The sequence below is a fragment of the Deltaproteobacteria bacterium genome, assembly GCA_019309545.1.
Classification (GTDB): domain Bacteria; phylum Desulfobacterota; class Desulfobaccia; order Desulfobaccales; family Desulfobaccaceae; genus Desulfobacca_B.
On record JAFDGA010000015.1, the window covers coordinates 1 to 45,815 of the forward strand.

General features: G+C 52.9%; 45 protein-coding genes, 1 tRNA gene and 1 pseudogene. 29 read left to right on the plus strand and 18 right to left on the minus strand.

All coding sequences use genetic code 11. The features are described from left to right. Positions 1 to 82 precede the first annotated feature (82 nt). From JRG72_06465 to JRG72_06480, 4 genes are all read right to left on the minus strand, one after another. Positions 83 to 484 (minus strand): DUF3568 family protein, encoded by a 402-nt coding sequence (locus JRG72_06465; GenBank protein MBW2134860.1) that lies wholly within the window; start codon positions 482 to 484, stop codon positions 83 to 85. A 112-nt stretch (positions 485 to 596) separates the two neighbouring features. After that, positions 597 to 1,241, minus strand: coding sequence for an endonuclease III (gene nth / locus JRG72_06470; protein ID MBW2134861.1), 645 nt, complete (start codon positions 1,239 to 1,241; stop codon positions 597 to 599). 18 nt (positions 1,242 to 1,259) lie between these two features. Continuing rightward, complete coding sequence (murJ, locus tag JRG72_06475) at positions 1,260 to 2,861, minus strand: murein biosynthesis integral membrane protein MurJ (GenBank protein MBW2134862.1); 1,602 nt, start codon at positions 2,859 to 2,861, stop codon at positions 1,260 to 1,262. Positions 2,862 to 2,992: 131 nt separating this feature from the next. Then, on the minus strand, positions 2,993 to 3,412 hold the full coding sequence (locus JRG72_06480) for a hypothetical protein (GenBank protein ID MBW2134863.1): 420 nt from the start codon (positions 3,410 to 3,412) through the stop codon (positions 2,993 to 2,995). 235 nt (positions 3,413 to 3,647) lie between these two features. Here JRG72_06480 and JRG72_06485 point away from each other — a divergent pair, with 235 nt between their 5' ends. From JRG72_06485 to JRG72_06520, 8 genes are all read left to right on the plus strand, one after another. Beyond that, positions 3,648 to 5,063, plus strand: coding sequence for a sigma-54-dependent Fis family transcriptional regulator (locus tag JRG72_06485; protein ID MBW2134864.1), 1,416 nt, complete (start codon positions 3,648 to 3,650; stop codon positions 5,061 to 5,063). A 180-nt stretch (positions 5,064 to 5,243) separates the two neighbouring features. Beyond that, positions 5,244 to 6,536 (plus strand): hypothetical protein, encoded by a 1,293-nt coding sequence (locus JRG72_06490; GenBank protein MBW2134865.1) that lies wholly within the window; start codon positions 5,244 to 5,246, stop codon positions 6,534 to 6,536. A 63-nt stretch (positions 6,537 to 6,599) separates the two neighbouring features. Beyond that, positions 6,600 to 7,127 carry a peptidylprolyl isomerase gene (locus tag JRG72_06495; GenBank protein ID MBW2134866.1) on the plus strand — a complete coding sequence of 176 codons (528 nt, stop codon included), beginning with the start codon at positions 6,600 to 6,602 and terminating at the stop codon, positions 7,125 to 7,127. Between the two features lie 83 nt (positions 7,128 to 7,210). Then, the gene (locus tag JRG72_06500; protein ID MBW2134867.1) at positions 7,211 to 8,587 is read left to right on the plus strand and encodes an amidohydrolase family protein; all 1,377 of its coding nucleotides are present in this window, start codon (positions 7,211 to 7,213) and stop codon (positions 8,585 to 8,587) included. Between the two features lie 2 nt (positions 8,588 to 8,589). Then, positions 8,590 to 9,045, plus strand: a complete 456-nt coding sequence (locus JRG72_06505; protein ID MBW2134868.1) for a 4Fe-4S binding protein — start codon at positions 8,590 to 8,592, stop codon at positions 9,043 to 9,045. A 14-nt stretch (positions 9,046 to 9,059) separates the two neighbouring features. Beyond that, complete coding sequence (locus JRG72_06510) at positions 9,060 to 9,551, plus strand: 4Fe-4S dicluster domain-containing protein (protein MBW2134869.1); 492 nt, start codon at positions 9,060 to 9,062, stop codon at positions 9,549 to 9,551. A gap of 6 nt (positions 9,552 to 9,557) precedes the next feature. Continuing rightward, positions 9,558 to 12,605, plus strand: coding sequence for a CoB--CoM heterodisulfide reductase iron-sulfur subunit A family protein (locus JRG72_06515; protein ID MBW2134870.1), 3,048 nt, complete (start codon positions 9,558 to 9,560; stop codon positions 12,603 to 12,605). 12 nt (positions 12,606 to 12,617) lie between these two features. Then, positions 12,618 to 13,037, plus strand: coding sequence for a DUF3795 domain-containing protein (locus JRG72_06520; protein MBW2134871.1), 420 nt, complete (start codon positions 12,618 to 12,620; stop codon positions 13,035 to 13,037). A 64-nt stretch (positions 13,038 to 13,101) separates the two neighbouring features. Here JRG72_06520 and JRG72_06525 read toward each other — a convergent pair whose 3' ends face one another. The 6 genes from JRG72_06525 to JRG72_06550 all read right to left on the minus strand — a co-directional run bounded on the left by JRG72_06525 (position 13,102) and on the right by JRG72_06550 (position 18,801). Further along, the gene (locus JRG72_06525) at positions 13,102 to 13,947 is read right to left on the minus strand and encodes a FecR domain-containing protein (protein ID MBW2134872.1); all 846 of its coding nucleotides are present in this window, start codon (positions 13,945 to 13,947) and stop codon (positions 13,102 to 13,104) included. A gap of 39 nt (positions 13,948 to 13,986) precedes the next feature. Then, a complete protein-coding gene (locus tag JRG72_06530) occupies positions 13,987 to 15,369 on the minus strand; it encodes a tetratricopeptide repeat protein (GenBank protein ID MBW2134873.1) in 1,383 nt (460 codons plus the stop codon). Positions 15,370 to 15,778: 409 nt separating this feature from the next. Further along, a complete protein-coding gene (locus JRG72_06535; protein ID MBW2134874.1) occupies positions 15,779 to 15,979 on the minus strand; it encodes a hypothetical protein in 201 nt (66 codons plus the stop codon). A 270-nt stretch (positions 15,980 to 16,249) separates the two neighbouring features. Continuing rightward, complete coding sequence (locus JRG72_06540) at positions 16,250 to 16,453, minus strand: hypothetical protein (protein MBW2134875.1); 204 nt, start codon at positions 16,451 to 16,453, stop codon at positions 16,250 to 16,252. Beyond that, a complete protein-coding gene (glgA, locus tag JRG72_06545) occupies positions 16,450 to 17,937 on the minus strand; it encodes a glycogen synthase GlgA (protein ID MBW2134876.1) in 1,488 nt (495 codons plus the stop codon). The genes JRG72_06540 and glgA overlap by 4 nt, the downstream gene beginning before the upstream one ends. Positions 17,938 to 17,979: 42 nt before the next feature. After that, positions 17,980 to 18,801: an NYN domain-containing protein gene (locus tag JRG72_06550; protein MBW2134877.1), complete on the minus strand. Its 822-nt coding sequence runs from the start codon at positions 18,799 to 18,801 to the stop codon at positions 17,980 to 17,982. Positions 18,802 to 19,043: 242 nt separating this feature from the next. On the opposite strand from JRG72_06550, the gene hrcA reads away from it, so the two are divergent. The 5 genes from hrcA to JRG72_06575 all read left to right on the plus strand — a co-directional run bounded on the left by hrcA (position 19,044) and on the right by JRG72_06575 (position 25,685). After that, positions 19,044 to 20,078, plus strand: coding sequence for a heat-inducible transcription repressor HrcA (gene hrcA, locus JRG72_06555; protein MBW2134878.1), 1,035 nt, complete (start codon positions 19,044 to 19,046; stop codon positions 20,076 to 20,078). Positions 20,079 to 20,220: 142 nt separating this feature from the next. After that, positions 20,221 to 20,826 (plus strand): nucleotide exchange factor GrpE, encoded by a 606-nt coding sequence (grpE, locus tag JRG72_06560; protein MBW2134879.1) that lies wholly within the window; start codon positions 20,221 to 20,223, stop codon positions 20,824 to 20,826. A gap of 37 nt (positions 20,827 to 20,863) precedes the next feature. Next, positions 20,864 to 22,762 carry a molecular chaperone DnaK gene (gene dnaK, locus JRG72_06565; GenBank protein ID MBW2134880.1) on the plus strand — a complete coding sequence of 633 codons (1,899 nt, stop codon included), beginning with the start codon at positions 20,864 to 20,866 and terminating at the stop codon, positions 22,760 to 22,762. 76 nt (positions 22,763 to 22,838) lie between these two features. After that, positions 22,839 to 24,689, plus strand: coding sequence for a penicillin-binding protein activator (locus tag JRG72_06570; protein MBW2134881.1), 1,851 nt, complete (start codon positions 22,839 to 22,841; stop codon positions 24,687 to 24,689). 30 nt (positions 24,690 to 24,719) lie between these two features. After that, complete coding sequence (locus JRG72_06575) at positions 24,720 to 25,685, plus strand: P1 family peptidase (protein ID MBW2134882.1); 966 nt, start codon at positions 24,720 to 24,722, stop codon at positions 25,683 to 25,685. 229 nt (positions 25,686 to 25,914) lie between these two features. Here JRG72_06575 and JRG72_06580 read toward each other — a convergent pair whose 3' ends face one another. From JRG72_06580 to JRG72_06590, 3 genes are read right to left on the minus strand one after another with little or no spacing between them, the layout of a single operon-like run. Beyond that, the gene (locus JRG72_06580) at positions 25,915 to 26,922 is read right to left on the minus strand and encodes a transporter (protein MBW2134883.1); all 1,008 of its coding nucleotides are present in this window, start codon (positions 26,920 to 26,922) and stop codon (positions 25,915 to 25,917) included. A gap of 15 nt (positions 26,923 to 26,937) precedes the next feature. Next, positions 26,938 to 27,120, minus strand: a complete 183-nt coding sequence (locus tag JRG72_06585; GenBank protein MBW2134884.1) for a hypothetical protein — start codon at positions 27,118 to 27,120, stop codon at positions 26,938 to 26,940. Positions 27,121 to 27,147: 27 nt separating this feature from the next. Then, positions 27,148 to 27,474, minus strand: a complete 327-nt coding sequence (locus JRG72_06590; protein MBW2134885.1) for a hypothetical protein — start codon at positions 27,472 to 27,474, stop codon at positions 27,148 to 27,150. Between the two features lie 1,095 nt (positions 27,475 to 28,569). On the opposite strand from JRG72_06590, the gene JRG72_06595 reads away from it, so the two are divergent. The 14 genes and pseudogenes from JRG72_06595 (at position 28,570) to JRG72_06660 (ending at position 40,074) form a co-directional block, all read left to right on the plus strand. Further along, a complete protein-coding gene (locus JRG72_06595; GenBank protein ID MBW2134886.1) occupies positions 28,570 to 28,764 on the plus strand; it encodes a ferrous iron transport protein A in 195 nt (64 codons plus the stop codon). Positions 28,765 to 28,841: 77 nt separating this feature from the next. Continuing rightward, positions 28,842 to 30,848 (plus strand): ferrous iron transport protein B, encoded by a 2,007-nt coding sequence (gene feoB / locus JRG72_06600; GenBank protein MBW2134887.1) that lies wholly within the window; start codon positions 28,842 to 28,844, stop codon positions 30,846 to 30,848. Positions 30,849 to 31,035: 187 nt separating this feature from the next. Further along, a complete protein-coding gene (locus tag JRG72_06605) occupies positions 31,036 to 31,788 on the plus strand; it encodes a nucleoside phosphorylase (GenBank protein MBW2134888.1) in 753 nt (250 codons plus the stop codon). A 14-nt stretch (positions 31,789 to 31,802) separates the two neighbouring features. Further along, on the plus strand, positions 31,803 to 32,870 hold the full coding sequence (locus JRG72_06610; GenBank protein ID MBW2134889.1) for a DUF1786 domain-containing protein: 1,068 nt from the start codon (positions 31,803 to 31,805) through the stop codon (positions 32,868 to 32,870). Beyond that, on the plus strand, positions 32,851 to 33,339 hold the full coding sequence (locus JRG72_06615; protein MBW2134890.1) for a GNAT family N-acetyltransferase: 489 nt from the start codon (positions 32,851 to 32,853) through the stop codon (positions 33,337 to 33,339). The genes JRG72_06610 and JRG72_06615 overlap by 20 nt, the downstream gene beginning before the upstream one ends. Positions 33,340 to 33,351: 12 nt before the next feature. Beyond that, the gene (locus JRG72_06620) at positions 33,352 to 34,197 is read left to right on the plus strand and encodes an MBL fold metallo-hydrolase (protein ID MBW2134891.1); all 846 of its coding nucleotides are present in this window, start codon (positions 33,352 to 33,354) and stop codon (positions 34,195 to 34,197) included. 107 nt (positions 34,198 to 34,304) lie between these two features. Next, positions 34,305 to 35,162, plus strand: coding sequence for a methyltransferase domain-containing protein (locus JRG72_06625; GenBank protein MBW2134892.1), 858 nt, complete (start codon positions 34,305 to 34,307; stop codon positions 35,160 to 35,162). Beyond that, positions 35,153 to 35,446: a TIGR04076 family protein gene (locus JRG72_06630; protein ID MBW2134893.1), complete on the plus strand. Its 294-nt coding sequence runs from the start codon at positions 35,153 to 35,155 to the stop codon at positions 35,444 to 35,446. The genes JRG72_06625 and JRG72_06630 overlap by 10 nt, the downstream gene beginning before the upstream one ends. Before the next feature lie 4 nt (positions 35,447 to 35,450). Next, positions 35,451 to 36,020, plus strand: a complete 570-nt coding sequence (locus JRG72_06635; protein ID MBW2134894.1) for a shikimate kinase — start codon at positions 35,451 to 35,453, stop codon at positions 36,018 to 36,020. Then, positions 36,010 to 37,062, plus strand: coding sequence for a chorismate synthase (gene aroC, locus JRG72_06640; protein MBW2134895.1), 1,053 nt, complete (start codon positions 36,010 to 36,012; stop codon positions 37,060 to 37,062). Before JRG72_06635 ends, aroC begins: the two co-directional genes overlap by 11 nt. Continuing rightward, a complete protein-coding gene (locus tag JRG72_06645; GenBank protein ID MBW2134896.1) occupies positions 37,059 to 37,865 on the plus strand; it encodes a prephenate dehydrogenase/arogenate dehydrogenase family protein in 807 nt (268 codons plus the stop codon). The genes aroC and JRG72_06645 overlap by 4 nt, the downstream gene beginning before the upstream one ends. Positions 37,866 to 38,103: 238 nt before the next feature. Beyond that, positions 38,104 to 39,378, plus strand: a complete 1,275-nt coding sequence (gene serS / locus JRG72_06650) for a serine--tRNA ligase (GenBank protein ID MBW2134897.1) — start codon at positions 38,104 to 38,106, stop codon at positions 39,376 to 39,378. 46 nt (positions 39,379 to 39,424) lie between these two features. Beyond that, positions 39,425 to 39,718 carry a hypothetical protein gene (locus JRG72_06655; GenBank protein MBW2134898.1) on the plus strand — a complete coding sequence of 98 codons (294 nt, stop codon included), beginning with the start codon at positions 39,425 to 39,427 and terminating at the stop codon, positions 39,716 to 39,718. 266 nt (positions 39,719 to 39,984) lie between these two features. Continuing rightward, positions 39,985 to 40,074 (plus strand): annotated as a pseudogene (locus JRG72_06660) (hypothetical protein). Positions 40,075 to 40,117: 43 nt separating this feature from the next. Here the strand turns inward: JRG72_06660 and JRG72_06665 are convergent. Both JRG72_06665 and JRG72_06670 read right to left on the minus strand, forming a co-directional pair. Beyond that, positions 40,118 to 40,924: a DUF3786 domain-containing protein gene (locus JRG72_06665; GenBank protein ID MBW2134899.1), complete on the minus strand. Its 807-nt coding sequence runs from the start codon at positions 40,922 to 40,924 to the stop codon at positions 40,118 to 40,120. 17 nt (positions 40,925 to 40,941) lie between these two features. After that, positions 40,942 to 41,787, minus strand: coding sequence for a universal stress protein (locus JRG72_06670; protein MBW2134900.1), 846 nt, complete (start codon positions 41,785 to 41,787; stop codon positions 40,942 to 40,944). A 127-nt stretch (positions 41,788 to 41,914) separates the two neighbouring features. Here JRG72_06670 and JRG72_06675 point away from each other — a divergent pair. Further along, a tRNA-Glu gene (locus JRG72_06675) sits at positions 41,915 to 41,990 on the plus strand. Between the two features lie 124 nt (positions 41,991 to 42,114). Further along, positions 42,115 to 42,297 (plus strand): hypothetical protein, encoded by a 183-nt coding sequence (locus tag JRG72_06680; GenBank protein ID MBW2134901.1) that lies wholly within the window; start codon positions 42,115 to 42,117, stop codon positions 42,295 to 42,297. 164 nt (positions 42,298 to 42,461) lie between these two features. On the opposite strand, the gene JRG72_06685 is transcribed toward JRG72_06680, so the two are convergent. The 3 genes from JRG72_06685 to JRG72_06695 form a co-directional block, all read right to left on the minus strand. After that, positions 42,462 to 43,913, minus strand: coding sequence for a TrkH family potassium uptake protein (locus JRG72_06685; protein ID MBW2134902.1), 1,452 nt, complete (start codon positions 43,911 to 43,913; stop codon positions 42,462 to 42,464). Between the two features lies 1 nt (position 43,914). After that, positions 43,915 to 45,279 (minus strand): Trk system potassium transporter TrkA, encoded by a 1,365-nt coding sequence (trkA, locus tag JRG72_06690; GenBank protein MBW2134903.1) that lies wholly within the window; start codon positions 45,277 to 45,279, stop codon positions 43,915 to 43,917. Positions 45,280 to 45,596: 317 nt separating this feature from the next. Continuing rightward, positions 45,597 to 45,815 (minus strand): IS1 family transposase (locus tag JRG72_06695; GenBank protein ID MBW2134904.1); only part of this gene is annotated, 219 nt, incomplete at its 5' end.

A 45,815-nucleotide genomic window follows, 5' to 3' on the forward strand; every position in this document is an offset into this window, starting at 1 on the left:
GCCGGCTTAGCTATATTGCCGTGAACCAGCAAGATCTTCAGAATTTGTAAGATTTAATTATAATTAACTTTGTCGGAATAAGCTACATCTTTAATTCTTCCTGGAGACAGTTGTGAAATATCAGGGAAGCATCGCGGTCACCTAGGTAACCGAAGCGCACTCCTACCTGAGTTATGTCACCCGGTTTGGCCACCACCTCAATGCGTACCAGTGTACCGTCGGCCTGGGTGGCTTCAATCTTTCCAGACAAGGGATCATGCTTCCTTTCCACGGTCTTCAGTCGCAGTTGTTCGACCGTAGCTAAAGTGGCTTCCCAGGTGTGGGTATAAGGATAAGGGTATTCCTTAATCATAGTGCCTTCCAGCCATTTATAGCCCGCCACCCCGGCACCAGCGCCTATGGTGGCAGCAGTGAACCAGCAGCCGTTGGCCCAAAAACAGCACAAAATTAATCCTAAAATCCGTTTCGGAAGTTTATCTAACATCTCCACCTCTCCCCTTTTTAGGCCGTAATGGCGCATTTATGCCATGATTTCGCACAGCTGTCAATAAAATTCCCGGGACTTGTTATAACTTAGAATTTTTAGGGGCTTAACCCTAGCGGATCGGTTGCTGTTTCTTCCCAAAATCACAATAGGGCAGCAAAGGACACTCGGCACAGCGAGGTTTTTTGGCATTACAGAGCTGGCGGCCATGCCGGATGAGCTGGTGAGAAAATTTGATCCAGCGGTCCTGAGGCACCAGAGCCATCAGCTCATATTCAATCTTCACCGCATCTTTGTTGCTGATGAGGCCCAATCGGGAGGCGACGCGACTGACGTGGGTATCCACCACAATGCCCGGAACCCCAAAGGCATTGCCTAAAATGACGTTGGCAGTCTTGCGGCCGATCCCAGGCAATTTTACCAAATCCTCCATCCGGGCCGGGACCTGGCCATCAAACCTCTCCATTAAAACCCGGCCGATTTCCTTAAGATTCTTGGCCTTTTGCCGAAAAAAGCCGGTGGCATGGATAGCCTGTTCCAGTTCTTCCTGAGAGGCCTGGGCATAATCCCTGGCAGTGGGATAGCGGCGAAACAACCCCGGCGTCACCTGGTTGACCTTGACATCAGTACATTGCGCCGACAATACCGTGGCCACTAACAATTCTAAAGGGTTGCTAAAGTTTAGCGCGGTGCGGGCATTGGGGTAATATTGGTCCAAAAGCTCCAGAATCGGTTCGATTTTTTCCTGTTGATCCATCTTTTTCTCTCCCGCCATTTAACCAGTCGGTTTGCCCCGCCGTGTCGCCACTTGTCTGATCAATTCCGTAAATTCTGGGACCCTAAAGACATAGACCAAAAGGCCATAGATACCTGCCCCGATCAGAATGGTCACCAGGAGGTTGGCAATCTGACCCACCAGCCCGGTTCCTAATAAAGTGGTCATGTAGGTATGTAATGGTATGACTAACAGACCCATGATCAGCGAGGCCACTGTCACCTTGCCCAGGCACCAGCCTAGATAGCCGACCGAATACCCTTTTAATTTACGATACAGGATGGCGCTCAGAAAGACAAAATTAATAATCACGCTCAAGGACGTGGACAAGGCAATGGCCCGGTGCTGAAAGGCCTCCAGGGTCAGGGTGATAAAAAACAGATTGGCGGCCACGGTGATAAAACTACCGATCACCGGAAAGCGGGTATCATCCAAGGCATAAAATACCGGGACGACAATCTTGACTCCGGCATAAGCAAACAATCCCAGGGCATAAAGGGCCAGGGCCGCGGCTGTTTGCTGGGTGTCAAAGACCGAAAACCGGCCATGTTCGAAGATCAGAGCAATTACTGGTTGGGCTAGGGCCGCCAACCCCGCTGAAGCCGGAACGGTGATGATCATGGCCATGCTTAAGGAAGAGACCAATGCGGCTTTTAGGCCTTCCAGATCCCCCTTTGAGGCATAGCGAGAGACTACCGGCAGGGTGGCAATGGCCAGGGCCACCCCAAAGATACCGATGGGAAACTGCATCAGGCGGAAGGCATAGTTTAACCAAGAGACACTTCCCTGGGCACAACTGGAAGCAAAGAAGGTGTTGATAAAGATATTGAACTGAGTTGCCGACAAGCCAATCACGGCCGGAGCCATCAGGCGCAGGATGCGATGGAGGCCCTTATCGCGCAGATCAAAGCATAATTGCGGACGATAGCCAACCCGAAACAGGACCGGTATTTGTCCGACCAGCTGAAGCAGGCCCCCGATCAGGGTCCCCACGGCCATGCCTACAATGGCGGGATACCCGAATCGGGGGGCCACGAAAGTCAGAGTGACCCCGAAAAGGATGGAGCCCAAATTAAAAAAGCTTGAAGCCAGAGCGGGGATAAAGAACCGCCCCTTACTATTAAGGATCCCCATGACCACCGCGGCCAGGGAAATCAGGGGCAGAAAGGGAAACATGATCTGCGTCATCAGAGCGGTAAGCCCCAACTTACCGGGCACTTTACCAAAGTCAGGGGCCAGGAGCCGCACTAGAGGTAAGGAATTGATGATCCCCAAAATGGAGATCACGACGACCAGCAGGCCGATGGTAGTCATGACATTATTGGCTAACCGCCAGGTCCGTGCCGCCCCCTGACGCTGATCGTAATCGGTGAATACCGTTACAAACGCTGAACTTAGAGCGCCTTCGGCAAACAGATCCCGGAGGAGATTAGGGATCCGAAAGGCCACCACAAAGGCATCAATGGCGTAACCCGCGCCAAACATTCCGGCAAACACCTGCTCCCGGATGAGTCCCAGGATACGGCTAGAAAAGACTGCCACTCCCACGGTGCCGGCCGAGCGGGCGATGGTCCCGGTTTGGCTGGAGACGGTGGGAGTCATCAGGGAGTACCAAAGAAAGAGTGGTTAAAGCAGGTTAGACGTGGGTTGGATGGCAAGGCTTTGCCCGGCCATTGGGTCCGGTCGGTGGCTTTGACTTCTTGACAAATGGCTCAGTCTCCCGGCTCAAGTGCTCATTTCCTGACCTGACCCCACCGTCGGTTAAAGTCCAAGTCATCTCCGGAGGGGGGCCCCGAGTCTGGCCCACCGGGATGAAGCAGGGCATAAGGCGGTTGCAACCCCGGCCACGGGTTGTTAGGATTCAGAAAACTGGAACGGGTGGAGGCCTCGTTGAGGTCCGAGATTCGACGGGTTGGCAGGGTCAGGGATAGATCCAGGTTCGGTCCAGAGAACGTCCCGGTAACAGTCACCTGCGCCACATGAATAATCAACCATACCAATCCAACACTAGCCAAAAGCCCCAAGGTGGCAAATCCATACAGCAGAACTCTGGCGCCACTGCGGCGCCGGTGAAAAACACTGGTACTCCGCGGGAAGCGCATGACCGCCTGCAGGGCATAGGCCACTGCTAAAATGACCATGGTTTTGACCACTGTTTTCTCCTCAGGGAACAAAGGAAGGCGATGCTATTAATATCACATTTAAGAGAATCAGTAAAGCTAATTCCGTGCTTATTCTAAGCTCTGATTAGCTCTTTCCGACCCGTCTAAGGGCGGGCCATGAAATACCCGGAAAATCGCCTTCCTGATCGTTTTTATCAAATATTTCTTGACATTATCATATTTTTCAGATTATCCTTTAAATTAATTAACCGCCTCCGGAGGAAACATGGCTCACGAGGCCGTACTGGTGGTCGATGATGAGGCCGCCATCCGCAGAGCGCTCAGCGAACTTTTAGATGCCGAGGGCTACGAAGTGGAGACCGCCGCGGACGGCGAGATCGCCTTACAAATGCTTCAGGAACGAGTCTACGATCTGGTATTAGCCGACCTTTTCCTGCCCAAACTGGACGGCATGGAGATCTTGCAATACCTAGTACAACACGCCCCGGAGACGGTCTGCATCATCATCACCGGCCATGGCACCATCCCTAACGCCGTTGCCGCCATGCGTTTAGGGGCTTATGACTACCTGTGTAAGCCCATCGAAAGCGACGCCCTCCTGATGGTCTTAGACCGGGCCCTGGAACACCGCCGATTGAAAGAAGAAAATATTAGACTGAAGAAACAGCTTAAGAAAAAATACGGGTTTGATAATATTGTCGGCATTAGTGAGGCAATTTATAAAATTTTTGATATTATTCGCAAGGTCGCTGACACCGACAGCACAATTTTGCTTCTCGGGGAATCGGGTACCGGCAAAGAACTCATTGCCCGCGCCATCCATTATAACAGTGAACGACGGGAAGGCCCGCTGATTGCGGTAAATTGTGCGGCGATTCCGGAAGAACTGCTGGAAAGCGAATTGTTCGGCCACGAACGGGGAGCCTTTACTCATGCGATTCGGACCCGCTACGGGCGTTTCGAGCAGGCTAACGGCGGCACTATCTTCCTCGATGAAATCGGGGACATGAGCCCCAACCTCCAAGTGAAGATCAATCGGGTATTACAGGAACATCAGTTTGAGCGCATCGGCGGACTCAAACCCATCAAAGTCAATATCCGGGTTATTGCCGCCACCAATCAGGATCTGGAAAAGTTGGTCCAACAGGGACGGTTTCGGGAGGACCTTTATTACCGACTTAACGTAATTCCCATCAAGATTCCCCCTTTACGAGAGCGAACCAGTGACATCCCGTTGCTGGTAAAACATTTCTTGAATGAATTTTCAGCCAAAAAGGCAAAAAAGGTCAAAGGCTTCACCCCCGAGGCGATGAATCTGTTGGTGCAATATTCCTGGCCAGGAAACGTCCGAGAGTTGGAAAACCTGATGGAGCGACTGGTTATTTTAGCCGACCGCGAGATTTTGGAGGTCTCGGACCTGCCTGAGCGCTTCTTGACCCCTGCCAAAGAAAACCACGTGCTCCCCCTGGATATCCCAGAGGAGGGCATTCAATTAAATGAGGCGGTGTCCGAATTCGAGCGGCAGTTGATCATTCGGGCCCTAAACAAGACCGGCTGGGTCAAAAACCAGGCTGCCCAACTCCTGCATCTTAACCGGACTACCTTGATTGAAAAGATCAAAAAACAAAAGATCAGCAAACCCGGTGAAGTCCCCTCTGATTTAACCGTCAAACTTATCTGAATATTGTTAAGCCTCTTTTTGAAAATACGCAATATTATCTTATCCCTAATGACCCCTTTGGCCTAAATATTCACGCTTTCCGACTAGATCCCTACGGATTTTATCCCCCAATCAGAGATTATTATGTTATAATTATACTTCTCTTTATTGGCGATAATGGCGCTGAGCTTTGAGAACCACATGGCAGAAGTGATCGAATCAGTTATCTGCACGGGTTGCGGTTGTTTATGCGACGATCTGGACGTCACGCTCGAAGGCAATCAGATTATCGAGGTGGCCAATGTCTGTCTCTGGGGGGTCAACAGATTCATTGCCAGCAAAAAATTCCATTCCAAAAAGGACCGCCGCCGCATCCTTTCCCCGCAGCTCCGACGCAAAGGGCGGGCCATGGCGGTATCTTACGAATCCGCCTTGGAAGAGGCCGCCAATATTTTAGTCCAGGCCCGCCGTCCCCTGATCTATGGCCTTACCAATAATGGTTCCTGGGCCCAGGAGGCGGCCCTTAAACTGGCCTGTCGCTGGCAGGCCCGGCTGGAACCGGCGGATCTGCCTTTTATGGCCCCCTATTTTGAGGCTCTGAGCAATCATGGGCTATACTGGACGCCTTTGGAAGAAATCCGGGATGAGGCAGATACCATCTTATTCTGGGGGGGCAACCCGATACATTCCTGCCCCCGGCATGTGGTGCGCTATTCGGTGTTTAGCCGGGGGCGGTTCATCGAACGCGGAATAGAAGAACGACAGGTAGCCGCCGTGGATATCTATCCCACCGAGACCGCCAAATTCTGTAAGCCTTTCATCCAAATCGACCCGGGACAGGAACTGGATCTGATCAAGGGGGTAATCGCTGCCTTGACCGATGGATCAGACCCCCCGGCCCGGATTAAAGGAACCCGGAAGCTGGCTAAGTTGCTCTCCGAAGCCAGCTATGGGGTGATCTTTGTGGGCCGCGGGGCTAGCTACGGTCCGGCCCGAGAACTTCTCGATCACCTGGCCCGGCTGGTCGTCTGGCTCAATAAGCGGGTGCCATTTACCTTGTTTCCCCTGGCCAGCGATTTCAATGCCAGCGGCCTTTATCAACTGCTGCTGCGGGAAACCGGCAGTCCCTACGCCCCAGATTTCGGGGACTCCTCGGGTTTTGCCAGTCATTCTGTCCGGGTGGACTTGCGCGAGGTGGACGCTTTGCTGGTAACCGGCGCTGATCTGTTCTGGTTTTTACCCGAGGACCAGGCCCAGGAGCTCAAACGCCGGCAGGTGCCGATTGTGGCTCTGTCCCCCTTTGCCAACCGGACCACGGCCCAGGCCCAGGTAGTGTTTCCTGTAGCCTTGGCCGGCATTGAAACCGAAGAGATCGCCTATCGCATGGATGGCCTACCGGTGGAATTACCCAGGCTGATTTCCAGCCGTTTCCGGTCTGACCACCAGGTTCTGGCAGACCTGGAACAGGCTCTGACCGGTAGGTCAAGAGATTAAATATTGCATGTTTTTCAAGCTGACTGACTTTACTCATATGAGCCTTAAAAGGAGGATGTAGCAATGACTGAAACCACCGGAACAAATCCTGTGGTGCGCCTGGAGACGACTATGGGGCCGATTAAAGCGGAATTATGGCCTGATAAAGCCCCTATAACGGTGGCCAATTTTTTGACCTATGTCAAAGAAGGGTTTTATGACGGCCTCATTTTTCACCGGGCCACTCCCATGTTTATGGTGCAAACCGGCGGTTTTGAGCCGGGCATGGTCTATCGGCCGCCGACGCACCCGCCGATTGATAATGAAGCGGCCAACGGTGAGAAGAACAAACGGGGTACTCTGGCAATGGCCAGGGCTTTTCCCATTAAAAGCGCCGCGGCCCAATTCTTTATTAATCTAGTCGATAATCCGAAACTGGATCATAAGGGGCCTGAGCCACAAAACTATGGCTATGCCGTGTTTGGCCAGGTCATTGAGGGCATGGGAACGGTGGAACGGATGACCACGGTCAAGTTAACGGTTCGGGAAAACCATAAAGATGTCCCCCTGGAAGATATCAAGCTTATCCGGGCTATAGTAGAGCAAGAGTGATCCGGAGGGCCGTGGGAACCTTGTCTGAGCTATCCCGGGGCCAATAATAACAGGTACGGTTCTTTTAATGAAAACCAAAAGTTATGATGCGTCTCAAAATTGCTCAAGGTCGCCTGTATGATCCCACCCAGGGTTGGGAGGGGGAGGTGGGAGATCTTTATGTCGAGGGAGATCGCATCGTTGCTCCCCTACCAGAAGTAGATCGAGTCATCGATGCTCAGGGACAGATGGTGGTAGCCGGGGGGATTGAGCTGCGCGGCCAGGTCGCCACTTATGGCCTGAATTATTTACGTTTGTGGGGCTTGTTGCCATCTGCCCGGGAAATCGGCGAATTATATGCCTCACTGGGATTTACTCATGTCCATGAGCCCTTTTTGACCTTATATACCGCTAAGTATACCCATCGTGAACTGGCAGCGCTGCCGGTAGTTGACACTTCGGCATCCTTAACCCTGAATATCCGCGACCTGGATAAATGGCTACGATTACCGGAACAATTAGGCGAGGTGGGTCAGAACCTGCAATTTTTGTTGGAGCAGACCCGTTCCCTGAACCTGCGGATCATGGAGCCGTATGTCCGCTTCCGGCAAGACTATTTTGCGCATCGGAACATCCGCACCGAGGAAATTCTGGAGATTCTGGCCACACTGGCGCAGTCGCATAACCTTACCCTGACTCTGGAGGCCAGTCCGGGGATTATACGCCTGCCACTACCAGCGCCAACCGCATTCCATCTTGCCGCTCTGGGTCCGGCCCTAATTGAAGATGATCTGGTCGAGGCAACCCTGGGACATCTGGAAAAAGGAACTACGGTGGATTTAGGACTGATGCCACCGAAAGGTTCACAGAATTTTGCCAACCTGCCGGTTCAGATCAATCTGGGATTCTTTCATCCTTTAAACCTTTGTCCCCCCCATTCCCCGGCCGCGGCTCAGCGGGCTTTAGTTCTGGCCTTGAAATATCAAGGGACAAATCTGGCCTTTTCCGGCGCGGGCTCCTTCCTGACCCCAATAAGTCAATATTCTCGGATCTTTTCGTGGCTGGCAGACCAGGGCGCCCGTCGGCAGGATTGGGGAGACAGCCTGCCTTCCCGTGAATATTCGCTGGCCGAATGGGTCAGGATGACGCGGACCTTACCGGCCCAACTATTAGGTCTTACGGAGCGCGGCCATCTCGGTGTCGGGGCTCGGGCTGATATCGCCGTCTATGACCTGCCCGGAGCCGATAAACGGATCAATTGGGGCCAGTCCTTGAGCCGTTGCCGGTTTTTGCTTAAGGCCGGGGAAACAGTGATCGATAATTTTAATCTGGTAAAGCCTGAAATCTCCAAGGCTACCTATTATCTTCAGACCGGCATCGAAGCCAGTCCCTGGCTAAAGGAGGTTTGTCAATATCGCAGTTTTCGTCTGGAAAACCTCTGGGTTCATGACCACCTAGGGAACCACTGGATAGGGATCTGATAATGGCCACGGTCGAGGAAGTCCTGGAATTTCTCCCCCGCACTGATTGTGGACAGTGTGGCATGACCTGTGCTGAATTCGCCGCTCTTTTGGTGTCGAGGGATTTATCCCCGGAAGACTGTCCGGTGCTGCATGAACCCGATTATGCCGGATATATCGAGGCCCTCCATGAGATCCTTGGGCCAGCCGAAGCGGCTCCGACCGCGGGGATGCTTATTGACCAGGACAAATGCAATGGCTGTGGCATCTGTGTGGCAGTATGCGAATATCACTTGGGCAACTGTGATGAGGCCCGTTTAGGCCGGGGTCCCCGACCTCAGGATAAGGTAGTTTTCCATGTGGTCAATGGCACGGTGGTGGTGGTCCACCAGGATCTTTGTTCCCGCTTAATCCAAGCTGCCGAAAGGTGCAACAAGTGCGCCGACCATTGCCCGGTCGGAGCCATCACCTTGTTTTAAATTTAGGGATCAACATGGCTGAGACCTTAGATATTCAAGCTCTGGACCCGCATTTTAAAGATGAGGTGGCCCAGGAACCCGGATGCGAGCATCTGCTGCGCTGCTTTTCCTGTGGGGTCTGTACCGCTACCTGTCCGGTTAGTGAGATCGAGCCCAGCTTTAGTCCCAGCCGGATTATCAGGCAGGTCCTTTACGGTCTGCGAGAGCCGCTCCTCTCCTCCCCGGCCCTCTGGTATTGTGCCCGTTGTGCCAATTGCTCTTTTCAGTGCCCTCAGGATGTCAGGTTTTTGGATATTATACAGGGTTTGCGGAATATGGCCCGGCGTAGCGGCCAGATTAGCGAGGAGCGGGCTGCCCAGCTGGCCCGGGGCGAGGAGTTGATTCAGGAACTCAGGCGGCGATTCATAGCCGCCATCCTTTCCGGACCTAAGGAAGCAGAAGATCTCAAGGCCACCCTGATCCAACTGGCCTCGGAATTGGACATCAATGAAGGAAAGGAGCCGTAGACTTACATGGCCTGGATCCGGCCATTAGAGCGAGTCGTCAGTCCGCGGGTGCTGGTTGTCGGCGGGGGCATCGCCGGCATGCAGGCCGCCCTGGATGTGGCCAAGGTAGGGCTACCAGTGACGCTGGTCGAACAAGGCCCTTCCATCGGCGGACTTATGGCCCAACTGGACAAAACTTTCCCTACCAACGATTGTGCCATGTGTATTCTCTCCCCCCGCATGCTGGAGATCGCCCGCCACCCCTTGATTGAGATTCTGACCTTGACCCAGGTCGTGCAAATCCAGGGAAGGCCCGGAGATTTTCAGGTAGTTTTATGCCGTCGGCCGCGTTTTGTGGACCTCAGCAAATGTTCTGGGTGTGGAGAGTGTACCCGGGTCTGTCCCCGCCGCATCCCGGACCCCTATAATCTGGGTCTCAACCAGACCAAAGCTATCCATGTGCCCTTTCCTCAGGCGGTCCCATTAGCCGCTTATATCATACCCGAAGCCTGCCGTTATTTTGAGGGCAAGAAATGCGAAGCCTGCATCAAGGTTTGCCAGGCCGGAGCCATTGATCTTCATCAGACCCCAGAAATTTTGGTTCAGCAATTTGGGGCTGTCATCCTGGCCACCGGGGTTGGCGTAGCCCCGGCGGATAATTTTCCGGGTTATGAAAACCCTGACGTGGTCACCAGCCAGGAATTTGAACGCCTCCTGAGCGCCACCGGTCCGCATGCCGGGAAGTTGCTGCGGCCTTCCGATCAGACCCCACCAGGCCGCATTGCCTTTATTCAATGCGTCGGCTCCCGCGACCCCAGAGAAGGAGTAGCCCACTGTTCGGCCGTATGTTGCATGGCCAGTCTCAAAGAGGCACTGGTGGCCAAAGAGATCAGCGCCACCGAAGTTCAGGCGACCATCTTTTATATGGACATCCGAACCCATGGCAAAGGCTTTGAACGTTACCTGCAACAGGCTCAAGACCATGGCGTGCAATTAATCCGCTCCCGGGTGACGGCCGTTGGTCCCCGGCCTCAAGGTGGCGTGGTGATCCGCTATACCGACCCCGGCGGGCGGCCCGATGAAGACTCGTTTGATCTGGCCGTGTTGGCGGTGGGTTTAAGGCCAACGGCAAGTTCCAGACAATGGGTCCGCCGGTTGGGAATGGGTCTCAATGAATCCGGCTTTATCAAGACCTCGCTCCTGGTTCCAACCACTACAGAGCGGGAAGGAGTATTTATCTGTGGTACGGCCAGTGGGCCCATGGATATCCCCGAAGCGGTTACGTCGGCCAGTGCCAGCGCCGCCGCGGCTTCACAATTATTGACCCTAGGTGTACGGACCCGGCCTGCTAAAGCCAAATTGCCCGGACCCCGCCGTGTTGCTGATTATCCTCCCCGGATCGGAGTTTTTCTCTGCCATTGTGGCACCAATATTGCCAAAGTTATCGATATCGGAAAATTAGCCACGGCGGTTGAAAAGCTGCCCGCTGTGGTCCATGTCGAAGACAACCTGTTTACCTGTTCGGTTGATTCTACCAAGCGGATGAGCGAAACCATCCGGGATTTAGGACTCAATAGGGTCGTGGTGGCCGCTTGCACCCCCCGGACCCACGAGGTGGTATTCCGGGAGGTCCTGGCTGAGGCCGGCCTTAATCCGGGCTATTTTGCCTTTGCCAATATCCGGGAACAGTGCTCCTGGGTGCACCAGGATGACCAAGCCGCAGCCCTTCATAAGGCCGAACACGTGGTGGCCATGGCCGTCGGTCGAGCCTGGATGCTGACCCCGATTCAACCCCAAGGCTTCCCGGTGAATCCCAAGGCCCTGGTCCTGGGAGGCGGGGTGGCTGGGATGAGTGCGGCCCTGACATTAGGCGATCAAGGATTTCACACTTATTTGCTGGAGCGCAGCCGAGATTTAGGAGGAATAGCGCGACAATTACATTTCACCTTGGAAGGCGCAGACCCGCAAAAGTTTTTACAGGAACTGAAGGCCGAAGTCTACCGCCATCCCAATGTTGAGGTCTTAACCCAGACCGAAGCGGTTCAGGTTAATGGGCATGTCGGGCAATTCCAGACCTTGGTGCGCCAACAAACCGCGGCGGGACCGCTGAAACGTTGGTTGGATCACGGAGTTACGATCGTGGCCACCGGAGGTAGAGTATTTAATCCCCAGGGGCGCTATCTTTACGGCACCGACCCGCGCATTCTCACCCAACTGGAGTTGGAGGCCCGGATTAAGGCTAATGATCCCCAGTTGGAAAAGGTCCGGCAGGTGGTGATGATCCAATGTGTGGGCTCTCGAGAACCCGAACATCCCTATTGCAGCCGGATCTGTTGTTCTGAGGCCCTAAAAAACGCCCTCCTGTTAAAAGAGCGCTATCCTTTGACAGAAGTCATGATTCTTTATCGAGATCTCCGGGCTTATGGCCTCCAAGAGATTTATTATCAAGATGCCAAACAGCAGGGTGTGGAGTTTATTCCCTTTGACCCGAAACGACCCCCACAGTTAGAGATTACCAAACGCCGGCAACTCAAGCTCTTAATCAGGGATGAACTCCTGGACCAAGAACTGAGCCTGAGCGCCGATCTGGTGATCTTGAGTGTCGGGATTGAGCCGGCGGTAGGCAGTGACCAAGTAGCCCGACTCCTGGGACTATCCCAGACCCTGGAAGGTTTCTTCCTGGAGGCCCATCAGAAATTGCGTCCTGTCGATGTGATTAGCGAGGGCATCTTTTTGTGCGGCCTGGCCCATTATCCCAAGACCCTGGGAGAAACGGTAGCCCAGGCCCAGGCCGCGGCCATCCGCGCTGCCAGTATTTTGTTTCAAACCGAACTGCTCAGTGGTGAGATGGCCGCCTCGATTACTACCGGCAAATGCCGACGCTGTCTGCACTGTCTGGAAGTGTGCCCCTTTAAAGCGGTGGGGCTGGAGGCTAACGGTAAACCTACGATCCAAACCGAAGTCTGTCAGGGCTGCGGAATTTGCGCCTCTGAATGTCCGGCTGAGGCCATTCAGATGAGCCGCATTTCCGATGCGGAATTGGAGGCCCAGATCGATGCGGCTTTAATGGCCTGAACCGGAGGGAAAATGATACGAGAAAGTTATTGTGGCCTGTGCGATGACTGTCAGTTAGGGAACCGTGATTTCCTAGAGAGCGTCGCTCAGTTGAAGGAATATGTAGATCAGTTCCGGGCTGACTGGTGGGTGCATTGTTTTCCCGATGGAGAGGGATTCAGTTTTGCTGAATTTCGCAAAGGTATCAACTGGTTTTTGTCACATACGGAATGCCCCGGGTGCAAGGGCGGACGAGGATTAGAAAATTGCCCCATCCGCATCTGTGCCCGGCAGCGTCATATCGAGCACTGCTACGAATGCCCGGACCTCAAAGGCTGTGACAAATTCGATCACCTCCTCATTGAATTTCCGGACCTAAAAATTAATCTCCTGCGGCGCCAGTTAAAGTATAAAGCATGTCAGTACCATCGGCACCTGGACCAAGCCAAGTAGTAAGGACCAGTATCCCCTTCGAGCTTAGGTAATAGACAGTCCCCACCTCCGCCGACCAACTCCGCTAATCATTATAACTTGGTGGGGGGCTGGGAGGAGGAATTGGTTCCGGGTGGGGCTTTCTTTTAGATCCCGGATGGAGCACCGACATTGGGGCCTGATCCACCGATGGGAGGCCGGGGCCAGGTTTTTTGATATCAAATTCCACCAACGGAGTTGGCGGCTGGGTTAGATTTTCTGGATCATAATCGTAGCTCAACTGGAATTCCTCGGTTAAGCTCTTGTACATCGCCGGGGTAATGGGCTTCACCTGGATAGCTTTTTGGGGTTCTACTATCGCAAAGTTCATGGGTTTCAGATCAAGCAGTTCCCCGGTCGATTTATTTTTTACCGACAGCGGATTAATGGCTTCCAAAAGGTAGACATGATCTTGTTCGTCAAGCTTAACTATCCCATCTGTACCCCTAACTCCGATAACCGAGGTTGGAGTTTCAATAGTAAAATCTGTTGGGGCGGTCTCAAAGAACTTGTGGACAATAAACCGCATCTTACCGGTCAGGGTGCGCAACAGACTCTGTCGGCGGCCTGCGGCCTCATCAACGAAGTATTGGGCAATTTCCAGAGTGGTTTTCTCTCCCAGAATCAGGATGCTTTCATCCTGACACCATAATTTAGCCTTAGATTCTACCAAGGTGCGGATCTGGTCCCGAGGGTATAACCGGTCTTTTAGTTTAGCCTTTTGAAAGCTCTCATCCGTGGCGGTTTTTATCTCCGCCTGGCCGGTGATAGCAATGATCTCTGCCGCTGGTTTTTCATCCTGGGCCACCACCGTATGGGTCATAGCCAGTAAGACAAATAAATACCCCCATAAAACCAGACGCCACCTTAAGCCATGCTGATTCTGTTGCATTACGGTATTCCCTTGCTCCTCTTTTGACAAAAAGGGCAACTAAAAGCTCATGGACATCAATATCTGGTAGATGTTTCGGTCATATTCAAAATCGGGGATGTTGGACTGCTGGCTGACGTGAATATAACCAGCAATAACATCTAAATAGTCAGTCACCGGGCGGCGTAATTGGAAAATTACCTCATAATAATTATCATGCCGCCGGTAGCCAAAGAAGGTATCGTTGTTGTCGCAGTTGGTACGGCCGTATTCAAAGGAAACCCAGGCGAGAATTTGATAAGGGAACATATAGGATAATTCAGTAAGAACTCGATAAGTATGGCCCGACCAATTTACCCCATCGGCCAGTTCCCGCTCCCAGATACCGCCAACCCGCCATGCCCCCTTGGCTCCCAGGGCGAGGGTCTGATACAGTCCGACCTGATGTAAATAGCCACTGCGCTTGTAATCCGGGGTCACCGTATAGCGGAAACTACGGTCCTGGAAAAGGTAAGTCAGGTCCCCGGTCAGGATGGGAGTTTCTATCAAACTCAGTCGTAATCCAGCATTATGAAATTGCGAAAAACGTTCTTCATGCCAGAAGGTCAGATTATAACCATACGAAGGTTCAATCATTAAGCGTCCACGGTAGTATCTTAAATAAATTTCAGCCAGATTGTCAAAGAAGTTAAACTGATCTAGATTCATATTGATGCCATAATAGCCGGTATAGCGCAGGCCCATAACCATGTTATCGGTTCTGATCGGCCGGTATTCACCCCGCGCCATGATTGGGATACGCCAGTCGGCCTTATGTTTGGCAGTTTTCATAAAAGGTAAAACCGTCTGATCGGGAAGGACCTTGACATTGTCATCATACTCAATGCCAGTGTATAGAGTCAGGTCAAAAGGCCGCTCGGGCTCCCGACGCGGAGCTGATAAAGCCATTTCATAGACTCGAAAGGCAGGGGCATATTCGGGGGCCAAACCATAACCTGTGGTTAATGCTGATAACGCCACTTCAGGTCGGTTTTTTTGATAGGCGCAAAGCCCTAGATAGTAATGGACCAAGCCTTCCTGGGGGGTCTCGGCTTTGGCATCCTCTAACCAACGCCGGGCTTCATCATACTGCCCCAGATAATATAAAGTTGCTCCCAAGTAAAGCTTGCCCCGAGGAACCTGCGGGTTGATATTTAACGCTTCAGTTAAAGCCACTCGGGCCTGGGGGTAGTCCCGCAGAGCAAAGGAAGTTATCCCTAATAATAGCTTGACTTCGGCATTTTGGGGGTCGACTGCATCCGCCTCAAGCAATTGTTCCCGAGCTTCACGATATTTACCGTCCAAATAGAACTTGGTTCCTCGAGCCAGAAAGATTTCTCCTGCCTCTGAGGCCCAGGAAAGACTGGCTTGCCCATCGGCGCCAACCGCAACTAACCACAACATTAAGAAAAACCTGAGGACAGAACCTGAGAAGCGCAAACCATCTCTCCTTATCTATATCTAAAGAACAAATGACTGATTAAATTGATTCTATAATTTAGGTTATTCGTCTTAATAAAGTAATATCTCAGAAAAGTAAAATTCTCCGCCCTTGTAGCATGGGGTTTTTGAAAAATCAAGTCTTTTTTTAGGTTTTTGGGTTGAACAGATTAGAAAAGACGATACTCAGTCTGGGCAAGCATGGATAATCGTTATCATTTTGAATAAGCCAACAGGAGACCCGAAAGAGGTTGAACTATTACTCCCCTTGAGGTACCGACCAAAAAACCTGAATAGGCGATGGGATTCCCCGACCCTAGTCCGGCGCCAGCCACCGACCAGGCGGGCAATAATTGGATTTTCCCCGGGCTGTTTAGTTAAAATCCTTGTGCGGTTCTTTATCCAGTTGTTGATGCCAATCAGGATGATTCACGGCCGCACGCTCCTGAAAAAATTGCTCCAGGCGCTGGCGCAAAACCTGTCCTTCTTCACCCATCTGGGCCAAGATGTGGTTGGTCAACGGTGAAAGCTGGTGAGCCACGATAATATTCGAGTGCTTATTTCGCTTCCTCACAGTGCCCTCCAATGGCCTTAAAATCATCGATGCTTGATCGTTCTTCAAGGTTTATGCCAGGGTCCTGAGGATCAGTGGATTACGTCGATTTTTGCCTAGACCACGATCAGGTTTATCTACAAGTCTATACTATAAATAGGCCTTGCCAAAGCTTGGGGGGTAATGATCAATAATGCACTAGATTTCTGTCTGGAGGAGCGGGTGCGGCCCGGGCCTGAAGTGATCAGGCCCGGTAGGATCAAGGTTCTGGTGGTCTTAATTTAAGGCCAATTATGACTTTTTATGTAAGTTTAGGAAGCGGGCAATGGAGCGATCATAGGTCCGTTCGACCTCGGGGGGGAAAAAACAGGCCGGGAGTTCACCCATCTGGCGATGATAGTGGAGACATTCGCAACAAATACCCTTGCGTTCGCAAGGTTCATAGGTGCAATTACAATACTCCAGGTTTTTTTCACGATTGATGCATTCTTTCATGAGGACCTCCTGATCTCGATTTGTTTTCGGCTCAGAGTCTGGTGATAAAGTTCTATGTAGGCCTTAGCCGAGCTTTCCCAGGAAAAATCCTGAGCCATGGCATTGTGCATCAATTTAGTCCACAAGGATTTATTCTGATAGGCCCGAAGGGCTTGTCGCAGAGCGGCCAGAAAGGCTTCCGGTTCATACTCCTTGAATCGGAAACCGGTTCCGGTCCCCTTGGTTGGATCAACTGGCTCAACAGTATCCACCAGCCCGCCGGTAGCCCGAACCACCGGGATGGTGCCGTATTTCATGGAATAAATCTGATTCAGGCCGCAGGGTTCATAGCGAGAGGGCATAAGAAACATATCCGCCCCGGCTTCGATCAGGTGGGCCAGAGCATTATCATAGGCGATTTTTACCCCTAATTTGCCAGGGTATTTCCGGGCCTCTTGGGTCAGGAGCTGATGATACTTTTCTTCTCCAGTGCCTAGGATGACCAGAGTGACTTCTTGGGCCATCAGTTGCGGCAGCACCTCGGCCACCAGGTCAAAGCCTTTCTGATCGGCCAGGCGCGAGATCATGCCCAATAAGGGGGCCGCGGCCAGTTTGGCCTCCAGGCTAAATTTCTCCATCAGGGCCTTTTTGTTCTTTGCCTTGCCGGCCAGATTGCTGGGATCGTAATTGGCTACCAGCAAGGGATCGGTCGCCGGGTCCCAATCCCGGTAATCCACGCCATTTACAATGCCGGTCAGCACCTCGGCCCGGGATTGCAATACCCCTTCCAGCCCATAGCCGAACTCTGGGGTTTGAATCTCCTGACTATACTGGCGACTCACGGTAGTGATGGTATCCGCGTAAACAATGCCGCCTTTTAAGAAATTGATGCGATCATAATATTCCAGGCCGTCCATGGAAAACAGCGACCAATTCAGGCCGAGCAAGGGGAACTTGGCGCGGTCGAAAAGCCCTTGATAGGCCAGGTTGTGAATGGTAAAGACCGAGGCACTGTCGGCTACCGGTTCCAGCCAGGACCAGTCAGTTTTCAGGTAAACCGGCACCAGAGCCGATTGCCAGTCATGGCAATGGATGATATCCGGCTTAAGATTCAACGCCAGGCAGATGGGCAACACACTGCGGGCCAGGAAGGTATAACGCTCTAAATTATCGAAATAATCTCCCCGGGACGTGCCGTACAACTGGCTGCGTTCATAGAATTCATCCCTTTCCACAAAGTAAAAGGGCACTCCTCCCGAATCAGCGGTAAACAGGTTAAATTCCAACAGGTTCTGACCTAAAATGGCCTTGAGGTTTTCGGCCACCAGAGAAAGGGAATGCTTTCCCTGTTTAATCATGCCATAAAGTGGCATGACGACCTGCAACTTTAGCCCCTGGCGTTGCAGGGCTAAAGGTAAGGTGCCTGCAACATCGGCCAGGCCACCGGTTTTAGCAAACGGTACTGCTTCCGGGGTAACAAACAACACGGTCAATTCTTTGGTCATTTCACTTTTCTCCTAGAACTTGAAGCAGGATAACCCAATACTTTAAGAGTGATACTGATAAACCAGGATGATGTCGGAGGCGATGAAGCCTTTTTCCCCTTCTACCAGAGTAAATTCAAATATGTGATCACGGCTGGGCAAATCCTCGGGATAAATACCCGCAGGCAGGTCCTTCTCCATGAAGAATACCGAAGAATAGGGAGAATCTCCCTGACGCGTATCGGTGACCCAGAGTTTACCCAGGCTATGCATAAAACGGAGAAAACCATAGGCCTTATCGGGAAGATACTTGGTGCACACCCCCCGGACCCGGCTTCCGGGCTCGCCCCAGCGGGGGCCGCCAGGCTGGGGCGGTTGGGTGGGCGACAGGCCGGGGATCAGGTAGCCCGAAACAAACAGGTCTGCTTCCCGGCGCAAGGTAGCGGAAACATTGGAAAAGGCAATCAACTCAACCCGACACCCTTTATTCTGGATCATAGTAACCACATTACAGAAATCACCGTCACCGGTAAGCAGATAGACAATATCCAATCGATCCGATTGGGAGATGATATCCAGGGCCATATCCATATCCGCGTTGGCCTTGCCATAGGTCCGGCCGGATTCATCGGTGAACCAGCGGATCGGTTTTTCAATGACTTTAAACCCGAGGTCGCGCAGGGTGGAAATAAAATTGAGGGTGGCCTTGTAATTGGGATCTGAACTGGCCCGTTCCTCATCAATGGCGACGTAAGCATTGAGACGGACCACTTCGTCGCCGTTGCGGCTGGCAAATCTTCTAAGTACCTCATACCGCATACCATAGCCGCCATTGCGGACAATATTCATGGAATCTACATAAACTCCTACCTTATTGTTTGCCATAAAATTTTAACTCCTGAACTTTCTAAATTAATCCTGAAACACCAGAGAGCGGTTTTGTCTAATCTGTCACTGTTTATCATCTCCAACAACTGACTGTCAAAATCTTTTTCCCGGGCTGGAAAGTAAATGCGGATGCCCTGAAAACCCTAAGGGAACTCTGGGAGTCACCAAAACCCTTGACAAAAATTGGACTCATTATTAATTTTAATAGGATTATATATTTAGGACCTGGCGAACGCAAGATGGGAACCCTGGGAGAAAGGGATACCGCAGTTCTAAATACTGTGATAACCCAATATATCAAGACCGGGGAGCCGGTCGGCTCTCGGACGGTGGCGAAAAAGTCGGGGCTGTTTCTCAGCCCGGCGACTATCCGTAACCTAATGGTTGATCTCGAGGAGCGTGGTTTATTGACCCAACCCCATACCTCGGCCGGTCGCATCCCCACTCCTTTGGGTTTTCGCTATTATGTAGATTATATTTTGCCCACCCAAGATCTGGGATTAGCCATTCGCCAACAGATCGCAAGTGGCTTTGTGCCCCCGGCTACCGAGACTCATGACTTGCTCCGCCAGACCTCGCGCATCTTATCGGTGGTCTCCGGACACCTGGCCATAGTACGGACGCCGCGGTTGGCCTCCACCAGGATCCGACATATTCAGTTCATTAACTTAGGCGGCAGAAATATCCTGGTGGTGTTGGTGTCGCACGAGGGCCTGGTGCTAAACCGGTTTATTGAAAGTGAGGATAAATTTAGCCAGGACCAACTGGACAAGTTCAGCCGCTATCTTAACAGCCTGTTGCAAAATTTGACTCTGCTTGAGGCCCGGAGTCGAGTGGTAGTCCAGATGAAGGAAGAAAAAACTCTTTTTGATACCATGCTTTCCCAGGCTTTAAGTCTGAGTCAGCAGGCTCTGCAAGATGAGGAGGGCGACGAGTTATATATCGAGGGCACCAGCCAGATTCTGGATTATCCGGAGTTTGCTAATATTGATAAAATGCGGGCGCTGTTCAAAGCCTTTGAGGAGAAGCACCACTTAATCAAGCTTTTGGACCGGAGTCTGGAAGCTCAAGGAGTCCAGGTTTTTATCAGTCCCGGAGATAATTTCCCTGACATTGAGCTCAGTCTGGTGGCCTCTCCCTATCAACGCGCTCAATCCCCCGTAGGGTCCCTGGCTGTAGTGGGGCCGATGCGCATGGATTACGCCCGGGTAGTCCCGGTGGTTAAATATACTGCTTACCTGGTAAGTGACTTACTCGATAAATTGAAGTTGTAACCTCAAGGGACAAGGTCCAGCCAGCTCGGGGGGGCTCCAAATCTGATCTGGATATTTTGGCTGACAATAATTAAAGTTAATTTAGACGAAGGAAATGGTCCTCAGATAATCGTCTGGAAATAAGCTAAGGAGTATAGCAGGTATGACTGAAACCAGGGATAATGGCTCCCAAACCAACGACGAACAGGTCGAAGCAGCAACCGCTGAAACCACTGAGGCTGGGGCAGAAGAAACAGAAGGAGTTGATCGGGAAACCATTCTCCGACAATTAGAGGAAAAGACCCAAGAGGCCCAGCAATATTATGAAAGAATGCTGCGGCTGGCCGCAGAAGTGGAAAATCTAAAAAAACGTCAGGAGCGGGAACGGACCGAATTGGTCCAGTTTGCCAATGAATCCTTGATTAGGGAGCTTTTGCCGGTAGTGGATAATCTGGAATTGGCATTGGAACATAGCCGCCAACAGGACGCCCCCCCTGCCATGGTGGAGGGTGTCGAAATGGTGTTGCGGGGATTTCTCCAAGCACTGGCCAAGTTTGGCGTCTCCCAAATTAACGCCTTGGGAGAAAAATTTGATCCAGCCTATCACAATGCCGTAATGCAACAAGAAGATTCCGAGGCCGAGGATCAGACCATTATTCAAGAGCTCCAGAAGGGATATCTTTTGCAGAATAGGCTCCTGAGACCGACAATGGTGGTTGTGGCCCGCAATACTTCCGGGACTGCCACCCAAGCCAATGTTAACAAATAAAAATAACTCTACTATTTTTGGGGAGGAAATATAACCTATGGCTAAAGTAATTGGCATTGATTTAGGAACCACTAACTCCTGTGTAGCAATTATGGAGGGGGGGGAGCCGAAAGTTATTCCTAATGTGGAGGGTAGCCGCACCACCCCCTCGGTGGTGGCCTTTACGGATAGCGGCGAACGTCTGGTCGGTCAGGTTGCCAAGCGGCAGGCGGTGACCAATCCGCAAAATACCGTATTTTCGGTCAAACGGTTGATCGGTCGGAAATTCAGTGATCCCGAGGTCCAAAGGGACATCAAAATCTTGCCGTATAAGATCGTTCAGGCCGATAATGGTGATGCGCATGTGGAGATTCAGGGCAAACAGCATAGCCCGGCGGAAATCTCTTCCATGATCCTCGGCAAAATGAAACAAACCGCCGAAGAGTATCTGGGAGAAAAGGTTACCGATGCAGTGGTTACCGTCCCGGCTTACTTTAACGACTCGCAGCGTCAGGCCACTAAAGATGCCGGCCGCATCGCCGGACTCAATGTCCTCAGAATCATCAATGAGCCCACCGCGGCATCTCTGGCTTATGGTCTGGACAAGAAAAAAGATGAGAAAATTGCCGTCTTTGACCTGGGCGGAGGAACCTTCGATATCTCCATCCTGGAGATCGGTGAAGGGGTTTTCGAAGTTAAATCGACCAACGGCAATACTCATCTGGGCGGGGATGATTTTGATCAGCGGGTCATCGAGTACCTCGCCGACGAATTCCGCAAGGACCAGGGCATTGATTTGCGCCAGGACCGGATGGCTTTACAGCGCCTCAAGGAAGCCGCGGAAAAGGCCAAAATGGAACTCTCGACCTCCTTGGAGACCGAGATCAACTTACCGTTCATCACGGCGGACGCTTCTGGTCCCAAGCATATGGTGCTCAAACTGACCCGGGCCAAACTGGAGTCCCTGGTCGATGACCTGATCGAAAAGGTGGTCGAGCCTTGCCGGATTGCCCTTAAGGATGCCAACCTGTCGGCCCCGGACATTGATGAGATCATTCTGGTCGGGGGCATGACCCGCATGCCCAAGGTCCAACAAAAAGTCAAAGAGATCTTTGGCAAAGAACCTCATAAAGGCGTTAACCCCGATGAGGTTGTGGCCATCGGCGCCGCTATCCAGGGCGGGGTTCTGAAAGGGGAAGTCAAAGATGTGCTGTTGTTGGATGTCACACCTCTCTCCTTGGGCATTGAAACCCTGGGTGGAGTATTTACCAAGCTGATCGAGAAGAACACCACCATTCCGACCAAACGCAGCCAGATCTTTTCGACCGCCGCCGACAACCAACCCGCGGTGAGCATCCATGTGCTCCAGGGAGAACGGGAGATGGCGGAAGATAACAAGACCCTGGGCCGATTTGAGTTGGTGGGGATTCCTCCTGCGCCTCGGGGGGTGCCCCAGATCGAAGTGACCTTTGATATCGACGCCAACGGGATAGTCCATGTTTCGGCCAAAGATCTGGGTACTGGGAGGGAGCAGTCGATCAAAATCACCGCGTCCAGCGGTCTGACCGAGGAGGAGATCAAACGGCTGACTAAGGATGCTGAACTTCATGCTGAGGAAGATAAACGCAAGCGACAGTTGGCCGAGGCCCGGAATCAGGCTGATTCTCTAATCTATACCACTGAAAAAAGCCTGACGGAATTGGGTGATAAAGTGGACTCCGTCACCAAATCCGATATTACAGGTAAGATCGATCGCCTCAAACAGGCCATGGCCGGTACCGATATCGACGAAATCAAAAGGCTCAGCGATGAGCTGATGAAATCCTCTCACAAGTTGGCCGAACAGATCTATGCTCAAACCGCGGGCCCACGGGGAGAAGAGGCAGCCGGAGCTCAGGAAAAGCCCAAAGGCCCCGAAGAAGAAGTAGTGGAAGCCGAATTCGAGGAAGTTAAATAACCTCGCCACCGCGATGATCAGGGTGGGGGGCTGATCGTCCCCCACTTTTTTGTCTATCGTTTAGGATGCCAGCATTATGTCCCTCCCTTATTCCCGCCTCCTGATGGGGGTGCTGCTCGGAGCGGTAATTCTTATTGCTGCTTGTATCCCGCCCGAATTACTGTCCAGACCGTTTCGCTCGGAGACTGCTGAAAGGCTTTATAAGGAAGCGGAAAGTTTGTATCAGGCCCATCGCTACGCGGAAGCGCAAAACAGCTTTGAACAATACCTCCGCACTTATCCCCAAGGACAGCACCGCCGTCTGGTAATGCTTCGCACTGCTGAAATATCAGGCATAAGGGGAAATTGGTCAAAGGCTCGGAGCCGCTACGAAAAGCTATTAGAGAGCAGACCCGAGAGCCCTTTAGCCTGGCAAGCCCGCTATGGCATCGGCCAGTCATATTTTAAACAGGGTCAATACCAACAGGCCCTCCAGGTATTGGAAGGATTGACTGCCTCAAATCTGAATCCTGAGCTCCGGTTCAAGACTAATGCCTTACTCGCTGAATTGGCACTAAAAACCGGCAATGTTTCCCAGGCCTTTGTCCGCCTGCAACTGGCTAATCAAAACTTGGCCTTCGGTGATGTCGAATGGTTCCAGGATATCAAAACCAGATTAGTAGAACAGGCCCAACCCCCGGAACTGGTCCGTCTGGCGGAACTTTACAGCAATGAACCGCTGAGCGCGGCATTGCTGCTCCAACTGGTCCGATTGGAACTCCAGAAGGGACATCTGGAAACAGCCCGAGAATGGTTAAATACCTTAATGCAGCGATTTCCCAACAGCCCGGAAACGGCCATGGCAGCCGAATGGCTGGGGCCGGAGTCAACTACCTTCATCGCTCCCCAGAACCCGGCGCTGGGCTGCTTGCTGCCGCTGACCGGCGATTACGAAGCGGTCGGCCGCCGGGTACGTCAGGGGATGGAACTGGCGGCGGACCAGACCAAAGTAGAACTGATCTTTGAGGATTGTCAAAATTCCCCTTCTCTGGCGGCTCAGGCGGTGGATGCCCTGAGTCAAAACCAAAGAATCCTGGCGGTGCTCGGTCCGCTAACCTCGGCGACCGCCAAAGCCGCGGCTCAAGCTGCTCAGCGACAGGGCCTGCCCATTGTCACCCTGACCCAAAAGGCAGACATTACCGCTATCGGCGACCTGGTATTTCGTGATTTTCTGACCAGTCGCATGCAGGTCAAGGCATTGCTGACCTATATGGTGGTGCAGCGAGGGATCCGGCGTTATGCCATCCTCTACCCTGAATCTGCTTATGGCCAGACGTTCCGCCGCCTTTTTGATGAAGAAATTGTCAGCCAGGGCGGATTGTTGGTTTCCCAAGTCTCCTACCCGGAAGGGACCCAATATTTTTCCGGGGTTATTGCTACCCTGGCCGAGGCCTATCAGCCCAGTACCGGCAGTACCCCGGCATTTGAGGCGCTCTTTGTTCCGGATGAGCCGTCCGAAGTCGCGGCTCTGGCCTCACAACTGAAAAGCAGCCCGCTGGCCGGAATTCAATTACTGGGAACCAATCTGATTCATTCTTCCCACACTTTGCAAACAGCCGCGGCTTCCTTGGAGGGCATTTTATTTCCCGATGCTTTCTTCCCCCAAGATTCCAATCCGGAAGTTCAGGCTTTTGTCCAGGCCTTTCAGACCCGTTATCAACAAACACCTCAATACCTGGCTGCCCAAGGCTACAGTGCGGTCAAACTCTTAGCCGACCTGCTGCACCACCACCCCGGCCTGACCCGCCGAGACCTGGCCCAACGGCTGGGAGAATGGCAACCAGGGCCAGGGCTACCCTGGTTTCAGGGCTTTGATTTCCAACGGGAAGCGCAGTTGGACATTAAAATTCTGACCATTCGGGATGGTCAGTTTGAGCTGGTCCAATAATTTTTTGTCCAAATGGTTTGAGGTATAATAATGAACGGCATGATTACCCAGGTGCCAGGTTTTCAGGTAGGCCATGTCAGTGATTTCAAAAGTCTGACCGGCTGCACGGTGATTCTCTGTCCGCCGGGTACCATCGGCAGTGTGGATGTGCGCGGCTCGGCTACCGGGACCCGGCAATTGGACGCCCTTACCAATTATCACATTGTCAACGACGTGCAAGCAGTGCTGCTGACCGGAGGCAGCTCTTTCGGACTGGATGCCGCCGGTGGGGTCATGGAATACCTGGAAGAGCACGGCCGGGGTTTTGATGTGACCATCACTCGGGTCCCGACCGTGCCCACTGCGGTCATCTTTGACCTCTCCCTGGGGGATTGCCGGGTCCGGCCGGACCGAACTATGGGCTACAATGCCTGTTTGCAGGCCCGGAGCGATATGGTCAGCGAGGGCAGCGTCGGGGCCGGAACCGGGGCCACGGTAGGCAAACTCTTCGGCCTCCCTCAGGCTACCAAAGGCGGGCTGGGAACTACCTGTCTTGCCGGTCCGGAGGGCCTATTGGTAGGCGCGTTGGTGGCAGTCAACGCCTTTGGCGACGTGCTGGATTATCATACCGGCAAGATCATCGCCGGGGCGCGCTCATCTCCACAGAGCAAAGAATTCGTGGGAATGGCGCAAATGATCCGCCAGGGGGTGGTACGGCAAAATTTTGGGGAGCCTAACACCACTCTGGGAGTGATTGCCACCAATGCCCGTTTGACCCGCGAACAGGCCCACAAAATAGCCCAGATGGGTCACAATGGCCTGGCCCGGGCCATATCTCCGATCCATACCCTGTTTGACGGCGATATCGTTTTTGCGCTTTCCAACCCCCAGATAGAAGCAGACCTCCACGTAGTGGGTTTGCTGGGAGAAGAAGCCCTACGCCTGGCCATTGACCGAGCCATCAAGTCGGCCCACGGCCTGGGAGTCTTGCCTGCTTACCAGGATTTAACGAGGTAGCCGACATCTCACTAAGGATAAGTACTGTTTTCCAGCCTCTTAGAGAGCCTAACCCAGACTCCCTAAGAAAAATTGATCAAGGTAAGAGCGGGATATCCCACCCGAGTCAACGACTGGTACCTGGGCAACTGCTCGCCACCAGGAGGACCCATCAACTAACCCTCCTACCCCCTAGTCCGCCTGACTACTACTTGAGAGGGCATGAAAAATCATGCCCTACTCGGTAATTCTAATTAAATTCATACACAAAGGAAAATATCGGGGTAACCGCGGCGTCCGTTTCTTTCCCGGCGACATCAATGTTGACCCCCAAAGCGAAATACAGCTTCTCCCAGGCCATGTACTCGATCCCGGGCAAAACGCTTACCAGGGCCGCGGGAGACATATTGGGTTTAGGCCCGATCAGCCGGCCGGCGTCCCAAGTGCTGGTCAGTTCCAACAAGCCGATCCACTTCTCCGTAAAGACCCATTCCGCCGCCAGATTAAGGGTAACAAAATCGCGCGGGTGATAATGCACCTGGGGGGTATGACCCAGCGGATCCGAATCCGGCTCACCATCGGCAGTGAAATCCGTGGGCATGGAATACCACAGGTTGCCATATAAATAAAAGGGCTTTATCCACTTCGAAGTATTTAACCCTAAGGTAAAGGTATAGGCCCCGCCGCCTAGTTCATCGGTACCCAGATTGCCCGGTTTAAGATGGCGGAAGTGACCGGTGGGAAAATCAATCGCCCCCAGGGCGGTGATCGTCGGCCATGTCGCGGTTTCTGCTACTAACTGATATTTGGCGGTCAGGTTAAGATCGCCGATCCCCCCGAAATCCGCAGAGCGTTCTCCCCCCGGCCCCGGCTCGTTGACATCGCTGGCCCAGTTATGGGTGTAAGTTACCATGTCGATAAAGACTTCCATATTTTCGATGGGCCCATAGGTTAACTTGATGTCCTTGGAAAAATTGGTGAAATCGCCGCCCGCGGATTCTCGCTGCCAGCTCGGGCTAAAGCTGTCCACCACGCAACTAACCGCGAAAGTCGGTTGAATAGCCCAGCTGCCCACATCTGGAGGCACCGCGGTATCGGTGATTATCGGGCCGAAAGTAGCCGGTGGTTCTTCCCAAGCAGTGGCTGAGGCCGCGGCCATGCTGGCTTCCGACTTTGTGGGCGGCTCTCCCCAAACCGTTGCCGGCAGCAACAGCCAGTTAACCAACAACAGCGTTAGCCAGAATCGGGTTTGCTTCATCCTAAGTTCTCCTTTCTAGTGATTTTTTTTGTCGCTGGCAAGGCCAGCGGGTTGAGTAAAATAGGGCGCAAAGAGATCAACATCTAACCGGACCATCAGATGACCACAGTAATCGCAAATGGCCAGGTGGTCATCAACCCCGGCGATGCGAGTTTCGGTAACCTGGCAGTTAGTACACTGATAACAATATAAGGGCATGGTTTCCTCCTTGGAAATACAATAATATCAACCACCTGTAGCAGATTTGTCATGAATAGTTAAGATCTTCCACCCTTCCCCACCCTGGTGCCAGCCTAATCTAGGACATTCGCGACAGAGGGCCAACTTTTTTTCAGCAATGATTTGCTCCAGTCCTTCTTCCAGAAGCTTTAGGCTCTCCTGGTTTGCCTTGTGGATTTGTTGTAAATCAATGATGATGACCGGAAACAAAGTCAGGCCGGACCGGGCCGCTCCCAGGATCACATGAACCTCAGCAGGGTTGAGCCAGCCCGCAGGCAAAAGTCTTAGCTGACCATGCGAGACTTGTAAATGGAGTTGGAAATCTTTAGGCATCAGACCCCCTTGTCACCGGACGTCAAGATGATGTTGCGGGTGGAACTGGTCAACCGCCGGGCGAGAATAAAAAAACCACGAGGGTCAAGGCATTTCAATGCCTCCTTACCTTCGTGGCTTAGAATCGGCGTCTTTCGCCGTAATCAGCGGCAGGGATTCGTTCCCTTGATATAACACCATTTTATAAGACTTCCACTGGCTCTGTCAACCCTTTTTTCCGCACTCAGAACTTGTTTTAATTGCGATGCAGTTGCATTAATAACACGACAATAAAACATTGTCAACCCTTTTTGGAGATAAAGCCCAAAATTTTTCGGCGCCAGTCGGGAAATAAGCCGATACCTATTGCTCTCCCGCCTTTTTCCTTGAAAATAGCCGGGTTTTGGCATGGATTTTAAGACTCTTAGTTGGCAGCAAGATTGGGCATTTTTTGGAAAAAAAACTTGACAACTCCAATGCCCCGAATTATTAGTGCTAATGAATAGCAATTGCTAAAAAACAAGATCGGGCAATGGACAGACTATGCCGAATTTGTTGCCCGGGGTGGTTTTCAGTTGTTTTCTTTGTGGAAAAAAATATATATTTATAGTTTGGCGCCTATAATGTTTAAGGAGATCAAATCGTGGCCGATTTTAACACCCTGTTGGATTTGCGGTCCGGTATTACCGGCATCGTGCATCACCTTCCGGGACGGGTGCGGCTATGGTTTTCTCCTGGCCATCTGAAGCACGCCGACCAGATTGATTTAGCGGCTTTTGAAAACCATGGCACCTTTATAAGGTATAAAAGTAAATCCTTAGGGCCTTTTCGGTTACCATTACCTATGATCCGGAGAAATTGCCGCTCCCTTGGGGGAAAGCCTTTATTAATCAGGATAACGCCGCGGAGCGAGAAATCAGCCGGCGCCTGGCTGACCATCAAAAACCTCTTTCGGTAACCGATAGGGCCAAGCCTGCTAGTAAGGCGACAAAAAGCCGATAAGGAATTGGAATGATCCCGTAACCTGGGTAGTTCCCGGGGCAAATGCTAAAATTAAGGATCAGGAGGTCAAGATAAATCAATATGTGTCCCCTATGTGCGGTTGAGAATGGCCAAATGGTGGAAGTCATGCATATCCGCGGCGGCCGTGGTATGACTGGCCGCTTGGCAGTGATGGGTATTTTCCCTGGAACCAGATTAAGGATGGTCCAAAATGGCAAGCCCGGCCCGGTGATGGTAGCTCTTGATGAAAAACGGTTTGGCATCGGTTATGGGATGGCCCACCGCATTTTTGTCAGACCCGTGGAGTAAACCTTGGAACTTGCCTAACCTGACTTTTCCAAAGTCCAAACCAAAAATTATATATACATTGCCAGTAGGAGGAATGGATGGCCGACGTAACCATCTGTTTAGGTGGTAGTCCCAATGCCGGTAAGACCACTGTCTTTAACAAACTGACCGGGGCCCGCCAGAAGGTGGGTAACTGGCCAGGAGTAACGGTCGAAAAGAAAGAGGGCGAATACTCTTATCAGGGTAAAACCATTCGGGTGGTTGATCTGCCCGGCACTTACAGTCTTTCCGCCTACTCCCTGGATGAACGCATTGCCAGCGACTTTCTGGTCAAAGAGCAGCCGGATGTCACCGTAGTGATCGTTGATGCCTCGATCCTGGAAAGCAACCTCTATCTTCCTATAGAGTTGTTGGAGTTAGGGGCCAACCTGGTGGTTGACCTGAATATGATGGATGTGGTGCGGCATAAGAAGTGGCAGTTAGATGTGGAAAAACTCTCCCACTCTTTGGGAGTGCCGGTAATCCCTACAGTGGCCAAAAAAGCCGAAGGGGTAGAATCTTTACGCCAGACCATCCTGTCGGCTCGTGATCGTCGGCCGCCACCTTTAAAGGTTAATTATGGTCCGGAGGTGGAACCGGCTCTGAATGAATTGACTGACCTGATCCAGCGCTCTAGAGATGGCTCTATTAATGCCCCCAGCCGCTGGCTGGCCCTCAAGCTCTTAGAAAACAACGCGCAGATCAAAGATTGGGTCTGGACCCTTCCCAAGGGAGAGGAAATTCTGCGTAAGGCTGAGGACTTAACCGCAGCCTTAAACGACCGGTTGGGGCGTGACCTGGAAACTCATCTGGTAGAACGACGTTATAGTTTCATCTCCGGCCTGGTGAAAAAATGTTTTCGTAAGCCCCTGGGACCGGAGGAAAGGATCTCCATTTCGGATAAAATTGACCAGGTAGTCCTCAACCGCTGGTTGGGCATCCCGATTTTTCTGGTTTTCATGTGGCTTACTTTTAAACTGGTTTTTGATCTGGGTAATCCCCTGGCTGATTATATCGATACCGGATTCAGCTGGCTGGCAGGGCAGACCACCGCTCTCCTGGGCGACACCTGGTTTGCTTCCTTATTAAGCGAAGGGATCATCGGCGGGGTCGGTTCGGTTCTGGTCTTTTTGCCCAACATCTTGATCCTCTTTCTGATGATCGGTATTTTGGAAGACTGCGGCTATATGGCCCGGGCCGCTTTTGTCATGGACCGCTTCATGCAGCGGCTGGGGTTGCACGGCAAATCCTCAATTCCGATGATCCTCGGTTTTGGCTGCAATATCCCTGGGATTATGGCCTGTCGGACCCTGGAATCTCCCAAAGACCGTATCTTAACGGTGTTAATCAATCCCTTTATGTCCTGTTCGGCCCGCTTACCGATTTATGTCTTATTTGCCGGAGCCTTTTTCTCCCAACAGTCAGGCGCGGTGATCTTCGCCCTTTATCTCTTGGGCATCTTAGTGGCCATTCTGACCGCCTTATTATTCAAAAATCTCTTCTTTAAAGGGGAATCCTCGCCGTTGATTATGGAGCTGCCGCCGTATCGTCTGCCCACCGTCAAAAACATCATAATGCATATGTGGCACCGGGCCAGCATGTTTATCAAACAGGCCGGCACCATTATCATGGCCGGAGTGATCTTGATCTGGTTGCTGGCCTCCATGCCGATGGGGGTGGAATATGCCAGTGAGCAGAGCTGGATCGGTCAGTTCGGGAAATTAGTGGGACCGCTTTTTAGCCCAGCCGGCTTCGGCTTCTGGCAGGCCGCGGTGGCGCTGATTTTTGGCATTGTGGCTAAGGAAGTGGTGGTCGGCACCCTGGGAACCCTGCTGGCCAGCGGCGAAGAGGGATTGAGCAATGTCTTACCGCAATATTTTACCAGCCTCACGGCCCTCTCCTTTATGGTCATGTCTCTGCTTTATATCCCCTGCTTTGCTACTATTGGAGTAATTAAAAGCGAGACCAACTCCTGGAAGTGGACCGGTCTGGCCGTAGGCTGGAGTCTGCTGGTGGGCTGGACGAGCGCGGTGTTGATCTATCAACTAGGACAGTTGTTCGCTTGATTCAGCTAAGATTACTTTATCGGTCCATCGGTTAAATGACCGAATAGGGTCACTTCCTCCTGAGGAGCTCTAATTTAGCCGCTTCTGACCGGCAATTTCAGTTCTTCATCAAGATTCTGCCCGATAAGGGACAATGACGTCAAAGTAAGGTTGACTAACCGGTGCAATCTGCTAAAATCCATGGACAATGCCTAATAATCCGGAGCTGGAGGATGAGGCGGTAGTCATTGCTCCCCGCCGGGGTCGAGGCGAAGATTCGGTGTCGCCGCGGGTAATAATGACCTTTGTCCGCCGGGATTACCAATATCTTTGCCGTCTGGCGGGTGCCCAGGGAAGCAGACGCGAGTTCGCCGACTGCCCGTTTCGGCAGGGGGTTTGGAACGGACGGCCTATTACCATTGTTGGTCCGGCTCCGGGAGCCCCCTATGCCGTGTTAGTGATGGAAAAATTGATTGCTCTGGGGGCACGGGCCATCCTGGGGCTGGGTTGGTGTGGCTCTCTGCAGGCCGGTTTATGCATAGGCGACCTGGTAATTCCGACCGCGGCGCACAGCGAAGAGGGTACCTCTATCCATTACCCCTGTTGCGGACCAGAATCCGGTCCTGATCCAACTCTGGTTCAACTGCTGAGCCAGGAATTGTGTCGCGGCGGTCATGCTTTTCGCACTGGCAAAGTTTGGACCACCGATGCCTTTTATCGGGAAACCGTCCATAAGGTCAAAACCTACGGAGAGCGAGGTATGCTGGCGGTGGAGATGGAAATGTCGGCGCTGTTCACCGTGGGACAGTTCCGCCAGGCGGCCGTGGCCGGGTTGCTAATAGTCTCCGATGAATTATTTACGCTGACCTGGCAACACGGATTTCGCAACTGGCGATTACGTCAGGCCCGCCAACAAGCTGCCCAGGTGGCCTTAGCGACCCTGGCGGCCTGGGAAAATTAGGAACAATTAACCCGATCAAGCCAACATTACGCCTCCTAGCCATTGATGTCGGCGGCGGCACTCAGGATATCCTGTTGTGGGATGCAGACCAGCCCCTGGAAAATGCCGTCAAGCTGATCCTGCCTGCCCCTACCCAGATAATCGCCCGGCGTATTCAGCGGCTGACTGCGGCCGGAGCTGACCTCTTTCTCACTGGCCGTCTCATGGGCGGCGGGGCCGTAAACCGAGCCATTCGAGGGCATCTGGCGCAAGGACTCAAGGTTTATGCCCGGCCAGAACCCGCCCTGACCGTTGCTGACAACCTCGATCGGGTTAAGGCCTTAGGCCTTAAGCTGGTGGACCAGCCGCCGCAGCAAGCAGCAGTGGTAACTCTGGGCGACGTCGACCTGGACGCCATAAATCGGCTGCTGGCTGACTTTGAGGTTACCCCGCCGAATGGTTATGCCCTGGCCGTGCAGGATCATGGTTTCAGCCCTCAACTCAGCAATCGGCGGTTCCGTTTTCAACATTGGGAAGCTTTTCTGCAGCAGGGCGGCCGGTTATCGGATCTGGCCTACAGTTCTCCACCGACTTATCTTACCCGGATGGCCGCCGGATTGGAAATCCTCCCCGGCGCTCTAGTAATGGATACCTGTACCGCAGGTATCAGGGGGGCGTTGCTCGATCCCCAGGCCCAGGCTCACCAAGAGAACGGCCTGGTAGTGGTTAACATCGGCAACGCCCATACTTTTGCGGCTCTGGTCCGAAAGGACCGGTTGTGGGGCCTCTATGAACATCATACCAGGTTGTTGAATCCCGCAAAGTTAGCTGATCATTTAAGCCGTTTTCAGGCCGGGACTCTATCCAATGAAGAGATTTATCAAGACCAGGGCCATGGCTGCGCCATTGCCCCGGATTATCTTAATGGACCGGCTTTTCGCTTCACGGTCATTACCGGCCCCCAGCGGCGGTTAGGCGAGGGTTTCCCGGCTCATTTTGCCGCGCCCTTGGGAGATCTGATGCTTACCGGTTGCTTTGGATTGGTGGCCGCGTATCTCGAATTTCAGGGTCTTAATCATATCCATGGAATTAGGCGATTATAATTATACCGAAGAAATACTAGAGGATGAGCTAACCTCTTGGGTTGAAGCTGAATTTGCCACCCTGGTATTACCGGCGGTTTTGGAGCCAGGAAAAAACCGACGCCGGGTCAACCTTACCAGGGACGGGCAATGGTTGGAAATCGATATTTGCCAGGAGTATCTCTGCCCCGAACCGCGCTGGATCCTGCGGGCCAGAATGAATATTTTGTTCGATCAGCAGATTGCTATTATAACCTGTCTGCATGTCCTCCAGGGCCTGCGGGCTCAGGGTTTAGGGCGGCAGATGCTGGCCCGGTTGGAGAATCTATCCCGCCAGCTACAGATAACGCGGATATTGATTGATACCCCGACCCAGGAGGGCTGGAAATTTTTTAAACATCAGGGCTATCGAGAAGTAAAGTCTAAATCAGTGATGGTCAGCCATGGTCAGCTTTATTCCGTCCGGTTGGAAAAACTGCTTAGCGAATAGTGGAGTTGTAGAATGGAGATCCGATTCTGGGGCACCCGGGGTTCCATTGCCGCGCCTGGCTCTCTCACCGTCGAATACGGCGGCAATACTACCTGCGTAGAAGTCGTACTCGGTTCCGGAGAGCGAATTATCATTGATGCCGGCAGCGGCATCCGGGCCCTGGGGGATCATCTCTTAAAATCAGAGCAGCCGATAACTTTGTTCTTGCTGATTACCCATAGCCATTGGGATCATATCCTGGGATTTCCATTCTTCGCCCCGATCTATAATCGGCATACCAAAATTTGGGTTGATGGCTGCCCTCGGGGCTTCTGGGGGCTGGAAGCGGTTTTTGATAGTCACCAGGCCAACGGCTTTTTCCCGGTCGCCTTTAATGAACTTAAGGCCCAGATCCAACCTTTAGGGATAATCACGCACCGTCCGCTTGAGATCGGAGATGCGGTTATCGAGGGCATCGAACTCAACCATCCCCAGGGGGGCATGGGTTTCCGTTTTCGGGGAAAAGACCATACTTTTGTATTTTTAACCGACAATGAACTTGACCCCCAGGCGCCGCCAGGTAAGCAGTTAAGAGATTATGCCCACTTTGCTCAAGGCTGTGATCTACTGGTCCACGATGCCCAGTATACCCCAGAGGAAATTGCCGCTCGCCGGGGCTGGGGGCACTCCACCTACAAAGAGGCGGTAGAACTGGCTCTGGCCGCCGGTGCCCGCCGCCTACGCCTGTTTCACCACGATCCGGCCCGAACTGACGCCCAGATCAAGGAGATCGTCAGCCAGGCGCGGCAATTGCTCGCCTCGCATTCTGGCAACCTGGAGATTGATGCCGCCCGGGAAGGGGAAGTTATTTTATTATGAGGTGACAGGCGTGGCTCCAGGCACCGTTTTACCCTGACAGAAGCAAAAATTCATCCAGCCAAGTCGAATCTGACCTCAACCCCTTGCCGTATAAGGATAATCTAGAGATGACTACTAACGAAGCCCCGACCTTCCAGGCGCCGCCGCTAAGCGACTGCGATTATGCCAGATGTTTCAATCTCTTCAAGCAAATTTCCAGTGAATGGCAGTCGATGCAGGAATGGCTGACCGACGACTTTATGCCCCGGGTTAACTGGTCTGGACCGCTGGAAATTTTGAGTATCGGCAGCGGCACGGGGGATTTTGATCTGCAACTGATGACCCTGCTTTTGCAACGTTGGCCGATTCGGGCCTATCTGGCCATTGACCCTAATGTTGACCATAATCAGGTATTTCAGACCAGGTTTTGGGAAAGCGGCCTGCCCATCCCGGATTTTCAAATTCTGTCCCAAACCTTCCCGGGCCCGCCGCTCTCCCGGAAGTTTGATCTGATCCATTTAACCCATTGTCTCTACTATGTCCCCGATCGCCGTCAGGCGATCCTGAGTGCGGTCAAACTCCTTCAGGACCACGGCTGTCTGTTAATTTTTCATCAGACGCCGTTGGGAATCAATGAAATCCAACGCCGTTTTCTGAAGCGGGCCAAAGGAGATGTGAAGGAGATGTTCTCTTCCCGGGATATTTATGGATTATTGAAAGAATTGCCGATTTCTTTTAAATTTGATATTGTAGATGGTGTTTTGGATGTTTCGGATTGCCTGGACCCAGAATCCCCCCAAGGCCAGCAACTGATCAATTTCTTTTTAGAATGCCGGGCCGATACCTTGCCCTCCGGTTTTCGGCAAGAGGTTATTGCCTTTATCAAAGAGTTGGCCTTTGAAGACCAGGGGCGTCCGGTTATCTTCCATCCGGTAGGGGTTTTTAGCATATATAAGCCAGATTCAGAGAGGGACGGATGCGATTGATAATCCGAATCAAGCAAATTAAGGGTCACTGCCCGGTTTATCAGGAGGGGGATACCTTTGTCCTGGAGGAGGGTTATATACTCCAGCCCGGGCCTGCCGGTCGCATCTGCATGCATTCCCTGGCATCGCTCATGCCTTATTACGTTGCTCTGGCCCACGGGGTCGACCCGATCAGTCTGGGGCTCAGCCCTGGAGACCCGGAAGTGGCCTATGTGCAATGTCTCGATCCCATGGAGACCACCGGGGGCGGGACCGTTCTGTTGGCTATCACTCGCCAGGATTAGGTAGATGGAAAGCCTTGACTTTAGTGAAGCAATGTCAAACATCGTGTTAATCGGTTATCGCGCCTCTGGCAAGACCACTGTCGGGCAGCAGGTGGCCCAATCCCTTAAACGGGTTTTCGTGGATTTGGACCAGGTTTTAGAACAGGAGGCCGGAGAAACCATTGCCGAACTGGTGGCTCGGGAAGGCTGGCCGGAATTTCGGCGGCGGGAAAAAGCACTGGTCGCCCGTTATGCTGAACAATCGGGACTGGTGATGGCCACCGGCGGCGGCGTAGTGACCGATGCGGAAAACATTGCCCGCCTCAAGAAAAATGGCCTGATTATCTGGCTGGACGCCGAACCAAAGATTATCCAGGCTCGCCTTGCCCAGGATCAGGCTGAAGTCGCCAGTCGACCCGCTCTGACCGGCGGTCAGACGATATATGAAGTAGAAGAAGTTCTGGCAACTCGCCAACCCCTTTACCAGGCTGCGGCGGATGTGATAATTTCTACCTCGCAATTGTCCATCGACCAGGTGGCGGATCAGATAATCGAGGCAGTCCGGCAGCAGGAGGCTAAAACTGGTGGGCGGTAATACTTTTGGTCAGATTTTTCGGGTTACTACCTGGGGAGAGTCCCACGGCCCGGCTCTGGGCGCGGTTATCGACGGCTGCCCCCCCAAATTGCCTCTCGCCGCGGCCGATATCGAGGCCGAATTGTCCCGCCGCCGGCCCGGAGCTTCCGCCTTTACCTCGTCCCGGAAGGAGCCGGATCGGGTGGAGATTCTGTCCGGGGTTTTTGAAGGCCAGACCAGCGGCACGCCCATCAGTCTGATCATCTACAACCGGGATGTCAGAAGTGAGCCTTATGAACCCTTGCGCCAAGTGTTCCGACCGGGTCACGGTGATTTTACTTATTGGCGTAAATACGGCATTCGCGATCATCGCGGCGGCGGCCGCTCCTCAGCCCGGGAAACCGTAGCCCGGGTCGCGGCCGGGGCGGTGGCTCAAAAGATTTTAGACCAGGAGGGCATCCAGGTCCTGGCTTTTACCCTGGAGCTAGGCGGAATCCGGGCACAAAATTTCGCTTTGGAGCAGATCTGGGATAATCCCTTTTTCTGTCCGGATGCCACTATCATAGAAGCCATGGCCGCTCGGGTGCAGGCGGTCCGGGACCAGGGCGACTCTCTGGGCGGACTGGTGGAAGTACGGGTCCAGGGCTGTCCAGCCGGTCTGGGGGAGCCGGTGTTTGATAAACTGGACGCCGCCTTAGCCCAGGCCGTGATGTCGGTGGGAGCGGTCAAAGGAGTAGAAATCGGCGCCGGGTTTGCGGCCGCGCGGCTGTTAGGTTCAGAACATAACGATCCCCTTACCCCCTCCGGTTTTGCCAGCAATAATGCCGGGGGTATTTTGGCCGGGATTTCCAACGGCGACGAAATAATCCTGCGGGCTGCGGTCAAGCCCATTCCTTCTATTGCCCAGCCCCAACAAACTATTGATCTTCATGGTCAATCCCAGACCATCAGCATTACCGGGAGGCATGATATCAGTGCGATTCCCCGGATTGTGCCAGTCATCGCCGCCATGGTGCGGCTGACGCTGGCTGACTTTCTATTACGACAGAGGACCATCATATGAGTATCCGAGTAGGCATTGTTGGCGGTCAGGGCCAGATGGGCCAATGGTTCAAAAGATTTTTTGAGGAACAGGGTCTGGAAGTCCTGGTAACCGGGTCTTCAACAACACCGTTTTCTCCGGAAGTGGCCCGCCAGGTCGATGTCGCCATAATCTCTGTACCTATCCACATCACTGAAAAAACTATTCGGGAAATTGCCCCTTGCCTGCGTCCCGAGGCCCTGCTCATGGACCTGACCTCCTTAAAAAAAGACCCCATGGCTGCCATGCTGGAATACTTTCCAGGCGAAGTGGTGGGCACCCACCCCTTGTTCGGACCGGGCTTGGAGTCTATCAAAGGCTCGATCATGGTTTTATGTCCGGGGCGGGGCGAGCGCTGGTTTAACTGGCTCCATGACTTGCTCGCCAGAGCCGGAGCCATTGTGCAAATCACCACCCCGGAAGAGCATGATATCATGATGTCAGTGGTCCAGGGCTTGACCCACTTTATTCTGATTGCCATGGGTACCACCCTGCGAACCCTAAATACCAAAGTCAACGAGTTGGAGAATTTTGCCACTCCCACTTTCCGGAAATTATTCGGCCAGGTGCAGCACCTGTTTAATCAAAAATCTGATCTCTACGCCTGCATCCAATTGCGCAATCAGGCCAACCAGGTGATTCTGGCCGCGTTTGAGGCGGCTGTCGCTGATATCCGCCGGATCGTGGTCAACCAAGATGCGGCCAGCCTGATCAGCCTTCTGGAAGAAAACCGCCGCTTTTTTAACGGCTTCAGATTGGTAGAGCCGATGGTCAAAGATCAATAAGTGGCGGCGGCTACAGAAGTGCCATACACTTGCGAAAATTTGCGGAACCACCAGGCCGGTTATACGGTTTTCTGTTTCCAGTTTTCTGTTTTCTGTAAAATAATCGATAACATCAATTAATCCATATCAATAGTGAGTCTCATAATTGTTTACCCTTCGGAGTCAACCGTAGGGGGGCTTACCCGCCCCTTATATGTTACCAAATTAACCCGAAAATAACTAACTAAGGAAATGTTCTATGCTGGAGGTCAAATACGTCCGGGAACATTTGGCGGAGGTCCAAGCGGCTTTGAAAAATCGGGGTCAGGAGCAATCCTTAGGAGATTTTGTGGCCCTGGATGCGGCCCGTCGCCAGCTCCTGGCTGAGGTCGAGGCCTTGCGCCATGAACGCAATACGGTCTCCGAAGAGGTCGGCCGCCTCAAAAAGGCCGGTCAGGACCCCGGTTCCTTGATCGACCGGGTCCGGCAGGTCAACCAGCGGATCAAGGAGATTGAAGGCGAGTTGACCGCAAAAGAGGCGGAAGTGCGCGCCATTCTCCTTGATCTCCCCAACATACCACATCAGTCAGTGCCGGTGGGGGTCTCCAGCGACGATAACCCGGTAGTCAAACAATGGGGAGACCTGCCCCGATTCGACTTCTCTCCCCGTCCCCACTGGGAGATCGGCGAAAACCTGGGCATTCTCGATTTCGAGCGCGCCGCCCGCATGACCGGCTCCCGCTTTGCCCTCCTCACAGGGGCCGGGGCGCTTCTGGAACGGGCGTTGATCAATTTTATGCTGGATCTACATACCCAAAGACATGGCTACCTGGAGGTCTTGCCCCCCTTTATGACCAACAGCGCCAGCATGCTGGGAACCGGCCAGTTGCCCAAATTCCGGGACGATCTGTTTAAGTTGGAAGGCTGGGACTATTATCTGGTGCCCACCGCCGAGGTGCCGGTGACCAACATCCACCGGGAAGAGATCCTGGCGGAGGAAGACTTGCCGATTTATTACACCGCCTATACTCCCTGTTTCCGGTCCGAAGCCGGGTCCTACGGCAAGGATGTGCGAGGTCTGATCCGGCAACATCAGTTTAATAAGGTGGAACTGGTCAAATTCACCACTCCGGAGACCTCTTACGACGAACTGGAAAAACTCTTGCAGGATGCCGAAGAGGTGCTCCAGGAACTGGGGCTGCCCTATCAGGTGGTGACCCTGTGCACTGGCGACCTGGGGTTTGCCGCGGCCAAGACCTACGACATCGAGGTCTGGCTGCCGGGCCAGGGCCTGTACCGGGAAATCTCTTCTTGCAGTAATTTTGAGGACTTCCAGGCTCGCCGGGCCCAGATCCGCTTCCGCCGGAGCGAATCCAAGGGCACGGAATTGGTGCACACCTTGAACGGCTCTGGCCTGGCCGTTGGCCGCACCCTGGTGGCTATCCTGGAAAATTATCAGCAGGCCGATGGCCGGGTGGTGGTTCCGGAGAAGTTGAGGCCCTACATGGGGGGGCTGGCAGTTATTAGCACTTAAAACTCAAGTTCGGCCTCCTGAATGGGTGAAACTTGGGTTAGAGATCTTGCAGAAGCATATTGCCGATAACTCGGTGGATCTGATCTATATCGATCCCCCCTTCAACTCCAAGCGGGGTTATAATATCTTGTTTAAAGAGGCGGATGGCACCGCCTCTGATGCCCAGATTAAGGCGTTCGAAGATTGCTGGCACAGGACCGAAGCCGCCGAACCCAGCTTCCAGGAATTAGTCGATACCGCCCCTCCGGCTCTGGTCGAAATGATGAAAAACTTCCGGGGCTTCATCGGCGAAAATAACAATCATGGCCTATCTGACCATGATGGCCATTCGGCTGGTTGAACTGCGACTGTTTTAAAAGAGACCGGCTCTTTTTATCTGCACGCCGGGTCCACGATGTCATTTTTTATATAGCAAATCCGAAAAAACCTGGACCTGGAACAAAATATTCACTCCCTATGAAAAAGATTACGTTGAGAGGCGTTATAGAAAAACTGACCCAGACGGTCGAGTTTGGTATGATGATAATTTAACAGCTCACAGGGGGGCAGGACCGGTTCACGAATGGAAAGGCGTGACCCGGCCTAGCTAGTTTCCGGGGAAAACATGCGGCCTCCTCGAACCCTGGCGACGTGGTGTTGGTCGCCTTCTGCGGGTGCGGCACCACCATTGATGCCGCTCAGAAACTGGGCCGTCGGGGGTGGTTTATTAATCAATCCTGAATTATAAAAGACCGCCCGATCAAGGGCTGAGCCGCGCTATGAGCTTTTCTACCAGAAACAGGGTGGATTCCAGGTCTAGATAGGAGCTGATCTGGGCATCGAACAGCAGATGCGTCTGGGCCACAAATCCTTCCGCGGCATCGGCTTCATAAAACATTAGCAATATCGGCACCCGCGGCAGCGGCCAGAAGACGAGCGCCACATCGGCGGTCGTCACCTGGGAAGCTGGTTTAGCTCCCAGGGCCGCGGCCTGTGATTGCAAATGCTCCACCTGGCCGGTAATTTGGGCTGCCAACCCCTCCTCCAGGCGCTTCTGGGTCTTGACTTTGGAGACTGAATTGGGCAGATCCTGAAAAGTAATCCACTTGCCGGTAGGAAGCTGCTGGCCCTGGGAGGCAATATAATTGTAGAGCAGGATGGCGTCCCAGGGATCTTCGGAAACCTCCGGGGGATAACGCAGTTCATCTTTAAATACCTGCAGGGGCTGGCCAAAGTAAGGGATGATTAAATAGGGTCTGCCATCCTCTTGGCTGTAATCAGCCCCCAATCCCGGCGCCAGCGCGGCAAAATCGAGGGGCGCTACTTTCTCATGCAAGGCCTCGGCGGCAATGGCCACTGATTCCCGGCGTCGGCTAATGCCTGTCTCTTGCTGGGTTTTTATGGTTTGCGCCAACTCTCGCCCCCGGGCCGACAGATGGTGACATTTTTCCAGATCTTCGCCTTCTTTGATAACCGCGGTGGCAAAGGCCAGACAGCTCTTATGGCCGCACTCTCCGCAATTGCTCTGGGGTAGGACTTTAAAAACATCGAGTACCGAAAGTGCCATGATTCCTCAATCCGAAATTAACGGCTGCAGATCAGAAACGCCAGGTCCAGCTCGTGGAGAATTTTTTCCGTGGTGGTCCCCAACAGGATATCCTTGATGCGGTGATGGCCATGCGCTCCCAATACCACCAGGCCGAAATTTTGCTCCCGGCTCAGCTCCAGAATGGCCGCCTCAGGTTTGCCGGTGCGGCCCTCCAGGCTGAGGTTCAGGCCATATGGATGCAGATAGGACTGGGCTTCCTTCAGGTTAGCCGCGGTTACCTCGGCGTCACCCACCGATAGGATGGTAAGCGCCCCCCCGGTCAGAGCCGCCAACTGGGCCACCTGACGTAACCCACAATTTGCCGCCAGGCTACCGTCATAAGCCAACAGATAAGGCCCCCCCGGACGCCAGGAGGCGGCCACCGGAGGCAACAACACCGGCGCCCAGGATTTCTTGAGCACCCGACGAGTAGTTTCGCTCAGCCGCCAGGTTTTTGCCTCGGGTTGGCGCACTCCCCGACCCATGACCACCAAATCAGCGGACCGGGAAGCCTTCACCAACTCTTCCATTAAATCCCCCCGGACCACCTCCAGGCCCGAGGCATTTCCCCCTACCAGGCGAGAAAATGACGCGGCTACCTGTCTGCCCCGCTCCTCCTGTTCAGCCTCAATCTCGGCGATCAGGGCCGGATCAAGCAGGGACGGAGTTTCCGCCCCCATCTCCAGGCCCGGCGACCAGGTAGCAATCTCTGGCCCGACAAACCTTTTGACAAACAGCCCCCGGACCCGGCCGCCACCAAGCCCGGCCAGGGATACCGCCAGTTGCAGGTTACGGTCGGCCTCTTCACTGCCATCGCAACAGACCAGGATATTTTTAAACATACAATCCCCCTGGTTCCTGGGTTGTTCTAAACTGATCTACGGTTAGCCCATAATCGCCAAAATCATTCTTCATGCCCTTGAGAATGCTCTTGACAGACTCCCATAATTTTCCTAAATTTAAATCAGTGGTCCCATCGTCTAGCGGCCTAGGATACTGCCCTCTCACGGCAGAGACACGGGTTCGAGTCCCGTTGGGACTACCATTTCATACCCCATAAAACCAATATTTTCAATAATAAAAGTAGTCAACTCGACTGTCCCCAATCTTTACCCAAAACCTTTTCGGAGCAAGATTATTTCCATATTCCTCTCCAGGAGTGATGTTTAGTGAACGCGAGCTTATTAAAATTCACGCTGATCGTCATGTTGTCGGCGTCCGTGGATTCCTGTATTGCAGCGCCTATAACTCCGCCGGCTCCTCAGGCTGACGATCATGTCGTCCAGGGCGGCTCATTGGCCGCCGAAGGGAAGATCTGCCTTCCCTGGGCCCTTCCCAATGACAAAAAGTAGGGACGTGAGTTATGCCACCTGGAGAGTACCATAAATTGTCCCCTACCCTTCAAATATTATCTCATTGATTGCAAATAGTTATTATAACTAGGCCAGCCGACCCCCCTGTGGTTCATTTCACGAACCATCTTCAAGCATAAAGATTTTCTTTCTCAGCCCTCGGGTTACTTGCGGTAGAATTCGGGGATAAACAGGATGATGACGGTAAAGATTTCCAGGCGGCCCAGCAGCATACACAACATTAGCACCCACTTGGCGAAAGCGGGAATCATGGCATAGTTATCGGTCGGGCCCACCGCGCCAATACCGGGGCCGATATTGCCGATACAGGCCAGAACCGAGGCAAACGAAGTGACTACGTCCACACCTGAGGCCGCCACCAATAATGTGGAGAGAAACAGCAGCCCCAGCCAGAGGATGAAGAACCCCCAAATGCCGCTCAGGACATCGGTCGGAACCACCCGCTTGCCGAGCTTGACCCGGATCACGGCCCGAGGATGGATAATACGAATGATTTCCTGATACGAATGTTTAAGTAACAACATGATGCGCATGCATTTCATGCCACCCCCGGTAGAACCGGCCGAGCCCCCGATAAACATACAGAGCAGCAGGATGCATTGCGGCAGCGAGGGCCAGAGCTCAAAATCAGCCGTGACGTAGCCGGTAGTGGTAAGGATGGAGGCAACCTGAAAGGAGGCATACTGCACTGCCTGGCCCAGGGACGGATAATTGTCCTGGTAAACGCTGATGGTGGTGACGATGCCAAAGATCAGAAATAGCCCCAAGAAAAAACGGCATTCCGCATCTCGCCACATAACCAGCGGCTTACCCCGGAGAAGCTGGAAGTGGAGGGAAAAGTTGATGCCCGCAATCAGCATGAAGATGGTGATGACCGTTTGGATGTAGGCGCTGTCGTAGTAGGCGATGGAGGCGTTTTTGGTGGAAAAGCCGCCGGTGGCCATGGTCCCAAAAGTATGACAGAGGGCGTCAAACAGGCTCATGCCTCCGAACACCAGCAAGACGGCTTCAATCAGGGAAAACAGCAGATATACCTGCCACAGTAACATGGCCGTATCCTTGATCCTGGGAGTGAGCTTATCCGGGACCGGACCCGGCACCTCGGCTTTATAGAGCTGCATCCCGCCGACACCTAAGAACGGCAGGATCGCCAGCGACAGGACAATGATGCCCATGCCCCCCAGCCAGTGGGTCAGGCTCCGCCAGAATAGTAGGCCTTTGGGGACGCTTTCGATGTCGGTCAGGACTGAGGCCCCGGTGGTGGTAAAGCCTGAGAAAGACTCGAAGAAACAGTCTACCGGACTGCTAAAGACCCCGCTCAGGAGAAAGGGCAAGGCACCGAAACTTCCGGCCGCCAGCCACCCCAGGGCGGTAATGACCATGCCCTCCCGGTGACTGAGGAATCCTTTGGAATTGTCATTTTTGAAGGAAATATAGAGAGATACACCGATGACCACGGTGATTGCCATCGAATGGAGCAAGGGCACCAGTCCGGTGTCCCAGTAATATAATGAGAAACCCAGTGGAAAGAGCATACACAGGCCGATACAGACGATCAGCGCGCCGATGATGTGCAAAATGTATCGCCAGCGCATCCTAGAAATACTCCAGTTTGACCATTAGGGACTTTTCGACCAGCGGGATATTCTGACGGGTGGAGAGAATCATGACCCGATCCTGTGGTTGGATGACAGAATCTCCGGTAGGAATGATGACCTTTTCGCCACGCAGAATACATAAGACCAGGGCGTCGGCAGGAAATTTTAATTCTTTCAGCGGGGTGCCAACAATGTCCGAGGTTTCCAGGGCAATCGCTTCCAGGACCTCCGCCTGTTCGCCTTTAAGGGAGACAATGGAGAGGACTCGCCCCCGGCGGATATAATGCAATATGGAGTAGATGGCCGCCAGTCTGGTGCTGACGATGTGGTCGATGCCGACGGTCTGGACCAACGATATATAGGCAAATTTATTGATTCGGGCTAAAGTTTTGTAGGCCCCCAGCCGCTTGGCCAATAGGCAGGAGAGAATGTTCATCTCCTCATCTCCGGTGAGCGCCATGATCATGTCCATGCTGCCGATATTTTCTTGATCCAACAACTCCTGATCAGTGCCGTCCCCGTGCAGCACAATGATCCGGTTTAACTGGGCCGAAAGATATTGGCTGCGCTCCAGGTCGCATTCGATTAATTTGGTATTGTAGTTTTTGTTATCCAGGGCCTGGGCTAGTCGCAGGCCGATTTTGCCGCCGCCGACAATCAGGATGTTCCGGAGGGAATGCACCTGACCGCCAAAAAGTTTCAGAAACTTCTCCAGGTCCTTTTTTTCGCAGACAAAATAAACCAGATCGTGGGCCTTGATCCTATCTGTCCCCTTAGGAATAATCAACTGGTCGTTACGGATGAGGGCGGCAATGATGAGCCGTTTTCCGCCTATCTTGTCAGGGAGGTGCAATAGCTTAAGATCATTCAAGGGACTATCTGCCTGCAAGTATTTTCCCACCATCACGATACGGCCCCCGGCAAACTCATTGATCTCTTCAACATCCGGAGCGCTCAGGTAACTGAGAATAGATTTAATCACCTCTACATCGGGATTGATGACCATGTTAATATTGAGGGGCTCTTTGGCCAAAGCCTGGCGGTAAGCATTGTACTCCTCGCTGCGAATACGAGCCACCTTGGGAATGCCCGGAGCCAAAAAGTTGGCAAAAAAGCAGACGATCAGATTGGCTTCGTCGCTATCCGTGACCGCCAGAATTCTTTCGGCGCTTTTAATACCCGCCACTTCCAGTACTCGGGGATCAGAACCGGAACCATGGAGAACTTGGACATCGAGATGATCGCTAACCCGTTTAAGGGCTTCGGGGTTTTTATCGATGACCACCACTTCTTTGTTTTCCAAGGCCAGTCTCTGGGCGATGTGGAATCCCACCTCCCCAGCGCCGACGATGACAATTTTCAATATGGCATCTCCTTATTCTTCCGGTTATTGAAAACTGCAATATTTCCGCCCATGAGGGCCGGTGTCTACCCTTATAGGCGGCGTTCAAGGCCCAAGCCTTGGAGGTTAGTCTGATTAATTCAAGCATTAATAATATTATTATAATGTTTATCATTCAACCTTAAGATTTAAAAAGAGGGTGAGCAGTTTTCCCAAATTTTCTTCAGTATTGGCCACCCAAAGGTTATATTGTTATCTCAGGAGTGAGACCTAGGTTGAAAAAATGGGAGTGTTATCCTAATATAGATATAAATGCCTCCTGATAGGCGGCGAAATTGTCAGGTTGTCACCACGTGCTGGGTGGGGGGTATCACATTGGAGTAGACGGACCAATCATCGGTGTAGTAGGTGCATCCGGGCCTCGCGATGCGTTCCCAAAGTCTCTCACAGGTAACATGATCACGGCCACCCACCACCCAGGCGACACAACGCCGTGCGTCACGATCATAGGCTTTCCAGATCCAACACTTGTTTTTTTTGATTGCAGGAAATGCCAC

Coding starts and splice junctions, on each gene's coding strand:
- JRG72_06645 (MBW2134896.1), top strand. CDS start 37,059: ATGAGTATCCGAGTAGGCATTGTTGGCGGTCAGGGCCAGATGGGCCAA.
- glgA (MBW2134876.1), bottom strand. CDS start 17,937: ATGACCAAAGAATTGACCGTGTTGTTTGTTACCCCGGAAGCAGTACCG.
- nth (MBW2134861.1), bottom strand. CDS start 1,241: ATGGATCAACAGGAAAAAATCGAACCGATTCTGGAGCTTTTGGACCAA.
- JRG72_06630 (MBW2134893.1), top strand. CDS start 35,153: ATGCGATTGATAATCCGAATCAAGCAAATTAAGGGTCACTGCCCGGTT.
- JRG72_06590 (MBW2134885.1), bottom strand. CDS start 27,474: ATGCCTAAAGATTTCCAACTCCATTTACAAGTCTCGCATGGTCAGCTA.
- JRG72_06570 (MBW2134881.1), top strand. CDS start 22,839: ATGTCCCTCCCTTATTCCCGCCTCCTGATGGGGGTGCTGCTCGGAGCG.
- JRG72_06585 (MBW2134884.1), bottom strand. CDS start 27,120: ATGCCCTTATATTGTTATCAGTGTACTAACTGCCAGGTTACCGAAACT.
- murJ (MBW2134862.1), bottom strand. CDS start 2,861: ATGACTCCCACCGTCTCCAGCCAAACCGGGACCATCGCCCGCTCGGCC.
- JRG72_06580 (MBW2134883.1), bottom strand. CDS start 26,922: ATGAAGCAAACCCGATTCTGGCTAACGCTGTTGTTGGTTAACTGGCTG.
- JRG72_06490 (MBW2134865.1), top strand. CDS start 5,244: ATGGCAGAAGTGATCGAATCAGTTATCTGCACGGGTTGCGGTTGTTTA.
- JRG72_06615 (MBW2134890.1), top strand. CDS start 32,851: ATGGAATTAGGCGATTATAATTATACCGAAGAAATACTAGAGGATGAG.
- JRG72_06670 (MBW2134900.1), bottom strand. CDS start 41,787: ATGTTTAAAAATATCCTGGTCTGTTGCGATGGCAGTGAAGAGGCCGAC.
- JRG72_06515 (MBW2134870.1), top strand. CDS start 9,558: ATGGCCTGGATCCGGCCATTAGAGCGAGTCGTCAGTCCGCGGGTGCTG.
- JRG72_06625 (MBW2134892.1), top strand. CDS start 34,305: ATGACTACTAACGAAGCCCCGACCTTCCAGGCGCCGCCGCTAAGCGAC.
- JRG72_06465 (MBW2134860.1), bottom strand. CDS start 484: ATGTTAGATAAACTTCCGAAACGGATTTTAGGATTAATTTTGTGCTGT.
- JRG72_06620 (MBW2134891.1), top strand. CDS start 33,352: ATGGAGATCCGATTCTGGGGCACCCGGGGTTCCATTGCCGCGCCTGGC.
- JRG72_06510 (MBW2134869.1), top strand. CDS start 9,060: ATGGCTGAGACCTTAGATATTCAAGCTCTGGACCCGCATTTTAAAGAT.
- JRG72_06500 (MBW2134867.1), top strand. CDS start 7,211: ATGATGCGTCTCAAAATTGCTCAAGGTCGCCTGTATGATCCCACCCAG.
- JRG72_06530 (MBW2134873.1), bottom strand. CDS start 15,369: ATGTTGTGGTTAGTTGCGGTTGGCGCCGATGGGCAAGCCAGTCTTTCC.
- hrcA (MBW2134878.1), top strand. CDS start 19,044: ATGGGAACCCTGGGAGAAAGGGATACCGCAGTTCTAAATACTGTGATA.
- JRG72_06665 (MBW2134899.1), bottom strand. CDS start 40,924: ATGGCACTTTCGGTACTCGATGTTTTTAAAGTCCTACCCCAGAGCAAT.
- dnaK (MBW2134880.1), top strand. CDS start 20,864: ATGGCTAAAGTAATTGGCATTGATTTAGGAACCACTAACTCCTGTGTA.
- JRG72_06505 (MBW2134868.1), top strand. CDS start 8,590: ATGGCCACGGTCGAGGAAGTCCTGGAATTTCTCCCCCGCACTGATTGT.
- JRG72_06495 (MBW2134866.1), top strand. CDS start 6,600: ATGACTGAAACCACCGGAACAAATCCTGTGGTGCGCCTGGAGACGACT.
- serS (MBW2134897.1), top strand. CDS start 38,104: ATGCTGGAGGTCAAATACGTCCGGGAACATTTGGCGGAGGTCCAAGCG.
- JRG72_06520 (MBW2134871.1), top strand. CDS start 12,618: ATGATACGAGAAAGTTATTGTGGCCTGTGCGATGACTGTCAGTTAGGG.
- JRG72_06540 (MBW2134875.1), bottom strand. CDS start 16,453: ATGAAAGAATGCATCAATCGTGAAAAAAACCTGGAGTATTGTAATTGC.
- JRG72_06685 (MBW2134902.1), bottom strand. CDS start 43,913: ATGCGCTGGCGATACATTTTGCACATCATCGGCGCGCTGATCGTCTGT.
- JRG72_06525 (MBW2134872.1), bottom strand. CDS start 13,947: ATGCAACAGAATCAGCATGGCTTAAGGTGGCGTCTGGTTTTATGGGGG.
- JRG72_06575 (MBW2134882.1), top strand. CDS start 24,720: ATGAACGGCATGATTACCCAGGTGCCAGGTTTTCAGGTAGGCCATGTC.
- JRG72_06595 (MBW2134886.1), top strand. CDS start 28,570: ATGGTGGAAGTCATGCATATCCGCGGCGGCCGTGGTATGACTGGCCGC.
- JRG72_06550 (MBW2134877.1), bottom strand. CDS start 18,801: ATGGCAAACAATAAGGTAGGAGTTTATGTAGATTCCATGAATATTGTC.
- feoB (MBW2134887.1), top strand. CDS start 28,842: ATGGCCGACGTAACCATCTGTTTAGGTGGTAGTCCCAATGCCGGTAAG.
- JRG72_06485 (MBW2134864.1), top strand. CDS start 3,648: ATGGCTCACGAGGCCGTACTGGTGGTCGATGATGAGGCCGCCATCCGC.
- grpE (MBW2134879.1), top strand. CDS start 20,221: ATGACTGAAACCAGGGATAATGGCTCCCAAACCAACGACGAACAGGTC.
- JRG72_06635 (MBW2134894.1), top strand. CDS start 35,451: ATGGAAAGCCTTGACTTTAGTGAAGCAATGTCAAACATCGTGTTAATC.
- JRG72_06605 (MBW2134888.1), top strand. CDS start 31,036: ATGCCTAATAATCCGGAGCTGGAGGATGAGGCGGTAGTCATTGCTCCC.